The organism is Arcicella sp. BE140 (assembly GCF_031456255.1).
In the GTDB taxonomy this organism is placed as follows: domain Bacteria; phylum Bacteroidota; class Bacteroidia; order Cytophagales; family Spirosomataceae; genus Arcicella; species Arcicella aquatica.
In genome coordinates this window covers 1-57,671 of sequence record NZ_JAVDUE010000011.1, presented here as the reverse complement: position 1 = coordinate 57,671, position 57,671 = coordinate 1, and the positions used below count along the sequence as shown (strand labels likewise).

Here is a 57,671-nt window from a genome sequence, read left to right as displayed (position 1 = left end):
ATCGTAGGTCTTTTTGATTTTTGCACCTCCTTCAAATTTTAAATATTCAATATTCATATTATGTTGAATATCATTTTGGATATAAATATCATTCAGGGTTTTAGCTGTTTTATTTTTTAACCAAAAATAACCTTCGGCAGTAAAATCACGCTTTTCAGGATAAATCTCAACGTTTAAATTAACATCTACAATACGAGGCTGAGGAGCATTGTCAAATGGCTTTTTCAAGGTTTTTTCATAATCTGCCTGTATCTTATCTTGGTCTTCCTTGGTAAAATACTTATTCAATTTGTTGGTATTATAATAGATATATCCCCCCGCGGCAACGAAGGTTATCAGTACCGTGATACCAAAAGTAAGCACAGGTTTACTTAAACGAAGTTTACCAATTTTCAAACGTGTTTGCATCAAAACCTCTGTTCCTCTTACACTTAACAAAACGGATAAGATAAAAAGAATGCCTACAAAAGCCAGCCAGTAGAGTTTCATCCATGAAAATGACGATACAAAATGCCCGTATTTATTCATATCAGAATAGCTTCCTAAACTACCACTATTGAATGAAAACAGAGGGTGTTCGATACCAGCGCCACTCATAAACAAGTTGATTATAAAGAAAACAAACATCAAGGCAAAGCCAACCAGTTTGTTATTGGCAATGGTTTGAATAAAGAAAGAGAGTAAAGTAAAGGCTGTGAGAAAAATTAGTTCGTCGGTAAACAACGTTTTGAAATAAAGCGATAATTCAAAATTGAAATAACCATGTGCTACTTGCACACATACCCCGAAGAAAACTAAGCAGAACAGTAAACCTATATAGATGACAATTAAGCCTAAGAATTTAGAAAATAGTCCTACCCAATCTGGTACGGGCAATGCATCTATAATTAAATTAATATTCACTGTTCTTTCACGCCAAATTAATTCACCTGAGTAAAAAACAACGATGATTAAAAAGAACAAATCGAACTCTCCTAAAAAGCCTAATACATTGGCTGTAATAGGGTAGGAGCTTGTTCCATACATTTCACCGAAATAAAATGAGTTGATGGTTAAATCTGTAAACCCAACAAAAACGATAGCAATGAATGGGATTTCTTTAACAACCATTTTAGCATAAAAAATGGATTGCTCCCATAACTGAATAAGATTAGCAGAAAAATTAGTGAATTGATGAACCGCTGGAATCAATACGTTTTCTGGTTTAATAGTCAATGGTGTTTCTTTCACTACTTTCTTTTTCTTGAGCCATGAAGACGTAACCACATTAAAACTAAAAGCATAATAAGTAATAACCAAGATAAGTACTCCTATACCGCACCAAAGTACACGATTCCAGAGCATCATGCCTTCCAGAGGAATCAGTAGATTGTTTTTCTGAGCGGGCGTCCAATATTGTGTATAAATCTGGAAAGTCCTTACGGCAAATGGGTCAATTAATGAAGCTAAATCCTTATTCTCCAAATCTTGGGTAATCGTACCCGTTATTTCATACAAGACAAACAAAATAATACCTTGTGTATAAATTACCAAGGGCTTTCTGCTCAATGTTCCTGCGGCAAAATAGATGGTAGCTTGGATGAAAAGATTGGTAATACCATAAAAAATAAACGGCTGAAAATAATGCCAAATATCAAATGGATGCATTACTTTTTCCTTCCAAGATGGGTCCCAAGGTAAAAATTTACCAATTGAAAAACCTAGCATAAAGGCCATCCAAATGGATGAATATATCAGTACCATTACAAAGAATGAACCCCAAAATCTACCCATCAAATAATCAAATTTAGACATGGTAGTGGTAAACATCAATGATTCGGTTTTGTGTTCAAAATCACGCAAAACGGCTACACCCATCACCGCCGAACTGATAAAAGTTACGGCGAAAGTCATGATGATTGTCATGAACGATAACGAATACGGCGAATTGGCTTGTAATTGTCCACCAGCGGCACTCCCTATTGTTACATACTTTGACGTAGCAGCCGCGAAACACAACATGAATAATATAAAAAAATACAAATAAGTAGCTGCTCTATTCTTTCGATAGCTAAATTCAAAACGTAAAATCTCTAAAAACATCGTATTGTCGGTTTAGGCATTAGCAAAAATTTTCGTGAAATAAACATCTTCCAAATCTCCTTCAACGGCATCAAAAGTGCCATCTGGATTGCTATCAGCTAAAACGTGTATCACAGGGGACCCTCCAATCAGTTTGTCTGAAATCAAGGTGTAGTTTTTCTTGTATTCTTCTAATTCAGCCTTTTGAATACGCTTACGCCATATTTTACCTTCAATTTCTTTGATAGCATCAAACGGGTTTCCTTTATAAAGTACCTGCCCTTTGTTGAATACCGCCATGTCCTGACACAACTCTTTTACATCGTCAACAATATGGGTAGAAAGTATCACAATGGTATTTTCGCCTAATTCTGATAGAAGATTTAAAAAACGGTTACGTTCGGCAGGGTCAAGTCCTGCGGTGGGTTCATCCACAATAATCAATTTAGGATTCGCTAACAAGGCCTGAGCAATGCCGAAACGCTGCTTCATACCGCCTGAGTAACCACCCAAATTCTTTTTGCGTGCCTCCCAAAGATTGGTTTTTTGAAGTAATGATTCTACCAATTCTTTGCGTTCTTTGGCATTGGTAATGCCTTTTAATACGGCCAGATGATTTAATAGCGTAATGGCATCTACTTTAGGATATACGCCAAATTCTTGTGGTAAATACCCCAATGTTTTACGTACTTCCTCTTTTTGTTTTAATACGTCTATATCGCCTAATGTTATTGTGCCTGTATCGGCTTCTTGAAGTGTTGCTATAGTTCTCATCAAAGACGATTTACCCGCTCCATTTGGGCCTAATAAACCAAACATTCCTTGATTGATTGTTAAATTTACGTTTTGGAGCGCTTGAACGCCGTTAGAATAGGTCTTATTCAGGTTTGTAATCGTTAGTTGCATAAAGTTTGAAGTTTATTTTTATACAAATTAACATTTTACCTTCATTTATTTTTTAGAATGTGATGAAAACATTGAGGATTAGATAAATGGCAAAAAAAAGCAAAGCAAAAGAAGTTCGCTTCTTTTGCTTTGCTTGCAACGAATATCTATTGAAAAATCCTACTTTGTTTTAGGTTGAAAAAAGTTCATCCCTAAATACAACAGAAATGAAAAAGTACAAATCCAAAGTCCGCAGGCTTCTCTGGCTAATTCTTGATTAATCGTTTTCATGGATAAGCCTCCACCTTCAGAGAAAAAACCTTCCCAAGAGGTCATTTGTAACCACGTATTTAATCCTGCTACAAAAGACATAATGGTTACGACTACCAGCAATTCAGGATTGCTTTTGCCTTGATATGCTTTTAATGAACAATAGGCAGCCACTAAGTAAATCGGAATCCAAAGTACAGGGTCAGGGTCATTATATTGCCAGCCTGCAAACAATAAGAAAATCATGGTAAAGACTATGCCGAGGTATTTCATTTTTTGAGTGATTAGTTAAGAGTTGTGAGTGACGAGTTTTTTGAGTCTTGAGTCCTGAGTGATGAGTTGTGCTTTGTCCTTACCTAAGATAGATTACCCTGTAAGTACTTAAACCTAAATGCTCACTACTCAATGCTTACAGCTAAAAAATTATTTACAAAACGTCTCTATCGCCTGTTTAGCATCAGTATAACCTAAACGGCTTGCCATTTTAAAACTCAAACAACTGTCATCTGAGTTCCCTCGTTTTTGTTGAACTACGCCCAAACCATAATATGCTTTGGCGAATTTATTGTCGGCTTTTACCGCATTCGTAAAATCTTCTAAAGATTTATCTAATTCACCCAATTGGAAGTAGATATTCCCACGATTATACAATGCATTGGTTTCCTTAGGGTCTAGCTGAATAGCTTTATCGAAATCTACAATGGCTTCTTCTGTTTTATGTAAAGCTGCTAAAATAATACCTCTTTTTACATACAATTCGGCAGTATCTGGCTGTATGAAAATGGCTTTGCTACAATCTTCAAAAGCTCCATCCCAATCCGACTTTTCCATCTTTACTGAAGCCCTGTTAAAGTATGGTTGGTAATTATTGGGGTCTAGTTTAATGGCTTGTTCGTAATCTAGCAAGGCTGTAGTAAAATCTTTCAATTCAAAATTTGCGGCACCACGCATGTTAAAAGCTTTGGCATTGGCAGGGTCTTTGTCGATAGCCTGATTTAGGTATTCTATGGCTTCTCTAGGTTTACCTTGTTTCAATTGTTCCTTCGCTTTTTCTAAAAAAGCATCTGCCGACCCTGTACAATTCAATAAAAAAAAGCAAAAAGAAGGTAAAAAGAGAGAAAATGTAAATTTTTTTAAAATATTTTTTAGTGTCATAATGTTAAGTTAATTAACTGTAAATCAAAAGGTCATCCTATTAATCAGTCAAAGTTGACTAGATTTTATTAGAAAACTTTCCTCAAAGTTGCGGTGAAGGTTTTGAAAAAACAACAAAACCTGCCATCTTTGTGACGGCAAATTACCAGCTCCCTCCGAATCCCCCAGGTCTTGACCGAAGCAAGGGTAGGCAGGTTGTAGCGGTGAATTTGCCTTTTTTTGTTTTATGTCCATTCACTTCTCTTCAACAATCTTCATATTAAATATCTTTTAAAGTAGTAAAGTAAAAGCAACTGTTCTATACTGTTATAATTTTTATTAAATAATTCTCTGCATTCTCAAATGCTTTTCCTAATTTTGTAAAAAAATAATAGATAGGAGAAAAAGCAATTCCATTTAAAATTTCCTTTCGATTTTCATATAGCGTTAATTAACATAATTCTCAAAAAACATATCAACATGAAATTTTTTATTGACACAGCCAATCTCAAAGAAATCCAAGATGCTCAGGATTTAGGTGTATTAGACGGAGTAACTACCAATCCATCTTTAATGGCAAAAGAAGGAATCAGCGGTAAAAACAACGTTCTTAAGCATTATAAAGCAATTTGTGATATTGTTGAAGGTGATGTTTCTGCGGAAGTAATTGCAACTGATTTTGAAGGAATGGTTCGTGAGGGAGAAGAATTAGCAGAATTAGACGAGAAAATAGTAGTGAAAATTCCGATGATTAAAGACGGCGTAAAAGCACTTAAATATTTCTCAGAAAAAGGAATTAAAACAAACTGTACATTGATTTTCTCTGCTGGTCAAGCTTTATTGGCAGCCAAAGCAGGAGCTTCTTATGTTTCTCCATTTATTGGTCGTTTAGACGATATTTCATTTGATGGTATCCAATTAATTGAGCAAATCCGTACAATTTATGATAACTATGGTTTTGATACTGAAATCTTAGCAGCATCTGTACGTAACCCAATTCATATTATCAGATGTGCTGAAATCGGTGCTGATGTAATGACTGGACCGCTTTCTGCGATGTTAGCATTATTAAACCACCCATTAACTGATAGTGGTTTAGCAAAATTCTTAGCTGACCATGCTAAGACTAATGCTTAGTAGCTGTAGGTTATAAGCTTTGAGCCTTGAGCAATGAGTTTTTTAGCTTTCGGATGTCAGCCTTCGGCTATCGGTATTATAAATAACAATAAAAAAGCTCTTCAAACACTAAAGTTTGAAGAGCTTTTTTATTTGGGCTTTCGAACATTGGCTTTCGGTCTTCAGCCTTCTGATATCAGCAATCAGCTTTTAAAAATGAAAATCACAAAAGCTGACAGCTGACATCCGAAAGCTCATTGCTCAAAGCTTACATCTGAAAGCTAAAAATTAAGGTAACCGATAGCCGATGACCGAAATCTGAAAGAAAAAAAAAGCTCATTGCTCAAAGCTCACATCTCAAAGCTGACAATACCTAATTAATTGGAACAAGTACTTTTATACTCATATTTCTGCCCATATTATAAACCCCACGATTACCTGTAGTCTGATTAATGTCTAAATATTTCAATCTACTTTGATGACTTTGATAAGCATTATCCAGTAGGTTATTAATATTTAGATAGATAGCGAACAAGGCTTTCTTTTTTTGATTGGTAACGGTAGCGCCCGTGCCAATATTAATAAGAGAATAAGCAGGTGTTTTTGTTTCAGTATTATAAGCCAACAATGCATTGTTTTGCTGTTGATTATGTTCTAATTCTACAGAGAAGTAAGCACCTCTTAAATGTTTTCCCCAATTGTTCTTTGTTAGTTTAATGTTACTCAACCATCTTGGCGGAGGCATAAAAGGCAGGTATTTAGCAGAATCAGTTTTTGCTGAAAGGTTTACTCCGTTTACTGAAGAGTAGCTTTGTGTAATGCTAAACCATCGTGCAGAGGCAGGGTTATAAGTAACTACAGCCTCCATGCCCAATAAGCGTGCGTTCCCTTGCTGATAACGAAACACAGGCACGCCGTTGATAATAGAATCTTTTCCTGTGATATTCTGAACACGCTCTGAAAAGGTATAATGATTGATGCGATTACTGAATAGATTGACATCAATGTATAACGAACTATTTTCAAAAGTAAGTCCTAAATCATTTTGTAAGGATACTTCAGACTGTTGATTGATATTACCGATTTCATAGCGAAAAGTACCAGCGTGTTCGCCATTTGAGGATATTTCGGGTACAGAGGGTGCTCTGAAACCACGAGCAACATTTGTTTTTACCGATAGCAAACTATTGATTTTGTATACCGCTCCAAAGCTTCCTGTGGCGTTTTGAAATGTTTTGTTAAACCCTGCAAAACGTTCAGTAGTATTAGCAGAAGGTTTGGTTTGAAATTTTCCTTCTGTATCAATATACAGTTTATGAATATCCAACTGTCTCAGGTCGAACCTGAGTCCTCCACTGATGAATAATCTATTGATTTTCTTTTTTGCAAAAGCAAATACACCATTATCTAACAAATTAAAATCAGGATACAATGTTTCATTTCCACGATTGTTCATCGTTTGAGCCATTCCATTAGTACCAATCGTGATTTCAAGATTATTTTTCTCTGCCAGATTAAACCTAGCATCATAATAAAGTGTCTGTAAGAAAAAATATAAATCAGCCTCAAAAGGTTTCAGTACATTCCCATATTCTTGTCGGTGATTCTGAGAATAAGCCAAGTTTAAGCTGAAAGTATTTCGACCCAGCATTAAATAATTATTCCAAGATACTTTGTAGTTAGTTAATGACTGCGAATTGGAGGGATTGATAGCAGGATTTTTTAATTCTTCTTCCGATACTCTTTCGGTTGTTGCTTTCCCGTTGATTAATACCTGCTTAGTAAAGTATCCTTGGGCATCTCTCATCCCATCAATGATATTAATGTCTTGCCCAAACTTTGAAATATAGATTCTCGAAAAGCCCCATTTCTTATTCAATCCTATCATACCAGAATAATCAAGCTCTCTGAATTTAGAACCATATACCAATCCATCATAAGGATTCTGATAATTCCCTGCATTTTTATTGCTCAATCGTCCCGTCCAGACCAAACCATTTTTATTTCCACCCAGATTAACAGAAAATCCGTGTAAGCGGTTATTTGTTTGATAGTTGTACAAAACACTTCCATTGATTTTTTCTGATTCAGTTGGAGTAGGTGAAATCACAGAAATAACCCCTCCTAAGCCATCAGAACCATACATTAATGACCCTGCTCCACGGATGATTTCGTATCGTTCTATTGAAAACTCATCAATATGTAAGCTGTGTTCTTCGCCCCACTGGTTGTCTTCTTGACGAACGCCATCATGTACTGTGATTACTCTATTGAAACCCAATCCACGAATAATGGGCTTTGATAGGGTAGGCCCTGTCAAAATTTGTGATACTCCAGGCAATTTTACAATGGCATCTACCAAGTTCGTTGAAGTACTTTGTAGCCATTGTGCTCTTGAAAGTGCAGCAATGGGTACTGGACTTTCTTTGACCAATGTTTTTATGCCTGCTCCTGTCACTACTACTTCCTCTAATGAGGTAGCGGCACTTTCCATGACAAAATTTTGATGAATGGTATCTTGGATTTTTATTTTTTGCGTAATGGTCTTCAATGAAATATAGCTTACCTGAATCGTAAAATCACCCTTTGGTAGGTTTTTGATATGGTAAAAGCCGTTTACATCAGAACTTGTGCCTGTTCTTAATTCTGGAATGTAAATGTTCGCACCAATGACAGCTTCATTGCTTTCGCTAATAGTTACTTTCCCAGAAATGGCGTGTTGACTATATGCTTTGGTGAAAGCAAAACTAGCTATGATTAAATAAAATATCGGTTTGGAGAAGTTTTTCATTTTGTATTTCTAATTAATAATTTAGATTAGTCTAAAAATTATTCAAATATAAAGCATAAAAATTAATTAGCTAATATAAAATAATAAAAATGTTACTAATTTTAAAAAAATAGCAAAGTAATTGCCTTGTAAATCAGGTGATTAATGTTTAGCAAAATTTATGATTGATAAATAAAATACAGGTAGTAGTATTTGAAAACGGTATACACCAAGCCCTGAAATAGCTAAGGGATATGGATTATACGATGTCAGGAGATGTTTGAGCGTAGAAGATTATCGTAAATAAGGAGACTAACACACAAAAAAATAGTTAAGTGTTATTATTTTGTCAGTATATTTGAAAAAATAACATAGCAAGCAAAAAATGTTTACATCAGAACCCGTAGTTGTCATTGAGAGTGCATTTGTATATCAAAACGAACGCGTAGTTTTAAGCGACGTTAACTTTAGTATCAACAAAGGAGAGTTTGTTTTTTTGATAGGAAGAACAGGAAGTGGGAAAAGTTCTTTACTAAAAACATTATACGCTGATCTTTGGCTACAACAAGGTAAAGCCAAAGTGGCAGGGTTTATTATTGAAAAATTAAAGTTAGCCGAGCGTCCTTTTCTTAGACGAAAAATTGGGGTTGTATTTCAGGATTTCCAATTGTTTATGGATAGAAATGTTCAGGAAAACTTAATGTGGGTTTTGGAAGCAACTGGGTGGAGTGATAGTGCAAAAATGAAAGCAAGAGTTGCTGAAGTATTAATGCAAGTAGGTATGTCAACGTCTCGTGATAAAATGCCACACCAACTTTCGGGAGGTGAACAACAACGAGTAGTAATAGCAAGAGCTTTATTGAACGAACCGCAAATACTGTTTGCAGATGAGCCAACTGGAAACCTAGATCCAGAAGTTTCGGGACAAATTTTAGAGCTTTTCCATGAAATTAACAAAGCTGGTACGGCCATTTTAATGGCAACACACGACTTTGATATGATACGCAAGTTCCCTGCTAGAATCTTGAAATGTGAGAACGGACAAGTAAAAGAGCAATAGTTAGGAATGACTGAGAGAGAATAATAAAGTTTTACCTTGAATATCAATTTAGACACACTTAATAATATCTCAACCTATGAAAAAATTATTTTTATGTATCACATTTCTGTATTTCTCCTGTAATATTTATGCCCAATTTACTAAAAAACATGAGCCTTTCGCTCATACCTTTTCTATTGTAGCCCGTGACAGTAAAACGGGGGAGATGGCCGTTGGCGTACAAAGCCACTGGTTTAGCGTTGGTACGGCTGTTTCATGGGGACAAGCTGGCGTTGGAGTGATTGCTACACAGAGTTTTATCAATAAATCATTTGGAATAAGAGGTTTAGCATTGTTGAAAAGTGGTAAAACGGCACAAGAGGCGCTTGATATTCTTTTGTCAAACGATGGAGGGAAAGACGTTCGTCAGGTAGGAATCGTTGATGCTAAAGGTAATGTAGCCGTACATACTGGTAAAAGTTGTGTAGATTTTGCGGGGCATATTAAAGGAACTAATTACTCTGTTCAGAGTAATATGATGCTTAATAATAAAGTACCTTCGGCTATGTCGAAAGCTTTTCAAGATAATTGGAGGTTACCTTTGGCTGAAAGAGTATTAAAGGCATTGGAAGCTGGACAAGCAGTAGGAGGGGACATCAGAGGAAAACAATCGGCGGCTTTATTAGTTGTAAAGGGTACTTCTACTAACAAACCGTGGGATGAAGACCATCTGGTAGATTTAAGAGTAGACGACCACCAGTCTCCCTTAATAGAACTTGCCAGACTTTTGAAAGTTCGCAGAGCATACGACCACATGGATGCTGGCGATTTGGCAACAGAAACTAGCAATATGAAAAAAGCTATGGAGGAATATAGCGCTGCCATGAAGCTTTTGCCCAACAATACTGAAATGCAATATTGGACAGCCATTACAATGGCCAACAATAAGAGCATCATAAAGGCATCTGAAATGCTCCAGAAAATATATGCTAAAGAGCCTAATTGGCGAGAAATGACAAAGCGATTACCCAAAGTAGGTTTGTTAAAGGTGTCAGACTTGGATTTGAAAGAATTAACTAAATAAGTTTATTTAACTAAAATTAACACAAAATACAGCAATAAAAAGGCTGTATTTTACATTTTAAAAAAGTACAGTACGGATTGTAGTACTTGAAAACAATCAATTTTATTATGCAATATTCAATTCTGTGGGCAGACGACGAAATCGATTTGCTTAAACCATATATTATGTTTTTGACCCAAAAAGGGTATGATGTTACACCTGTAAATTCTGGCGCGGATGCTTTAGAGGAGGTTGAAAAAAAGAAATTTGATGTAGTATTTCTCGACGAAAATATGCCCGGTATGACTGGCCTAGAGGTACTTCCAAAAATAAAGCAATTGAAGCCTAATTTGCCAGTTGTGATGATTACGAAGTCTGAAGAGGAGGATATTATGGAAGAGGCAATTGGTTCTAAAATTGCTGATTATTTGATTAAGCCATTGAATCCTAATCAGATACTACTTTCAGTAAAGAAAATTTTAGATAAAAAACGCCTTGAAGAAGAGAAAACCAATTTGTCTTATCAGCAAGAGTTCCGTCAGTTAGCGATGCGCTATCAAGACAAAATGGACTATGCTGAATGGGCAGATGTTTATAAGAAGTTGCTTTTCTGGGAATTGGAAATTGACAGAACCGAAAACAAGTCGATGGCGGAGGTAATGAACATGCAGAAGTCGGAAGCCAATGCTAATTTTTCAAGATTTATTACCGATAACTATGAGCATTGGTTGAATGAACCCAAGGGAAATAATCCTATTCTTTCGCATCAATTGATGAGGAAAAAGGTTTTCCCATTGCTACGAGAAGACTCTCCTCTTTTCTTTGTGCTAATAGATAACTTGCGTTTTGATCAATGGAAGGTATTGGAAGGATTAATTCAAGATTATTTTTCGGTAGAGGAAGAATCAACATATTACTCTATTTTACCTACTACTACAGCTTATGCTAGAAACGCTATTTTCTCGGGTTTGATGCCATCTGAAATAGAAAAACAATATCCTAAACATTGGGTACAAGATATTGGGGATAATGAAGATGAAGAAGGATTTAATCAACACGAAGAATTTTTCTTCCAAGAACAAATTCGTAAGAGTAGAATGCCTTTTGCAGTAAAGTCATCTTATCACAAAATCATTCATAACAATCAAGGAAAAAGTTTGGTTGAAAACTTCTCAAAGCTACTTCAAAATCATTTGAATGTAGTAGTTTACAACTTTGTGGATATGTTGTCGCATGCGAGAACAGACATGGCCATGATTAAAGAACTTGCTCCTGACGAATCAGGGTATAGAAGTTTAACAGCCAGTTGGTTTACCCATTCGCCTTTGTTTGATTTATTAAAGAAAATCTCTGATAAAAAAGGAAGATTAATCATCACAACTGACCACGGGATGATTAGAGTACAAAATCCAGTGAAGATTGTTGGCGACCGTTCTGTTAATACAAACTTACGTTATAAACAAGGTAGAAACTTAAACTGGGACGATGAAAACCATCTGTTAGTTTGTAGAAAACCAGAGCGTTTTTTCTTGCCAAAAGTAAATGTATCTACCACGTATGTGTTTACTAAAGAAGATTATTTCTTCGCCTACCCGAACAATTACAATCATTACGTAAGTCATTATAGGAATACGTTTCAACACGGAGGAATATCGTTAGAAGAATGTATTATTCCATTTGTGTATCTGACGGCAAAGTAAATTTATAACTAAAAAGAGCTGTGGATGATTATTCCACAGCTCTTTTTTAGTTACGAAAATATTTTTCTTTGCGCTTCTTCCAAATCTTCAGGAATATCTATTCCAAAACTATCATAAGGCGTTATCGCAATAGTAATTCTAAAGCCGTTAGCAAGCCATCTTAGTTGTTCTAATGACTCCACTTTCTCCAACAGAGCAACAGGTAATTTCGTGATTTTCTTTAATACATCTACTCTGTAAGCATAAATACCGATATGCTTAAAATAATCGTGAGCATTTAGCCATTTATCTTTTTCGATGCCCCTTAAATAAGGAATAGTTTGTCGGGTAAAGTAAATCGCTTCGTTAAAATTATTGAAAATAACCTTAGGCGTATTAGGGTTAAATAAAGTAGCCTCATCTTCAATACGCTTTACCAGTGTTGCCAACTCGGTTTTACTGGTCAGGCATTTAACTAAAATGTCAATTTGCTTGGGTTGGATAAAAGGCTCGTCGCCTTGAATATTGATTACATAATTATATCTTTGGAATTCTTTGCCCTCTTTTCTTCGGTCGGTTTTAGAAACGATTTGTAATGCTTCGAAACAACGATCAGTGCCGCTTGGATGTTTAGAGGAAGTCATCACTACTTCGCCCCCAAAACTTTTTACGTGTTCTACAATTCTTTGATCGTCTGTAGCAACTACTACTTTTGAGAGCAGATTAGATTTTGAGGCTTGTTCATAAACACGTTGAATCATGGATTTTCCGTTAATATCCACCAAGGGCTTTCCCGGGAAACGTGTGGAAGCATAGCGAGCAGGAATAATACCTAATATTTTTAACACTGATAAATTGGATTAGAATGAAATTGCAAAAATATATGTTTAAACTTGTAATCGAAGATTCAAATTAAAACGTAAAATAACAATAAAATTTATGCTAAAAAAAATAGAGGAGGCTTTCGGGGGGAAAATTTGGAATACAGCCTTTTTTAATAATAAAATGGTGTTGGAAATAAGGGATGAAACTAGCCGACAAGTAAGCTTTTCTGGATTGGATTTAAAAACGGGCAAAATTTTATGGAAAGACTTTTCTCCTGAAAAATCGTGGTGGTTGGGTTTAGTAGGCATTTTTGGAAATCATTTAATCTTACACAAATATTCAGACCAACAAAAGCCTGAACCTCTGGGTGTAATCGTTATCAATATTGATACTTGTGCAATTAAAGAAAAAATTGAGGATTGGATTTTCTTTAGTTGTGATGGCAATATTTTAGTGCTTTATCAGTTAGATGAAAGTAATATGCCTGTTTATCATAAAATTGCGATTGAAACGGAGCCATTTTATGATTTTGTTCCAGACCAAAATGAGCATTTAGTTAGGCATTATCCAGATTCAAGTCCGTATTTTCCAACGATTTTTAGATTCCTCTACCAATTAATAAATATTGAAGCCCAAAATGGGGTAGATTATCTTGAAGTCAATGACAAAATTATAATTTCTTACTATATTTACAGAGGAAACCAATTCCAAAACTATTTATTAGTAACCAATAAAGAAAAACAAATTCTACTGCATGATTTTATTGCTGAAAGTGAGGGAATAGGAATAGATACCTTTTCAATGAAATCTAGCATTTTATTATATATTAAAAATCAAAATCAACTCATCGGATATGAAATATAACACTAAGTCCGTTGCTAAGATTGTCTCTATCTTTCTTTTGTCAGCAACATATACATCTGCTTTGGCAAAAGAAATTAGCCTAGATTCAGTTACAGTACGTAAAGAAGATGGAAAAACTTATGTAATTCATAAAGTAGAACCCAGACAAACGCTGTATTCTATTTTGAGGAAATACGGAAGTTCAATGTCTGAATTCAAAGCGGCAAACCCTGGAATATCAGAGAATATGAATATTGGGCAACAGATAAAAGTACCTTATAACAAAGCTACTACGTATACTGTTCCTGCAAGGACATCCGCTAATCATAATACTGCAATATTGACACCAGATCCACCAAAATCTGCCACACATACTGTAGAATATGGACAAGGGTTATATGGTATTGCGAACAAATACAAAATTTCGATTGCAGACATCAGAAGATGGAATAACTTAGCGAGCGACCAATTAACGGCTGGACAAGTCCTGATTGTAGATGCAAAAGAATATGAACGAAGTAAAAGGAACCCTGATAATCAAGTGAGAAGTGAGGTGCCTAAAACAGAAATTTATAAGTCGGTTGAAGCGCCAGAACATGCTAAAGTAACAGCAAAGGTAGAAGAGCCTTTGCCTAATGATATAAAAACATCATCAGAAGTAGTAAGAACAGCATCAGGATATAGAAGAACTATCGAGTCTGGATTAGCAGAATTAATTGACGTAGAAGATAACTCAGGTAAATATTTAGCATTGCATCGTTCGGCGGGAGTTGGAACTTTAATTAATGTAAAAAATGTTGCTAATGGGCAAAGTATCTGGGTAAAAGTAGTAGGAAAATTGCCAGATTTAGGAAGCGATAAAGTAATTATCAAACTTTCGCCAAGAGCTTTTGAAAAATTGAATCCTACTGAAAAAAGAATCAGAGCAGAGCTTAATTATATGACCCCATAAAAAATGCGCCGCAATAAAAGACAAATTACTTTTGGGCATATCGTGTTTAATGTTCTTTATGCATTAGCATTCCCTGCCATTTCAACTTTTGCTTTTTTATATACTGTTTTAGTATGGATTTTTTCTATCCCTTCTAAAATTATCGCATTTGTTGCTTCAAGAATTAAATAAACGAATGGGAATGAATTTATTCATTCCCATTCGTTTATTTCCCCCTTTCAAAAATGATTAACTAGTGGACGAGCGTTCGAATCTCTCCGTCTCTAAATAAGTTTATATTTCCCTTTCAAAAATGACTAACTACGTCGCAGATTTATTAGAAGAAAAATATTTAAAGTATAATCAGCCTAATTTTATTCCAAACGATCCAATTTCTATTCCACATCTTTTTACTAAAAAAGAAGACATCGAAATCATGGGCTTCTGGTCAGCCGTATTAGCTTGGGGGCAAAGAAAAACCATTATCAATAAATGCAAAGAATTGATAACGTTGATGGATGGTAGCCCTCATGATTTTATCATCAATCATCAAGATTCAGACCTCAAGCCGTTTTTGTCGTTTAAACACCGCACCTTCAATGATATTGATACTCTCTATTTTATCGCTTGGTTTCGTCATTATTACCAAAAATACGAATCTTTAGAAGAAGGCTTTCTGGTTGAATATCCAACATCACAGCAAACGAATGTCAAACAAAATCTAATGTCTTTTCATGACCTTTTCTTTAGCTTGGAAAATTATCCTGAAAGAACAAGAAAGCACATTGCCACACCCCTGAAAAACTCTTCTTGTAAACGACTGAATATGTTTTTGCGTTGGATGGTCCGTAAAGATAGTCATGGGGTTGATTTTGGGATTTGGCATCGCTTAGATACTTCAACACTTATTTGCCCTTGTGATGTCCATGTAGAGAGAGTCGCTCGTAAATTAGGCTTAGTAGAAAGACCAAAACCAGATTGGCAAATGGCAGTCGAATTAACTGAAAATTTAAAATTGCTAGATGCCAAAGACCCTGTAAAATATGATTTTGCGTTGTTCGGTTTGGGAGTAGAAGGCGAAATGTAAAATACATAGAAATAATTAATGAGCTTTGAGCATTCAGTTTTTCAATAGTTAAACAATAGCGTTAGCAATATTTTTCAAAATGAAAATTATAAAAGAACCATTTGGGCGTTTTACAGAATACATTTTATCTAATCCTACAACAGGAGAATCAGTGAATATTTTACCTGCATTCGGTGGAATAATCCGTAAAATGACCTTTCAGAAAGAAGGCAAATTTTTCAATGTAATAGCTGGAGCGGATACCGACGAGCAATTAGTAAATGAAATGACGGCTTACCCATCAGCACATTTGTTTCCTTGGGGGAATAGGGTACGAGATGGGAAGTATACATTTGAAAATGCAAATCATCAATTACCGATTAATGAAGTAGGGTTGCATAATGCAATTCATGGATTTGTGGCTTTTGCAAATTTTGAAGTTGTTCAAGAAGAGGCAGACGATACTAAAGCAAGCATTATAATACAGTTTGAATACAAAGGCAATCATGTTGGTTATCCTTTCCCTTTTGTGTTAGCGATAACCAATACATTGTCAACAACGGAAGGCTTTACGCTCACGTATACCATTAAGAATACAGGCTCTACAAAAATGCCAATGGTATTAGGCTGGCATCCATATTTTAAAATAGCAGGTGAAACGGCCAACGATTGGCACATTGATTTCCCTGCAACAGAACAATCTATTCCCGACGAACAGATGATTTCTGTCAGTAAAAAGTCGGTTGATTTTAGCGGAGGTATTGATTTGAATAATCAAATACTAGATGCTGTTTTTAGCGTTAAAAAAGCGGAGAAAATTACGGCTGTACTTCATTCTGCGAAGCAAAATGTTTCTATCAATGTTTGGCAAGCAGGACTGGATAATCAATTTACTTTTATGGTTGTCTATATTCCACCAACACGCGATTGTGTAGCTATAGAGCCAATGACGGGCAATACCAATGCTTATAATTCTGGAGATGGCTTGCTGACTTTGTCAGCTGAAGAAACCTATCAAGTAAGCTGTGGTGTTTTTTTATCGTAAAAGAAATAGGGAAGAACATTCAATTGTCCTTCCCTATTTTTATATCCTTATTTTTTACGATGTTGTATTCTTTCATAAACCATCTGAATGATACCATCTTTCAAACCTAAATCTGGTACAAATATTTTTTTAGCCCCTGCACACTCCATCGCTGATAAATAGATTTGTGCAGCAGGAACAATTACATCTGCACGGTCGGCATTGAGGCGTAATTTATTGATTCTCTCTTCATAAGTAAACGACGCTACATAGTTTTTCAAGCGTACCAATTCTTCATAACTGATAGAAGTAGCATCTTGATGATTAGGAGAAATATTGAATAACTTGCTAATGTTTCCACCCGTACCTACGGCGGTAATATTAGCCGTTGTTACATCAATATTGCTTTCAATCCATCTACGCATTTTATCCCAGTCGCCCTCTTTTTCCTTATGCTCTAACAAACGAACAGAACCAATTTTGAAAGATTTTGAAGCGATTTTCTTTCTTTCAGAATAAATGTTTAACTCTGTCGAACCTCCCCCTACGTCGATGTGCAAATAATTGGCATCATCCAAGGCTTGTACTACTACGTCGTTGATAAGTTCAGCTTCTTTAGCGCCTTCTATGATGTTGATTTTCATATCCAAAATTTTGTGGATACGGGTAATCACAGCTTCGGCATTTCCTGCTTCACGCATGGCAGAAGTAGCACAAATCATATAATCTTTTACTTCGTGTAAGTCTAATAAAAGTTTATAGGCATTTAATAATTTGAATATTCTTACCTCAGACTCAGGGCTGATTTCTCCGTCATTAAATACATCATGTCCCAAACGTAAAGCAAAACGAACGTATTCTACTTTTTTAAAACTTATTTTACCATCGTTTTCAAGCACTCTTGAGATTTGCATTCTGGCGGCATTCGAGCCGATGTCAATTGCGGCAATTTTCATGAATAATAATTTTGAATGATAATATTATAATTTGTTAAAGGTAAAGCCATTTCCTTCCTCCTCAAAATCAAGCTCTATATTTATTAAATACATCAAATGACGCTTGTCTATTAACACTTTCAAGTCGTTGATTTCGTAAAGCTCATCGTGTTCTGTCATTTTGTCAAAGCCAATCAGATAAGTAGCACTACACGCTCCACCACGTAAACCAACTCTTAAAAAATAATTCTCAGGAATGCCTTTTATACCCAAAGCCCTGATTACCTCTGTTTTGGCAGTTTCAGTAATATTGATGGGAATAATTTTAGTATCTGTCATTGATTTTTAGCATTAATGAATAAGTAATAGTGATTGACTTGGAATAATACAGCTAAAAAGTACTTTCCAATTCCCTCAATTTACAGTATTTAATATCGATTCCTTAATTAAAGGGTAATTTCATTGGGCAAAATTACTTATTTTTGAAGGATTATCGTGAATAATAAACCCCAACATCATGGAATTAGTTGCTGATTTAATAAAGGTTTTACTCCCCGCTGCTTTAGTTTTATGGGCTATGTATCTAACAGTCAGTTCTTTCTTGAAAAAAGAATTAGTACAAAAAGAATTAAATATTAAAGCTGAAACAGCCAAAACAATCCTCCCAATCCGTTTACAGGCCTACGAACGCATGGCTTTGTTCTTAGAAAGAATTTCGCCTAATAACTTGTTAATCCGTTTGTCGGGTAGAGTTGACACAGTTGGAGGGTTTCAACAATTGATGTTAGCTGAAATCAGAGAGGAGTTCTCGCATAACCTCGCTCAACAAGTATATATGAGTGATGAGGCTTGGTTGAACATCAAAAATGCCATGAACGAAATAGTAGCATTGATTAATTTATCAGCCAAAGATATAGACCCGAATGCTCCTTCACTTGAGTTATCAAAACGTATTCTGGAAGTTGTACTTTCTAAAAATATTGCTCCATCAGACGATGCCCTAAAATTCTTAAAACAAGAAATGCGTAATAATTTTATGTAGGATTTAGCATCTACATTTGACGTTGTCTATCACTACATTAATTTCTTTTTCAACCAACGATTTAAGTGCTTGTCAATCCTGAACGTGTATAGATTACTAAGAGCAATCAATGTTAGAATAGTAATTAAAGTGAATGCCCAACCAAATGGTGAAAAATAGGCACCAAATGAATAGATGATTAAAACACCTGTATTTTCATGTATTAAATACAAGAAGTAGGAAGATTCACCAATATCGCTCACTATTTTATTTTCAAAAAAGGCAAGCTTATCTGGGAGATAGATAAATAAGAAAAACAATAAAAACATACCCCCATAGATTGCCTTTGTAGAAAAATTAACGCCTGAGTAAATAATAAATAATGAAAAAAATAGGAGGTAGATTTTGATATAAAGTGGCGTTTCTGCGTTGTTCTGCTTGTTTTTGAATAATGAATAAAACAAAACACCAATAGCAAAGAAAGGCAAATAAGTGATTAAATTGAATCCTTCTTGCATCCATTTTGAATAACTCATCAAAAAAGATGGGGTCAAACCAATACGTATTAAACCTGAAGAAAATAAATTAATATTTAGTTTGGAATCATTGACAACGATGAAATTAACAACAACCAAAATAGTTGAAGTCAGCATGAAATTTTTAAGAAATCTCTCTTTATTGAAATAATAAATTGTACTAGACAGGAAATAAAATTGTAATTCAGGCCAAAGACTCCAATAAGAATCGTTTAAATAATGGAGTTCTACATTAAATCTACTGAATAGGTTATTCAATAAATTGGGTTGAATAAAAGTAAGGCTTGGTATGAAATTAACTATTTTATGACTGTTGTAAAATATATTATGAGTATCGAAAAGGTTGAAAATAATGTAGGTAATTACCGAAGCAATAATCATTGAAGGCAATAACCTCATTAATCTTTTCTTCCAAAAGGAACGAAAAAATGGCGTGTTATCAAGCGTGAAAAATATTACAAAACCACTGATGATAAAAAAGAACTCTACTCCTAAATAACCCCATCTGAAGTAATCGTAATCATTATTGTAAGGATACAGTGAAACAGGATATAAAGGTGGTATTCTTCGTGAAAAATAATGAAAAAGCATTACTGATAATATTGCCAATGCCCTAAAACTATCCAATAATGTAATTCGAGTTTTTATCATATTTTTTGATAGGTTTACTTTTTATAGTATATACAACTTGAAGTGTTTGCAAATTACACCAATCAAACTCAATTCTCCAAGTTTTCATAAATTGTAATTAGTTAAGAGCAGAGCTAATTGAAAATGATTTATCTCTAAAACCAATCACTTAATTCAATGAAAAATATCTATATTTTTAGTGGGCTAGGAGCAGATGAAAGGGTTTTTAAGAAGCTAGACTTTTCGGGTTATGAAATCACTTTTGTACGTTGGATAGCGCCCAACAAAAATGAAACCATAGCACATTATGCCCTTCGGCTGACTGAACAAATTAAAACCAATCGTCCGATATTAATAGGACTTTCCTTTGGGGGAATGATGGCTACTGAAGTGGCAAAGTTGATAGACACTGAAAAGATAATCATCATTGCTTCTGCTAAAACATACCAAGAAATTCCTGTTTATTATCGCCTTGCAGGACTGTTAAAACTTCATAAGCTTATTCCTACAGCAGTCCTCAAAACACCAAATATGTTTAGTAATTGGCTTTTTGGGGCAGAGAGTGTAGCTGATAAGGACATGTTAGCAAGTATTATGGTGGATACAGAACCAAACTTTTTAGTTTGGGCAATTGATAAAGTTGTTAATTGGAAAAATAAAACTATTCACAAAAATTTAGTACATATTCATGGAACAGCGGATAAAATTCTGCCTTTTTACTTTGTGAAAAGTGATATAATCGTAAACGGAGGAGGGCATTTAATGACTTTAAATAAATCGGAAGAACTGACGAAAATAATAAGGCATTTATTTGATTAAGCTCGATTATTAGTAAATTCTATATAAAAATGATAATGAAATGAATGAAGAAGAACTACAAAATATAATCAATAAGTTTGATGAAATTGAATTGAAGAAGAAAGCTATTTGGGGGATTTTTCAATATGGTTGAGGTTCCGATGAAAGTTATATAAAAGCCAACAAAGAGGGCTTAGAATTATTTGCTTTGGAATTGCTAAAGGCTTCTCTCGAGAGCAGTAAAATTATAGAAGAGAAAAAGGATAAAGTAGTACATCTTGATTATTACGGGAATTGGATTTATGAAAATGCTGATACATACCTCCAATATATTGAGTTATTGGATGAGAAACAGCCATTAAAACCTGAAAAAGAATATAAAGAAACTTTATCTGACAAATTGAAAAAATATTTATTTATAATCTTTTTGATTATCTTATTAGTTGCACTTTTTATAGGGTTAGGAACAATGTTTATTTGGATATTTTAATTAAAATCCAGAAGAAAAAGAGGAAGCCCTAACGGTTTATAAAATGTTCTTAGATGAGTGGATTTAGATTAGTCAACTTTTAAAAAGTTGACTAATCTGTAAAAAGGTGCCTACTCTGTAAAACATAATGACAAAATTACACCTTCAATTTAGTCTCTGCCTTAATTTCTGACATTACGAAAATACTATGAGTACTGCCAATGTTTTCCAAAGATGCTAATTTGTTCATCAGAAAACCTTGGTATTCACGCATATCGTGGACGATAATTTTTAACATAAAATCGTAATCTCCAGAGATATTATAACATTCCTGTACTTCATCAAGCTGAACAATTTCTTTGACAAATTTTGCCCCTGCTTCTTGCGCATGTTCCTTTAGGCGAATGCTACAAAAAACCATTAAATCTTTCTCAATTTTTTCACGATTTACCAACGCAACATAGCCCTTTATTACCCCTTCTTTTTCAAGTCTTCTTACACGTTCATAAACTGGGGTGGGGGATAAATTCAGCCTGCCCGACAATTCTTTGGTTGTCAGATGAGCATCTTCTTGCAAATGCTTTAAAATTTCTCTGTCTGTTGAGTCTAGTTTCATTTTGATGTGTTTGGGTGGTTTAAGTATTCAGTAAGATAATTTATCCTTAAATTTTTAAATTAGGCTTTAAATTTAATGAATTTTATCCTATTCACTATTTAAAAGTAGAAATAATATCCAATTTGATTCAACAAAGCAAATGAATTATCTTTTTGGGATAACTTTGTGCCTAATTTATGTTATTTGGTAGAACACAAGTATTTTTGTATTTTATTATAAACGAAATCATCAATTTATTCAGTGTTTTTGCCGAATATTCATCTATATGTAAGAGTATAATATTGTGCCACGGAAAGATAAATAAGTAAATAAAGTTATAAGTCTATGGCTTATAACTCATAAAAGATATGAACAATCCCAATATAAGAGAAATCTTGAAAAACAGAATCCTAGTGCTTGACGGTGCGATGGGTTCATTGATTCAAGAATATAAATTAAGTGATGCCGATTACCGTGGTGAAAAGTTTCGCAATTTCCCGCATGAAGTAAAGGGAAACAACGATATGCTTTCTATTACAAAGCCAGAAGTAATCAAAGAAATTCACGCCAAGTATTTTGAAGCAGGTGCTGACATTGCGGAAACGAATACCTTTTCAGGTACTTCTATCGCTATGGCTGATTACCACATGGAAGAATACGTCTATGAATTAAACTACGAATCAGCTAAAATTGCGCGTGAAGTAGCAGATTTATACACAGCTAAAAACCCTAACAAACCTCGTTTTGTAGCAGGGTCTATTGGACCAACAAACCGTACACTCTCGCTTTCGCCTGATGTAAACGACCCTGGTTACAGAGCAGTTACTTTTGATGAATTAGTAGAGGCATATTACGAACAAATACAAGGCTTAGTAGATGGTGGTGCGGATGTATTATTAGTAGAAACTATTTTCGATACTTTAAATGCTAAGGCGGCTTTATATGCGATAGATTTATTTCAGAATGATAAAAAGAACGGAACGATTCGTCCTTTAAAAAGCACATCTATTCCTAAACAAAATAATCCTAAAGCCGTATTGGCTCATCCAGATACCAAAATACCTGTCATGGTTTCTGGAACAATTACGGATGCTTCGGGAAGAACGTTATCTGGACAAACTACTGAGGCTTTCTTGGCTTCGGTATCACATATTGATTTACTTTCAGTAGGATTAAACTGTGCTTTAGGAGCCGATTTAATGCGTCCTTACGTACAGATTTTGGCTGATAAAGCACCGTTTATGGTTTCTGCCCATCCTAACGCTGGTTTACCTAATGAAATGGGTGAATACGACCAGTCGCCAGAGGAAATGGCTGTCATCGTTGAAGATTTCCTTCAACATGGCTTTATGAATATCATTGGTGGATGTTGCGGAACGACGCCTGCGCATATTAAAGCCATTGCAACAGTAGCTGCTAAATATCCTCCACGCCAATTACCTGAAGTACATAATCATCAGATAATCTCTGGTTTAGAGCCTTTGATTATCAAGGAAGATACCATGTTCGTCAATATTGGCGAGCGTTGTAACGTAACAGGTTCAAAGAAATTTGCTCGTTTAATTCGTGAAGGGAAATATGATGATGCCATTGCCGTAGCACGTGAACAAGTAGATGGTGGTGCACAGGTAATCGACGTAAACTTAGATGAGGGAATGATTGATGGGGTAGAAGCCATGAAAACATTCTTGAATTTATTAATGGCTGAACCAGACATTGCTAAATTGCCCATAATGATTGACTCTTCTAAATGGGAGGTAATCGAAGCAGGATTGAAATGTGTACAAGGGAAATCTATTGTAAACTCTATTTCATTAAAAGAAGGAGAAACGAAGTTCAGAGAATCGGCCGAGAAAGTTAAACGTTATGGCGCTTCGGCAGTAGTAATGGCTTTTGATGAACAAGGTCAGGCAGATTCTTATGAAAGACGTATAGAAATTTGTAAACGTGCTTATGATATTTTGGTAGATGAAGTAGGCTTCCCTCCGGAAGACATTATTTTTGACCCAAATATCCTGACAGTAGCCACTGGTCTGGAAGAACACAATAATTATGCTGTTGACTTTATTAATGCTACACGATGGATAAAAGAAAACCTTCCCTTCGCTAAAGTATCGGGTGGGGTATCTAATATCTCATTCTCATTCCGTGGGAATGAGCCTGTTCGTGAGGCTATGCATACCGTCTTTTTGTACTATGCTATCAAAGCTGGTATGGATATGGGTATTGTAAATGCTGGTCAGTTGGGTGTTTATGATGACATTCCAAAAGATATGCTGGAGCTTTGTGAAGATGTATTGTTGAATCGTAGAGATGATGCTACCGAACGCTTGGTAACCTTTGCAGAAACCGTAAAGTCAAAGGGGAAAGAACAAGTAATAGACAATGCTTGGAGAGATTTACCTGTATCAAAACGCTTAGAACACGCCTTAATCAAAGGTCTTACTGAATTTATAGACCAAGATGTTGAGGAAGCTCGACAGTCTGTAGAAAAGCCATTGCACGTGATTGAAGGGCCGTTGATGGATGGTATGAATGTGGTAGGTGATTTATTTGGAGAAGGTAAAATGTTCTTACCACAAGTTGTAAAGTCGGCTCGTGTAATGAAAAAAGCCGTAGCCTACTTATTGCCGTTTATTGAAGCAGAAAAGCAAGATGGCGAAAGTTCTTCAGCAGGGAAAATACTATTAGCTACTGTAAAAGGCGATGTACACGACATTGGTAAAAATATTGTAGGAGTAGTATTGGGCTGTAATAATTACGAAATCATCGATTTAGGTGTAATGGTGCCTACTGCCAAAATATTAGAGGAAGCCAAAAAACATAATGTTGATATCATCGGACTTTCGGGTTTGATTACGCCTTCATTAGATGAAATGGTAGGGGTTGCCAAGGAGATGGAGCGTCAAGGCTTTAAAATACCTTTGTTGATTGGTGGTGCTACTACTTCAAGAATCCATACCGCAGTGAAAATAGACCCGCATTATGCTGGACCTGTGATTCATGTGTTAGATGCTTCTAAAAGTGTACCCGTGGCAGGTAGATTAATGCAGAGTGAGCAGACCAATCAAGAGATTTTTGATGAAATCAAAGGACAGTATGCGCAGATGAGAATCGACCATGCTAGTCGCCAAAAAGATAAAAACTATGTGCCTATTGAAAAAGCTAGGTTAAATAAAGACAAAATCGATTGGACAAACTTCAAAGCTAAAAAACCAACATTTCTGGGTAATCGTTATTTTGATAATTATGATTTAGCTGAAATAGCTAAATATATAGACTGGACTCCATTCTTCTCAACATGGCAATTATCTGGAAAATACCCTAAGATTTTTGATAACGAAATAGTAGGAGCGGAGGCTCGTAAATTATTCAACGATGCGCAGGCTTTATTGAAAGATATTATCGATAATAAATTATTAACAGCCCGTGCCGTAGTTGGTTTTTATCCAGCCAATTCAAATGAAGATGATATTATTTTATCTGATTTTGAAGAAGTAATCCGTGAAATTCCTTGTGAAAAGCACGGAGTGCATACCCACAAAGAATATCGTGTAGTAAAGAAGGAAGCTAATCCTACGATTTTACACAACTTACGTCAACAAGGACAAAAGGCCTCGCATTTACCAAATCTTTGTTTAAGTGATTTTATTGCGCCCGTTGAAACAGGCGAACAAGATTATATAGGTGCTTTTGCGGTAACTGCAGGTATCGGTATCGAACCTTTGATTGAAAAATATGACCGTGATCATGATGATTACAACTCAATCATGGTAAAAGCCCTTGCCGACCGTTTGGCAGAAGCATTTGCTGAATTGATGCACGAACGTACACGAAAAGAATTCTGGGGTTATTCAAATGAAGGAAACTTAAGTACAGAAGACTTAATTGCCGAGAAATACGATGGTATCCGTCCAGCACCAGGGTATCCAGCTTGTCCTGACCATACTGAAAAAGCAGCCTTGTTTGCCTTATTACAAGCGGAGGAAAAATTAGGCATTATCCTGACAGAAAGTTTTGCGATGTATCCAGCTAGTTCAGTAAGTGGTTGGTATTTCTCGCATCCTGATAGTAAATATTTTGGGTTAGGTAAAATAGCTAAAGACCAAGTAATAGATTATGCAAACCGTAAAAACATGAGTTTGGAAGATACCGAAAGATGGCTAGCCCCAGTGTTGAATTATGACTAAAAGTAAATCGAGATTTCATCTCGATACGCTATAATAAAAAAATCCACTCTTAACATTTTGTTGAGAGTGGATTTTTTTATAAAGTTAAGTGCAACTTAAATAGTAGAACTATATCATAAACTAAGTTAGAGGGGTAAAACATGGGTGTAAAACAATTATAATGATTAGACTTTAACACTTAAAATATCCTTTACAGCATATGTTAATGTTGGAAAAATAAATTTATATTGATGTGCTAGAAGGCGTGTTGGAACTACCCAACGGCTTTTCAATATTAATTCCGTTTCAGTACCTATCATGAGAGCCCCTATTTCCAGTAGCCAAGTAGGTGAGGCTACCCCAAAAGAAATTCCATAATATTTTCGTAATGAAGCCATCAAATCAGTATTTTTAACAGGTTCAGGGGCAGTGCAGTTAATAATGCCATTAACTTCTTCATTGTTCATTAGCCATTCCGTACACTTTGCTGCATCCTTTTCATGAATCCAAGAAATGTATTGTTGTCCGTCTCCTTGCTTGCCACCGAGACCAAATTTTACAAGGTTTAGTAAACGAGGAAAAACGCCATTCTTACTTCCCAAAACAATTCCCATGCGTAATGCTACTTTGCGAGTCAGAGGTGTATTTGTTTGAAAAAAAGTATCCTCCCATTTCCTGCAAACATCAACTGAAAATCCATAACCAATTTCCCCCGTTGTTTCATCTTGTGGGTGGTCTTCAGCGTGTCGATAGATGGTTGCTGAGGTTACATTAATCCACAGCTTTGGTGGAGTCTTCAATTTTTCAATTGCTTTACCAAGAAGCTGTGTTGGAATAACTCTGGAATCAATAATTTCTTTTCTATTTTTGAGAGTATATCTACAGTTTACATTTTTGCCACAAAGATTAATCAGCATGTCGGCCTCCTCTAAATACCCTTCCCATTCACCAGATGTTTTTGCATCCCAATGAATTGTTTTTATGTTTCCCACTCGACTCGCCTTACTTCTGCTCAGAATGATTATCTCCTCTGTAAAAGGTCTATAATATTCAGTTAGCACGCCTCCGAGATAACCATTACCTCCAGCAAGTACTATTTTCTTATATTTCATAATTAGAGTAAAAAAATAATGAGCAGAACAATGATGCGGTATAATACCCAAGAAAATGTAACTAAATACCCTAAACGTAAGAGCTTGACCCTACGGAGATGTTCAAAAAACATGAGGCTTACCACTGCTAGAAACCATGTAAAATATAAGATAGTATCAAACGCTATCCAGTTTCCTACTATCAAAACGGGCAAAAGGAGTAATGCACCTGCTAGGGAAATAGTCATTAAATTTCCTAGATAATCCCATATTCTTTCTTTTTTGTAGAAAAATATAACAAAAGCTTGAAATACAATTTGTCCCCCACATATCATAAATTCTCGATAGGTATGCCCTTTCGGCAAAATTTGAATCATCTGTTTGCCATAAGCACTAAGAATAAGAGAAGTTATCAACCAGCTAAAAATAAGATAAGCAATCCGATAATGTTTTTTAAAGCTCGGCTGGAACTGAAAACTTCCACTTTCAAGAGGAGCAGGAATAATCACTCTTCGATTATAAGACACAAAAGCGTATAGTTTTGCCATTAACCAAATAAAAGGTTTAAACTGGAAGAGAGGCTTAAAAACAGGCATCGCAGTGCTAAAAATTCTAAACAGACTTTCGATACCATAAGATACTTCTCCAGTTTTCTGATTTATCAGCGCTATTTCATTAACTGCTCTTTGCCAGTCAAGTGTCGGGCATGCTTGTGCAGGATATTCTTGGTAAGCAATTCTTCCATTTTTTTCTAATAATCCAGTGCTGACAAATGCCTTTGTATATAACTGACACATCGGACATTCAGCGTCAAATAAGATGAGATTGTCTTGTAAAGTTTTCATTTTGTGTATATTGAATTTTCAGTAAATATTGAAAGTTTATATCGAAAAAAAATGCTCATTTGAACATTTTAAGAATAGATCCCCAAAACCAATTTTCTTCTGCATGGAGCATGGTTTCAATGGTTTTGTCTACATTTTTGGCAAATTTGTTTATATCGGTTACTGATTTATGAAAAGTTGCAAATTCAGGATTTTTTAAATCTCCATTAACTTTAGAAAGTTCATCCAAAATTTTTACAACAGGGTCTAATTCCCTTTTTCTTCGTTCTTTGGCTACTTGTCTTGCAATGTTCCAAACATCTTTATCAGCATAAAAATATTCTTTTCTCTCGCCAGCTTTATGTTGTTTTTCAATTAATCCCCAACTAATCAAATCCCTGAGCGTCATATTAGCATTGCCCCTAGAAATACTTAAACTTTCCATGATTTCCTCAGTTGTAATAGGTTCAGGTGAGATAAGGAGCAAGGCATGCACTTGAGCCATTGTACGGTTGATACCCCACTCAGAACCAAGCTTTCCCCATGATTCAATAAACTTTTGTTTTCCTTCTGCTAATTCCATAATCAAAGATATGCATATAAATTAAACTTTCAAAACTTTTTGAAAGTTTAATTTATGTCTAGTGGTAAATTTATTAAAAAGATAAGATATTTTAGAAATAAAATGTAGTAGAAACAATAAAGTCCTAATTGTTTTTAGCAATTAGGACTTTAATCAATATTTAAATAATTAACATATAATGACTTAAATGTAAATACTAGAATTCACCTTCTTTTTCTTTTGAAAGAATTGATTGTAATAAATCTTGAACAATTGACTTAAATTCTTCAAAAGCTTGTTCTTTTATAAGTGGCCATTGTTCTATTGTTTGTTTTTTTGCAAGAGTACCCCACTTTGAAGGAAAAGAGTCTCCAAAGTCTGAGCCTTTTCTCATCATGATATATTGACCACCTTCATGGGTTATATCACTAATGATAATCTTTGATTTTCCAGCCTTACACAATACTTTGCAATCATAATTAAAATGTCCTCCATTTCTATTTTCTTTGCCTATTAAAGTAGAATTAACATAAATTAATTTTTTGGTTTGAGCTTTAAAGTTTATAACTCCTTCTTCTTTACTTTCATAGTATATACTAGCATTTTTAGAATTTCCAAAACGTTTTACAATAGCCATTTTAACGCTTTCATAAATTTTATCTTTTGAGAGAGTGGGTTCTTTTGATTGAATTATTGATGAAAGAACCATTTTATTATTTGAATCTCTTGTACTATCAATAACAACTTGACCTTTTACATACATTGAAATTAAAAGAGATAAAACAAGTATGGTAATGTTTTTCATGAATTGATTAATTTTAAATTATAGAATTTCTTAAATAGAATAAAATTTATAAGAATATAAATCAAAAAAAGCCTGATTACATAAAGTAATCAGGCTTGTGACAAGTACCCAGAGCCGGAGTCGAACCGGCATGCCAGTGAAGACACTGGTGTTTGAGACCAGCGCGTCTACCAATTCCGCCATCTGGGCATTTGATTTCTCAAACTTGATGCAAAGATAAGTGATACTTTTTTACTACACAACCTTAACATTTAATTAATCTGAAACTTTTTTGTAAGTGTTCTTGTAAGTTTCTGATTACTAGCTTGATTGTTGATTGAATAAATTTGAAAAAAAATTATTCATATCTCAACGATTCTATCGGATCAAGTTTTGAGGCCTTATAAGCTGGATATATTCCAGAAAATAAGCCTACCACTACGCAAACTCCAATTCCGACTGACATCCATAGCCAAGGAATAATAAAGCTTGAAGTTCCGCTCATTAATAATTGAGCAAAGATGTTACCAATAATAATGGCTAAAAAGATACCGCCTAAACCTCCTAAAATGCAAATTACAATGGCTTCAATCAGGAATTGTAAACGAATTAGATAGGGGGTAGCTCCTAATGACTTTCGAATACCTATCTCTTGCGTCCGTTCAGTAACTGAAACCAACATAATATTCATTAAAGCAATGGCAGCACCCAATAAGGTAATAAAACCTACGCCAAAGCCTGCTATTCTTAGAATCCCTGTAATACTTTCAGACTGTTTAGCCAAAGAATCCGAACGTTCTATTGAAAATGAATCTGGTTGACCGATTTGGTCTTGTCTGATAATCCTCATCACCCCTCTAGCTTCTTCTATTACATTATCAATATCTGTAATGTTAGGGACAGACGTAACAATATCATAGGTGAGGGTCTTGCCTTGAGCCATCTTTCTTCCTGTTTCTAAAGGCATAAAGATTACTCTGTCGTCACCACCGCCCATCAAACTACCTTTTTTCTCTAGTAAGCCTATTACTTTAAATTTTTGTCCAAGAATATTGATTTCTTTATCAAGAGGATTAATATTTTTTCCAAAGAGTTGATCCACAATGTCTACACCAATGATACAAACATTTACAGCATACTGTAAATCGTTGGCTGAGAATGTTCTTCCTTTCGAAATTTTATAGCCTTTTATATCCATAAAATTATCGTCAGTACCCATTATCCTTGAATTAGGATTAGTCTTTTTCGATTCATATTTTACTTCTACCGAAAAACTAACATTAATTTTTAGACCAATAATGGCTGAATGACCAAACTTTTCTTTGTATAGTTTTGCTTCACGATAATCAATTTGGGGATAGTTTTTTTCTTTCTCGCCATCTTTTCTGATTTTGAAAATATCTCTGTTTCTAAGGTCGAAGGCATTAGCACCTAGCCCTGCAAAACTGTTGTTTACAGAACTTTGAATACCATCAATTACAGTAAGGCTACCAACCAAGGCAGTCACACCAATGGCAATGATTAGGGCAGTGAGGGTGGTTCTAAGCATATTTGCTTTGATAGAGCGTAAGCCCTCACGAATATTTTCTAATAAATTCATAGTTGTGGATATTGAAATGGATTCGATTTGAAACCAACATAAATTATGACGAATGTATGTTTAATCCTAATCTGGATTGTGATTAGCACTAATAATATACTAAATTCGTTTATCGTTTATGAATAACAAATTTAGTTCAGAGAACTTAAATAACTTCACCAATGAAAAGGCTATTATTTCCGTTTATCATATTCTTGACGCTTACAAGCCGTTTATGGGCTTCTCAGATCTTGATTCCGATGGATGACACTCAAAAAAACCATTTAAAATCTTACGGAATTGCCTATTGGATTCTCAAAACGCATGATACAGAAGTAGAGTGGCTTTTGAATTATAGAGGCGGAGCTTTTATGTTCCCACAAGCACAGCAATTCGAGAATGAGTTAATTATCCGTGGGGTAAGTTACGAAGTGATTTCGGAAGGACAGGCTTCTCAAATTAGGGCAGAGGTAACTAGTCCTGATGTAAATATGGATGTCGTCAAATTGCAAAAACCGCCCAGAGTAGCTGTTTATTCTCCTAAAACCGCCCAACCTTGGGATGATGCCGTTACCTTGGCGATGACTTATGCCGAAATACCTTACGATTTGATTTTTGATGATGAGGTAATGAATGGGAAGTTGCCTGAATATGACTGGCTACACCTGCATCACGAAGATTTTACAGGACAAATGGGTAAGTTTTTAAACCAAAGCGGGCAACCATGGTATCAGGCACAATTACGTGAGGATAAAAAGAACGCTCAAAAATTTGGCTTTGATAAAGTATCTCAATTGAAACTAGGCGTAGCTAAAAAGATTCAAGAATTTGTAGCAGGCGGAGGATATATGTTTGCCATGTGTACGGCTACAGATACCTACGATATTGCATTAGCGGCCGAAGGAATTGATATCGTCGATGCATTTTATGATGGCGATGGTTATGATAAAAATGCCAATGGAAAGCTTGACTTTACTAAAACTTTTGCTTTTCAGAACTTTAATTTAATTTTTCTGCCACAGGTAATAGAGTTTTCAAATATTGAAGCCTATTCCAACGAATCAAGACCAGTAGGAGAGGAGAATGATTTTTTTAACCTATTTCAGTTTTCTGCTAAATGGGATCCTATCCCAACGATGTTGACACAAAATCATGAAACAACGATTCATGGTTTCATGGGGCAAACTACTTCTTATAAAAAAGAATTGATAAAACCTGAAGTAGTAGTATTAGGTGAGAATCGTTCTTTAAATGAAGCTAGATACATTCACGGCACTTTTCTGAAAGGCTTCTGGACCTTTTATGGTGGACACGACCCTGAGGATTATAGACATTATGTGAATGAAGAACCAACCGATTTGAATTTACATCCCAACTCACCGGGTTATCGATTGATTCTCAATAATGTACTTTTCCCTGCTGCGAAGAAGAAAAAGCAAAAGACTTAATCGGCAAAAAATATTGTTGTCTGGTCCATAAAAAAGGCTCTCAAATTATTGAGAGCCTTTTTTGCCAAATAGCGTTTCTATTTTCCATTTTACATTAGCATAAACTTTCATCAGTCCATAAGGAATAATAAACGTCTGTAAAACATCTTTTAAGTGCTTGCTTGAATTGGGTCTTGATAAATACAATGAAATAAAAGCAAAATAGATACTTTGAAAATATTGATTCCTTATTTTAAAAACATTCGTCAGCAATAAATAATATTCACCAAGAATGGGTTTAATCAAATGGGTATATTTATAACCTAACTCTTTATCAACATTTGAATACATAAACATCCTATTCTTAATAAAAACCTCATCAAGGTTACTATCAGTATAGCTCATACCACCTAAATGTCTTCTGTAAACGCACATTACTTCTGGTAAATAACCAATATAGCCTTTGCTTGATAAGAGGAGGTAAAGGGGAATATCACCGCTTTTAGATAACAAAAACCAATCTGGGAATTTCTCACCAATCAAATGTCTTCTAAACATTACACTGGCTGTAGCCATAAACCACACTTCCTTTTTAGTAAGTAAATCTTCTGGATATATTTTGTCTTTTTGGTCGGGTGGATTAATATTTTCATTGGGTCTCCCTGAGCCATCCTCATACGCCATAATGGCATTATGAAAGCAAGCAGATGCTTCTGGATTTTGTTCAAGAAAATCATATTCCATTTGAAGTTTATTGTTGTTGATTAAATAATCATCACCTTCAATATGGACGATGTATCTACCTTTGCATTGGTAAAAAGTATTGACAAAATTACCTTTACCAGGGCATTTTTTAGAACCCTGATTTACTTCATACAAAAGGGGTACGATAATATCTGGGTATTTGTTGGCATATTCAATGACAATAGATCTAGAGCTATCTGGAGAACAATCTTCGCCAATGACAATTTCAAATTTGAAATTAGTAACTTGATTTACTAGGCTATCTAAGCACTCTCTAAGAAAATGTTCGTGATTATAAACAGTAACAAGAATGCTTACTTCAGGTTTGATTATTTCAGACATTATCAGACGCGTTATAATTATTAATTAAATTAAAATAAAGTAGTGTAGAAAATAATAACATTAAAGCTTAGCTTCAGCATAACCAAAACCACTAGCACCAAAACCGTTCCCGTTATAAAACATTATTTTTTTATCAAGGTGGTTTATCACCAAAGGATATTCTATCATTTGAGCATCCCAACCGCTTTCGGATACATCAATCCCTACTTGGTCGTCTAATCTTGTCCAATCGATACCATTATCTGATTCTGCATAGCCAATCCTGTAGCTTCTTGCTACATTGTTTCTATAATCATCGATGGCTCTGTAAGAATACCACATTTTATAGATACCGTCTTCTATTAAAACGGATGGTCTAGAAATTCCTCCTTCTACGGCATCTTTATAATCTATGGCAATTTTCCCTTGGCGAACCCAGTTGATACCGTCTTCAGACTCCGCATATTTAATATTATAACAGGGTTCTAATTTTCCATCAGGAGCATCATACCAATGCGTACAATTGAGATACCATACTTTAAAAATCCCTTTGTCGAATAAAACACAGCAACTTCCATTAAAAAGAGGTTCAGTCGCAATAGTATGAATAACAGGACCTTCAAATAACTTGGTGAAATTTAATCCATCCATACTTTTGGCAATCCCGATTGAATTATGGTATGGAATCGTATTTCTAACTGTCCAACCGATGTAATACAACCACTTTTCGCCATTAGGATGATGCAATAACCAAGTTGGCATGATGCCACAGTCATCAAAAGTACCTGCTGTTCCTAATTCAAGAATGGGTTTTTCATGCACATAAATTACTTCTGCTAAATTGCTAGGATTCAAATCCAGAAAAGATGCGACACATCTTCCCTTTTGGTCGCGTGCAGAATAATAAATTCTTACTTTATCTTCAAAATTAGTGTCAGCACAAACCACATGGGCATGTGTTTGATTCCAGCCAAATTTTCCATCAGGCTTATATATCAATCCCTTTTTCTCCCAAATCATAGATTAATGTCTTTACTTGAAACTTTTGCTTTTTCTGCTGGATTACCTTTATAAATACTCCATTCATCAGTCTTTTTACCAGTGAAATTCGTTCCCATAGCTATCAGTGTACCTTCGGCTAAATGCACGCCATCTCTGATTGTGGCATTTACACCCAAAAAACAATAAGGCTCAACAATACAGCGACCAGAGAGTACGATATGTGAGGTAAAATAAACATGGTCTTTAATCACACTATGGTGACCAATATGGTTGCCCGACCAAAGTACTACGTCGTTCCCAATCGTCACAAAAGGTTGAATGGTGTTATCTTCTAAAATAAAGCAGTTTTCACCGATTTTATCAGTCAAAACAGTAGCTTTAGAGCTGATGTATGAAATAAATTCATAGCCTTTATCCTTTGCTTCTTGATACACTTTTGCCCTCACCTGATTCATTTTGCGTTCAGAAAGCGGAGCAAAAAACTTATATTCAGTCGTAGGATAAAGCGTAGTTACCTCCTCAAATGGAACCACTGGAAGTCCACAAAAAGTAGGTTCTTTGATATATGCCTGATTGACTGTAAAAGCAACAATTTCGTGCTCAGAGTCGTGTGTTAAATAATAGTGTGCTAATTCTGCCACTAATTCCGTTCCGAAAACTACTACTTTTGCCATCTTGTAAGGTATTTATTAAGTATGAAAACCATTTCTTTTAATGTCATCTACACTAACTCAAAGTTATCCAAGTATTCTTTAATCGTTGCCTTTGAGTTGAACATCAACACATCAATGATTGAAAGCCAAGGTACAAACTCATTTTTAAATTGAGGGTAAACACAAGGTTTACTTTTGATAAAAAACAGTTCCATCTCTCTATCGCTAAAAGCAGATTTATCATATAATTCAAGACCACCAATCGGATTGATATATGTATCAGCTTTTTCTTGCAAACAAATGTCAATGATTCTTTCTTGTGCCTTTAAATGAGTGTTGACGTATATACTTGAACTTGATACTATTTCAGTAGTAATGTCTAGGTATGCTGCAATAATTGTTAGGTTATTCGTAATTACTGCTGATATATTGGTCAGTTCTGTGTTAATTGTTTTTTCAATTAATGGCAGAACATCTGCATAGAACGGTGCTTTTTTATAGCTTAATGCTATTGTTTTTAGAAATTTACTTTTCCAAGCAGCGTCCCAGTTAACCTCAATTGTATTAATTAATTTATTCTGACTTGCTTCTTTCAATGGAATGGTAAATAAGCTATCGTTTCCATTGACTAATATCCTATTACGATTAATCCAGCCCTTATTGATATAATTAACATCATCATAAATTATAAATTTATCAACAGCATTAATTAATTGAAAATACCCAATGTATGGGAATATATAGGGTTGCATAATGGCAATTTTCATAATCAGTCTTTAAGGATAACTAGCGTAATTTTCGGAGGTAATAATCTTCACCTTTTACAATTACATTAACCATCGTTGTATCAGTTCCTAAGCGAATATCGCCTATTTGTGGTTTAATTACACTTTTAGCAAAGAATAAATAATCAGCTTCTTTTGGAATAGGTCTCAGTCCTTGTTCAAATGGGTTAATAACAATTAACTTTCTAGTCAATTTATCTCCCCAAAGCGGATATTCATAATCATCATTTATCGTTGCTAATGCCACTGTTGCATTTTGTGGAACAAGCTTATTGAAATTTTCATAAGCCTTTGTAATGTCGGGTCTGGCTTCTGTTAATATTTCCATTCTCGTCATATCAAAAGCAGACTTTCTTCCGTAGGCACTTATTGGTAAACATCTATAGTTTAAAAATGTTGCTAACAGCCCCGAAACGATACCAATAGCTACTACAAAACCCACATAGGTTTTTAAGACCACATGATTTGGCTTTTCGATAGAATATTTTCCTGTGAAAAGTAATGTCAGAAAAGGAACAGCAAAAATCGCCGTACTTATCATGTACCTCCCTTTCCAAGGGTCGTAGGCAGCAGTATATGACAACGCTATGAAATGTAAAACAAATGCGAGACCTAAATAATAATAAACGGCCTTGTTTCTGATAACCCCAATTAAGACTAATATAATTAATGGAATAATTAAAGCGAAGCCAAAAATGCCCCAATAAGGACTCATATTATAAAACTCGAATCGTTTATTATACGTAAATGGAACAATTGTAAAATCAGTTTCAGCTTCTAAACGAGTTTTAAGGACATTTCTTTCAAACCACATGATTGGTTTTTTCATGGCTCTGTTCAGCTTTTCTCCTTCATCCCAATTTCGGAAGCCATCTAAATTGATTAAGTCGATGCTATACCTAAGAACATTACGAGACCCCTGTTTGATGAGGTTTGCCTTCGTGCCTGCTCTGTCAATCGACTGGTGTTTTAAAGCAGTAGGAGGGCCAATCGGGTGGTGATATTCTTGAATATTAGGAATATAACCTGCAGGAAGCGTAAATAATATAAAGCCAAGTACAAAGGCTACGAACAGGTGTTTAAAATGAACAAATGTGATAGAGAATAAACTGCTTTTTTCATTTTCTTTGAAAACAGTATAAAGCAATATCAAAAACACAGGTGGAAGCGAAAACACAAAGGTTATTTTATGACCTAAAGCTATGCCAAAAGTTAATCCTGCTAAGTAAATGTATCTTCTTTTCTTCTTTTCATTAAAGCTAAATAGAAAATATACCAGACACCCCAAATAGGAAGCAAGCACAACATCAGATTCAGTTGTAATGGCTTGTTTTAATACATCAGGTAACATCAAAACAACTAAGCCACAAAAAAAACTTGCAGTAAGATTTTTACTAATACTTCTTGCAATACCAAAAACGCTGAATCCTATCATCCAATAAGCAGTATGATGAATGGCTTTGAACCAGTTTTCAACCTTGCCAGACATTAGGTAATTATAGATTTGGATAGTACAAGCACTTCTAGGATAAGTGTCTATATTCCAGTTTGTTCCGCCAAAATGAGCCATCGTTCCATGTTGAAGATAGTACAACAAGCGGTTTAAATGACCAGTCATGCTGTCCCATTCATTAGGAGGAGTATAGCAGATTAGTATAAAGTTGGTAATTTCAATAATCGCTAAGGTAATGAAAAGACCACCGAAGATAAATTTTAAGAATAGTGATAAATTACCAAACCAATTCCAGACGGCTTGGATTCTGCTACCAATTATTTGAAAAATAGTAAAGTTTTCGTTCCTATCTTTCCCGAAGAAATTGTTGAATTGAATATAGAAAATATAAGCAGGAATAAATACACCGATAGCCCAAAACCTTCTATCATTCATTTTGTTGATTTCAGAGATCGTAAAACCTGTTAAGATAACACTTCCACAAAAAACAACATAAGCGATAATAATAATGTCAATTAATGATTTTTGACAAACTCGTGCCGATACTCTAAATACAAAGCCAATAAAAATGGCAAATATGATAGGATACAAGAAAGTCATATTGTTTATGAAATAGTGTTATTGATTATCGTACTAATTCTTTCAACATCGGTATGTGCTAAATCATAGTAAAGAGGTAATGCCAAAGCTCTAGGAGCAAAATCATCTGAAATTGGACAATTACTTTGTTCGGTAACAAACTTTAAGGTACTTAAAGAAGGGTAGAAGTATCTTCTAGGAACAATGTTCTCAGCTTCAAGTGCCGCTTTTACTTGTAATAATATTTCTTCTGATTCCAGAAAAATAGGATAATAAGCATGGTTACTTTGTATGGGCACTTTCACGAAAGGCTTGACTAATTTATCCCAATTCAATAGTTGATCGTATAATTCAAAAATCTTTTTACGGGCTTCTACAATTTCAGTAACCTTGGGCAAAACACATAGCCCCATTGCAGCATGGAATTCAGAGTTTTTACCATTAATGCCAATCGTATAATAAGTATCACTCTTATGTCCGAAACTTCTATAACTATCAATCAGATAAGCTAAATTATCATCGTTTGTGAAAATAGCACCGCCTTCTGTGGTATGAAACACTTTGGTCGAGTGAAAACTACAAGTGCTTATATCGCCAAAATTAAATAAAGACGTTCCATCTACTTTTACCCCAAAAGCATGTGCTGCATCATAAATTAATTTGATGTTATGCTTTTTGGCAATGTCAGCCAATTTTTCTACTTCACAAGGATTACCATATACGTGAGTAGCCAAAATAGCTTCTGTATTTTCAGTAATTAGGGCTTCAACTTTTGATGGGTCTATACAAAAATCATCAGGAGAAATGTCTGCAAAAATAGGCGTACAGTTTTCCCAAACGATTGAATGGGAAGTAGCACAATATGAAAATGGAGTAGTAATTACTTCTTTAGTAACATTCAGTACTTTTAGGGCTATTTGTAAAGCAATAGTTCCGTTACTCACATAAAAACAATGTTTTACGCCTAGGTATTCTTTGAGCTTTCTTTCTAATTCCTGAACTAAAGGCCCATTATTAGTTAATTGGTTTCTCTGCCAGATACCTTCTACATATCGCTGGAATTCTTCAATCGGAGGTAGGTATGTTTTTGTAACGTTTATCATTTGTTGATGTTATGATAGAATAAGTAAAAAAATAGAATATACTTGTTCCTAAATAACATTTTCTAGTTCAAGTTGAGTAATAGGGAAGTTGATTTTTGGTCGGATATAGCCCGGCCATTTTCCATACCATTCACTACCCTCGCGATAATCTTCAATCTCAAAAATTAATACTTCTCCGAAATTATAAATTACACTAGACTTATCTTTGACAACCATCAATGAAATTGAGTAAGACCCATCATTCATAAAATCAGCGGGAATCTCACATTCTGCATAAATTACTCCTTTTCTTAGGTTCAAAGATGGCGTACCAATGTTAAAAATACATTCTCCCGTCAAAGAATTAAGATGAAGACTAATATTAGTATCAATGCCTTCAACCATACTCCAAAATTCAATTTGAATTTTGAAAGAAGTCCTTACATCAATATGTTTTAGGTTATCGTGATAATCAGGCGTAAGTTTTACTTTCTTTAATCTAATACTATCATTACCAGGGGCTTCACTAGGAATCGACCAGCTTGATTCTAAGGCTGTTTTTTGTACATGACTCAAATAAGTCGCCAATACCTGATTGGTTTCGCCCATTTCAAGTAATTTACCTTTCTGCATATACATTGACTTATTACAAAGCCCTTGCACAGCCGTAAGGTTATGGCTTACAAAAAGAATAGTTCTGCCCGAAGTAGAAGCATCCTTCATTTTGCCTAAACATTTTCTTTGAAATTCAGCATCACCTACAGCTAATACTTCATCAACGATTAAGATTTCAGGTTCTAGATGGGCAGAGATTGCAAAACCGAGACGTACGTACATCCCAGATGAATATCGTTTTACGGGAGTATCTAAAAATTTTTCAACGCCAGCAAAATCAACAATCGCATCAAAATGCTTTTTGATTTCCTGTCGCTTCATTCCTAAGATAGAACCATTTAAGAAAATATTTTCTCGTCCTGATAATTCTGGATGAAACCCAGTTCCAACTTCTAATAAACTGGCTACTCTTCCTTTTATCTTTATTTTACCTTGTGAAGGTTCTGTAATTCTACTCAAGATTTTAAGCATTGTTGATTTACCAGCACCATTTGAGCCAATGATACCAACCCTATCACCTTGATTAATTTGAAAACTAACGTCCTTCAAAGCCCAGAATTCTTCGTGACTTATTTGTTCTTCAGTTTTCTTTGAGAATATGTTTTTTAGTTTATCTGTGACTACCTCTCTCAGCGTATCAGCTTTCGCATTGCTTTTGATGTGGTCGATAATGTATTTTTTACTTATATTTTCAGCTTCAATTACTGTCATTTTCAAGGGTTTTTTTTACATTATTTTTCAATTACGAATAATGTTAAATGTAATCCACAAAAGAGTTTTCTTTTTTCCGGAAAAAAATAATTGCTAGTGTAGTTGTTATTGTTACAAAAATAATTGTTGGGATAAATGAATTCCATTCAAAATCTTGATAATTTGGAATTAAACACCACCTAAACCCTTCTATAATGCCTGCTAATGGGTTAATCCATTGATAAATTGGGTACCAAGGAAAGCTTTTGAGAGAAGCCAGCGGATATGCTACAGGACAAACAAAAAAGCCATATTGTACTACTAAAGGAACTATTTGTTGAAAATCTCTGAATTGCACATTTAAAGATGCGAAAATTACACCCAAACTAAACGAAGCAAAAAAGGCTAAAAATAAAAAAACTGGTACAAATATAATATTCACCGTAGGTGGATATCCTTTATAAATAAGAAAAGGAATCATTACAACAAAGCCAACGATGAAGTCAAGTAAAGGAACAGCTACAGCACTTAACGGCATTAATAATCTAGGGAAATATACTTTTGAAACTAAGTTGGCATTACCAGTGATACTGTTGCTTACTTGTTGGAATGACATCGCAAAGAAGTTCCAAAAAATAACTCCTGTAAATATAATAATTTGCAAAGGTATTGCAGAATGACTTTCAATTTTAGCTACTTTATCAAAGGCAAAAACAAAAACTAACACAGTAAGTACGGGTCTGAAAATAGCCCAAGCTACCCCAACAAATGTTTGTTTATACTTTACGGTAATATCTCTAATTGCTAAAATATAAAGTAATTCTCTGAATCTCCATAAGTCTTGCCAATAGTACTTTTCTGACCGTCCTGACTCTATTACTGTTTCGTGCATAATATTTTTTGAAATTATTCTTCTGTCTTTTGTGCTATTTTTCCAAATGTTTTTGAAAATACAATATATAAGATTGAGAGAAATAGCCCCAGAACAGTTCCAATAATTGTTCCTTTTGTAATTCTATCTATTTCTTTTGGATAAGGCAATTCCGCATCATCAATAATTGTAAATAGCGGAGATTCCTTTACCATTGAAAACTTCATATTGTCTAGGCTTCTTACAGCCTCAAAATACATACTTTGTAATTGAGAGCTATTGGTAGATAAACGTTGTTGTTGTATTAAACCCTGCTGAACGATTACTTGTTGGTTTTGGTCAGCAAATCTAGCCGCTGCACCTTGTGTATAATATAATTCTTTTCTTAATGAGTCTACACGTCTTTCTACTAAATTAAGTAGTTCTTTAGATTTTTTTGTCTTAGTCTCAATATAAAAATTAGTAATCGTTTTCAAGTAAAGATGGGCCCAAAGATCTGAAAGTGTATCATTTCTTGTAATAACATGCAATGTTACAAAAGAAGCTTTTTTACTTTCGTTTACCATGCTAGTCAATGGCATCAAAAAATTCTGAATAATTCTAAGATGAGCTTTCTCTTTAACCGTACACTTATCATAAGCATCATGTTTAAATGTAAAAGTTTGAATCACATCATCATCATCCATCTCAATTTCACGAATCCCACTCTTTTTCAAGAAATAATTAGCAAAAATTTCTTCTTTACCTTTTATTTTTACTTTAGTGAGAAGTGCCCTATTATAAAGATTTTTAGTTCTAATCAGCTCGTTAAAGTTCTCTCCCGTAAATAAATTAGAAGAAGGAGCTGCGCCAGTATTTACCCCAAAAGCACTTGCTAAATCAGATAAACCACCTCCACTAGAACTATTACTGTTTTCCATATTAAATAATATAGTCGCAGTATAAACGGGTGGTTTCCTTGTGATTAACTCCCATGCTAGTCCACAAGAAGTACCAACGATAGTAGAGATAAGTATTACCTTCCAGTTTTGTGCTATCAGTTTTTTTAGCTTTACTACTTTTAAAGCAATGTCTTCCAGAGAAAACTGATCTTCAGGTAATGTTGTATGTTGTTTTGCTGACATTTTAAATCCTAAATTATAATATTACTTGAAAGCTCTGATAAGTGCGAAAACAGTCCCTAGACTTGTTAAGCCTATTGATATTGTTTGAATTGTTTGTAATACCTGTTGCGTAGCGCCTTGTCTAATATTCAAACTTGGAACGATGATTTCAGAACCTGGGTAAACTTTAGGATATATATTAATCAACCCTAAGAATTTTCTTGTTCTGTCAACAGAACCATTGGCATAAATGATATAAGAACGTTTACGTGACGATAATTCTGTGAAACCACCTGCTTCAGAGATATAGTGTTTAAATGGCAAGCCATCAATATATCTAGTTGAAGTAGGGTACAATACTTCGCCTTGCATTCTTACAGTTTGTGGCTCTTTTGGGATTTTAATGATGTCGCCATCTTGCAACAACATATTGGCTGGAGCATCGGGGTTATCTAAGGCTTCTACTAAATCAATGCCAACAGATTCAGAAGTTTCTTCTTTAACGGCTTTTACTTTTACAGATGCTTCTTGCGTATTATCTGAAAGCTCGCTAAACTGTTCACTTTTTCTGTCAACTTCTTGTTTGCTTATTTTAAATTTACGTACCAATGTAGCTCCTTTTGGATAAGCTTGTGCATTTAAGCCACCTGCTCTTGCGATTACGTCTGAAATACGTTCATTCTTTCTTTCTAGTCCATATACCCCTGGGAACGTAATTTGCCCTTCAACAGAAACAAATTGTTGTTTTTCGTAGTTTGGAGACGAACGCACAAACACTTCATCAAATGGCTCTAAGATAAATTTAGATGCATTTGGGTCAAGTGACAAATTGTTATTGATAGAAAAATTAAAACGTTCTCCAATCGTTGAATTGATTTGGGCTGGATCATCTTTACCAATGTTTTTCTTTCTTCTGATTACTTCAATTCTACCTGTAGCTGCCGATTCTTTCAATCCACCAGCCTTTTCAATCAAATCCTCTACAGTCATATTATGGATAAACGGAAAAGTGCCAATAGGAGAGTCGTTGTTAGGACTTTCGCTTGGGGTTTCTGAAACACCAGTTGAGCCTTTATCAGTAGCACTCGTTAGAGGTGCTGTTTCTTTCAAATTGATTTCTCCCTGAATTCTGACAGTATATTTTTCCATTAATTCAACTACTGAATAAATAGTCACAATATCTTCACGACGAAGGGCTATATCGGGTATTTTGCCTGAAGTAAGGTCGTTATAATTGATTGAAATATTTTCTTTAGTTAAATCATCACGAAGTCTGGTAATGGTTATTCTTCCAAGAAAAGCATCTTCTCTGAACCCTTCTCCTCGCTTGATTAATTTTGTTAGCGTAGGACTATCGTTAACCGAAAACTTTCCTGGTCTGAATACCGCACCTTCTAACGTTACAGCATTTTCTATTCTGTTTGTTAAAACTTTTTCGACTGTAATAATATCGCCTGGTTTTGGATAAAACGAAGAAATTAAATCATTGCTCAAATCGATTAATTTACTTTCCTTTTCAGTGATGCGTTGAACTTTCAAGAGACTTTTATAAGCCATCGCTGTAAAGCCACTTCCATATTCATTGATGATTCTTTCTAAGTTTTCGTTTGGTAGAACCTCAAAGACAGCTGGTTTTTTTACTTCTCCTACAATCTCAACTCTTGATTTATAAGCACCTACCTGAATAAGGTCTTGGTCTTGTAGCCCAATGTTTTGACGTAAGTTTCCTGTCGTCAATAAATCATATAAATCTACTTGAGCAATCAACTTTTTATCTCTTATTACTTTAATCTCACGGAATGTACCGTTTTCGTTAGGTCCGCCAGCTAGATAAAGTGCATTCATTACTCTTGATAAAGAAGAAATAGAATAGGTTCCTGGGGCAACTACATTTCCTAATATCGAAACTCTGATAGTTTTGATGCTACCAAGTGATACTGTGGCCGTGGTGTTGGCAGGAGCACCACCATATGGCTTAAGACCAATATAGATTTTTGATAATCTATCAACAATTCTTCTTTTAGCTTCTTCAATGGTAATACCACTTACAAAAACATTCCCAACTTTAGCAATTTTAATATATCCATCTGGAGTAACTGGAAGCGTGTAATGCTCTTCAGAATATCCATTAATATCAATTACTAATTCATCACCAGCCCCTAATATGTAATTTTTAGGCGTTGGGATATTGAGTGAACTTTCAAAAGTAATGTTTGGATTATTGAAAATATCTATACCAAATATTTTTTTACGATAGGCCGCACTAGCAGAATCCGCACTTGATATAGCTTTGTCTGCTGATTTTGCCTTCAAACTATCACTTGATACTTTATTACTACCTGATGTGTTTACCTTTCTTGGATCCGCATTTGGCAATTTAGTTGCTGATGTTTGAATTTTAGCCCCTTGCATAGGTAAAGCTAAATTTTGAAGATCTCCGAGGTTAAAGGTTTGACCATTACTACGATTTGATAGAAAGGAGAGACATAGAAAAAGAATAGAAACGATAAATTTACAGATGTGTGAAGAAATGAATCGTACGCCTACCTGATTTGGGCAATCGTTTGCTTGCATGATTTTAAACATATAAATTGTTGCCTGTGGGTTTAAAAGGATTCTTAATGCTATCAATTTAATCTTATTGACAATGTTTGATAATTCTAAACAAAATGCAAAGTAAAACAACTTTTAGTAATTTCTAACGCCCATTGTCAATATTAATTATGTGTCGTAAGATTAAATTACGCTAATTTTATAAATTCTTAATGTTTTTGTAGCTTTGTTTCGCTGATATACGGAATAGTGAAAACGTACAATTTTGTATAGAATCATTTTTGTTATAATTTTTAGTTTTTAATTGTTGTTGGATAGTGTTTATGTTGAAATAAATGCTATAGTAGTACTAAATCCTTGCTTGAATATGTCAACAAACCCTACTTCAGTACAATATACAGAAGATAATATACGCTCTCTTGACTGGAAAGAGCATATTCGCCTTCGTCCAGGTATGTATATCGGGAAATTAGGAGACGGTTCTTCTATTGATGATGGTATTTATGTCTTAGTGAAAGAAATCATGGATAACTCTATCGATGAGCACATGATGGGAAATGGGAAAACCATTGAGATTAAAATCAGTGACCATCGGGTAGAAGTTCGAGATTATGGTCGTGGTATTCCTTTGGGGAAAGTGATAGATTGTGTCTCTAAGATTAACACAGGGGGTAAATACGATTCTGGTGCTTTTCAAAAATCGGTAGGACTAAATGGTGTTGGTACCAAAGCTACCAATGCACTTTCGTCGTATTTCAAAGTACAATCTTTCCGTGATGGTAAAACCAAATGGGCTGAGTTTAAACAAGGTGAATTGATTGCTGAATCGCCAGATGGAACAGAATCTAATGCCAGAAATGGTACGTTAGTGATGTTTGAGCCTGATAATACTATTTTCAAAAATTATCATTACATCCCTCAATATTTAGAAAACCTTATTTGGAATTATGCCTATTTGAACGCTGGATTGACAATTAATTTCAACGGTCAGAAGTATTATTCACAAAATGGATTATTTGATTTGTTGAGTAAATATTCATCTGAAGAAGAGCGTCGTTATCCAATTATCCACATGAAAGGTGCTGATATTGAAGTAGCGCTTACGCATGGCAATCAGTATGGCGAAGAATATTATTCTTTTGTAAACGGACAAAATACTACTCAAGGAGGTACGCACTTACAAGCTTTTCGTGAAGCCATCGTTCGGGCGGTTCGTGAGTTTTATAAAAAGGATTATGCACCTGAGGATATTCGTGCTAGTATCGTTGGGGCTATTGCCATTCGTGTACAAGAACCTGTTTTTGAATCTCAAACTAAAACGAAGTTAGGTTCAAACAATATGTCGCCTGATGCTAGTTCACAGTCTGTAAGAAGCTTTATTGGAGATTTTATCAAAACTAACCTTGATAATTACCTGCATAAAAATCCTACAACTGCTGATGCTATCAAGAAAAGAATTGAGCAGTCGGAACGTGAGCGTAAAGACATGGCGGGTATTAAAAAGCTAGCCAACGAGCGTGCTAAAAAGGCTAATTTACACAATAAAAAGTTAAGAGATTGTAGAGTACACCTGACAGATGAAAAAGCAGATAACAGATATGAATCGATGCTTTTTATTACCGAAGGGGATTCTGCCAGTGGTTCAATCACTAAATCTAGGAATGTGCAAAGTCAAGCGGTGTTTAGTTTAAGAGGTAAACCGTTGAATTGCTTTGGCTTAACCAAGAAAATAGTGTATGAAAATGAGGAGTTTAACTTGCTTCAACATGCATTAAATATTGAAGAAGGATTAGAAGGACTGCGTTATCATAAAATTATTATCGCAACCGATGCCGATGTGGATGGTATGCATATTCGTCTGTTAATGATGACTTTCTTCTTACAATTCTTCCCAGATTTAGTAAGAAACGGGCATTTGTATATTTTGGAAACGCCTTTGTTTAGAGTAAGAAATAAAAAAGAAACGATTTACTGTTATTCAGATGAAGAACGTTTGAATGCTATCGAAAAGCTAAGCCCAAAACCAGAAATTACTCGTTTTAAAGGGTTAGGGGAGATTTCACCAGAGGAATTTGGGAAATTTATCAACGATGATATTCGATTAGAACCAGTGATTTTGACAAAAGATACAACGATACCTAAGATTCTGACTTATTTCATGGGCAAAAACACGCCTGACCGTCAGAAGTTTATCATTGAAAATCTAATCATAGAAAAAGACCCTGCCGAATTAGCGGCATAAATTCAGCGAAGTTCGCTCTAATAAAAGTTAAAATGTCTCTCGAAGAATTAAGAAATCAAATTGACTCGCTTGACAACCAAATGCTTGAAATTCTAAACAAGCGAATGGATGTTGTAAAACAAGTCGGCGAGTTAAAAAAACAAACTCAAACAGTTATTTATCGTCCAGAACGAGAAAAACAAATCGTTGATCGTCTGGTGGCTGCTAATAATGGATTATTGAATAGAGCGGCTATTGAAGCCATTTATTTAGAGATTTTTGCTGTTTCTCGTAATTTAGAATTGCCCGAAAGAATTGCCTATTTAGGCCCAGAAGGAAGTTTTACCCATCAAGCAGCCGAAAGTAGATTCGGAGCCATGAGCGATTATTTGGCTTTGCCCAATATACGTTCAGTATTTGAAAGTATTGATACTGGTCGTGCACGCTTTGGCGTAGTACCTATCGAAAATAATTTAGAAGGAATAGTTAAAGAGACCATCGATTTACTCAATGAAACAGACTTGAAAATTGTTTCAGAAGTAATCATTTCTGTACATTTTACCTTTGCGACAAAAGCGGAAAAACTATCAGATATTAAAAGAATTTATTCAAAAGACATCGCTTTTGGTCAGTGCGAAAAATTCTTGAATGATTATTTTGGCGGAAAAGAAGATGATTTTTTTGTACAAGTAGATTCAACATCAAAAGCAGCAAAATTAGCTGCCTCAGAAACTGACTCTGCGGCAATATGTTCGCACATCGCTGCTAAGTTGTTCGATGTACCTATTCTATTTGATAACATTCAAGATTCTGCCCAGAACCGTACGCGTTTCTTTATTATTGGTAAAGATTTTATCAATCAAAAAAGCGGAAATGACAAAACAACGATTATCGCAAAATTACCAGAAGATGGTAAACCAGGTACGTTGGTTAGATTTCTACAGGAATTTGAAAGTCAAGGAATTAACCTGTTGAAAATAGAGAGCCGTCCTGTAAAAGAAGGAGAACAATTCAATTTCTGGTTCTTGATGGAGTTTGATGGTTATTTCTTAGACGAAAGCGTTCAAACGATTATGTCTAAGCATGCTTCCGAAATAAAATGGTTGGGTAGTTATGTTAAAACCCAGTAAAGTAATATCAATATTCAAGAGCGGTAATTCTTTTTTAGAATTACCGCTCTTTATTTATCATCCTTTTGATGATTATATTTAATCAAAAAATGATGGATATTTAAACGCAATAATAACATACATTATCAGCGCTAATACTAAAGATACTGGATATAATTTTGTGGTCTTAGGGCGTTATGTTATTTTTGAACTTTGGAAATAACAATTAATTCAAAATAAATGGCTTTATTACAAGACAAGGTGGTGTTAGTAACGGGTGCTTCAAGAGGCATCGGCCGTGCAATTGCCTTTAAAATGGCTCATGAAGGAGCAAATGTTGCTTTTACTTATCTTTCATCTGTAGAAAAAGGACAGGCTTTAGAAGCAGAATTGTCTGCTTTAGGAATAAAAGCAATTGGCTATCGTTCAGATGCTTCTGACTATAAGCAAGCAGAAGAATTGATGAATTCAGTTGTTGCTGATTTTGGTAAAATAGATGTATTGATTAACAATGCAGGTATTACTAAAGACGGCTTATTAATGAGAATGACAGAAGAACAATGGGATTCTGTTATCCAAGTAAACTTGAAGTCTGTTTTTAATTTAACAAAAGCAGCCACCAAACCAATGATGAAAGCTAAAGCTGGCTCTATCATCAACCTTACCTCGGTAGTAGGTATTCGTGGAAATGCTGGTCAAGCAAATTATGCTGCTTCTAAAGCAGGTATTATTGGCTTTACTAAGTCGGTTGCTTTAGAATTAGGCTCTAGAAATATCCGTTCAAACGCAATTGCTCCAGGTTTTATCGAAACTGAAATGACTGGAGAATTGAATGCTGCGGCTACTGAAGAATGGAAAAAATCAATTCCATTGAAACGTGGAGGACAGCCAGAAGAAGTAGCAGATGCTTGTGTATTCCTTGCATCAGATATGTCTCGTTACATAACAGGACAAGTATTGCAAGTAGACGGCGGAATGCTTACTTAGTTATTTAGTGATTGAGTGAATTGTGATTGAGTGATTTTAAATAGTTGTGAGTTAGTGAATTGTGAGTTAATGTTTGAGTTTATTTTCCTTTATAACACTAACTCACAATTCACTAACTCATCACTCACAACTAATCCTTCTACTCCTTTTTTGATAAGAGACAACAAACAAAGCCCATGATGAAATTCGATTTTCTCTTTCAATCTTCTCCTTGGTTTATTCCACTCTGTTTTTTACTTGCTGGTGTATACGCCTTTGTGTTGTATCAAAAAAATACAAATTGGACAAAAGCCCAAAATTACATAATGGCCGCTTTTAGGTTTGTGGCTGTTAGTATTTTAAGTATGCTTTTGTTGAGTTTTTTAATCAGGCAAGTAAGCCAGAACATTCAAAAGAAAACAGTAGTTTTTGCTTTAGATAATTCACAGTCGATGAATGTATCAGGGCAAAAAGTATTAGAAGAACTGAAAAAGAACCTCAATGAAATAAAAGAAAGCCTTCTGGAAAAAGACTATGAAGTAGCCTTCGTAGGCTTTAATGAAGAGAATACTCAAAACCTTGAAAAACTTCAATTCAATTATAAAACATCCAACCTTTCAAATCTACTTTCGGGCATTAAAAATACTTTTGAGGACCAAAACTTAACGGATGTTGTCCTAGTTTCAGATGGAATCGTTAACGAAGGGATTTCTCCCGCTTCAGAATCCTTTAAATTCCCTGTACACACGATTGGTTTGGGCGATACCATTCCTAAAAAAGATATTGCCGTTAAAACGGTTTATGCCAACAAGATAGCATATTTGGGCAACAAGTTTCCTGTACAAACAGATATTACCGCTTTTGGGTTTGAAGGAAAAGCTGCCAACGTCTATTTAAAACAAGGAGGGAAGATATTAGAAAAGCAGAGCGTAGTTTTTAATCAAAAAGACGATTTGAAAACACTGACTTTTAATACTACTGCTACTCAAGTAGGCGTACAGCACTTAACGGTTGAAATAGATTTATTATCAGGAGAGTTTTCAAATAGGAATAATCGTCAAGAAGTTTACATAGAAGTAATCAATGGGAAAGAGAAAATATTACTCTTGGCACTCGCTCCGCATCCTGATGTAAAAGCACTGAAAAGTATCATTGAGAAAAATGAAAACTATGAATTAGATGTAAAGATTCTGACAGAAAATGCTAATCCAGAGATTAACAAAACCTATGACTTACTGATTTTACACCAATTGCCTGATGGTTACAATACATACTCTAATGTCTTCAAACCATTATTAGACAAAAATATTCCAGCTTTTTTTGTGTTAGGAAACCAATCAGGAGTGAATTATTTAAACCAACTGAATCAGGTAATGCAAATAAATGCTGATTTAGGAGAAAGTGATAAAGTGACGGGTATTTATAATAAAAATTTCAAGGTATTGAATTTTGATGCTGAACAAATGGATATAATAGCAAAGTTTCCACAGCTTTCGGTTCCTTTTGGCGATTTTACTTTGCTCCCTAATACAGAAGTGTTATTGTATCAAAAAGTAGGTACTGTTCAAACACAGAAACCACTTTTGGCTATGAATATGGGGACTAAAAAGTCTGCTATTTTTACAGGGGAAGGACTTTGGACATGGCGATTAGAAGAATTTCAATTGACAGAAAAACATATAGTAGTGGATGATGTTATTACAAAGGTTTTACAATACCTGTCGGCCAAAGATGATAAAAGAAAATTAAGAGTTTATCCATTAAAAACACCTTTGTCTTTAGGAGAAAAAGTAGTGTTTGAGACTGAAATTTATAACGGTATTTACGAGAAACTATACAATCAGCCAATTAAGCTTACGATAAAAGACGAAAAAGGGTTTACTAGAAACTATACGTATTCGACCACGGCAGACAATACAAAATTTGAAATTAGTGGATTACCCGCTGGTGTGTATCGTTTCAATGCAACTTCCACCATACTTGGTAAAGTAGAACAAGCCACAGGCGAATTTGTCATTCAAGATTTACAAATTGAAAATATTAACCTTACCGCTGATTTTGATGTACTAAGGCAATTAGCTAATAAAACAGGAGGGAAGTTTTTTAATGAAAATGAATTTGAAAAACTGAAACAGACGATATTAAGTCACCAAGTGCCAGACAAAATAGAAGCTACCGAAGATTTAAAAGAAATGATAAATCTTCGCTGGATTTTCTTTTTAATTCTTACGCTCCTCACAGCAGAATGGGTGATGAGGAAATACTTGGGAGGATATTAAATTTATCATAAATTCAGTCTATAGCAGGCTGAATTTATTTTTTTTATGCCATATTTAAAAAACAAATCATCTCAAAGCAACTATGAAAAACAATCCTCATCCATTGCTAAAAATAGCAATATTAATGTTATTGGTTTTATTTACTTTTAAAACCAATTTACTAGCACAAAATAATGAACAGTATATTTTTGGAGATGCCCTGCCAGATGCTCCCGAATTGTCAGTAAGGGGAGAATATAAAGTGGGTGTCCGTACATTGGAATTTGTTCATAGAGGACAGATAGATGTACTAAAATCTAAAGATGGGGTAGATGCTATTTATGACCGTCCTTTGAAAGTGGAAGTTTGGTATCCTGCTAATTTGTCTGATAATGAAAAAGAAATCGTAGCTTATGACCAAGTATTTGGTGTTTCAAACGACCCTAAACGCCCTTTAATTCCCTTTCAGTTTTTAGGTAGAGCTGCCCGAGATGCCAAACCTAAAACGGGTGTTGGTGCTTTTCCGCTGATTGTAGTTTCGCATGGTTATTTAGGTTCACGACTGTTAATGACCTATTTAACCGAAAATCTGGCGTCAAAAGGGTATGTAGTAGTAGCCATTGACCATACCGAGTCCACTTATCGTGATGCTTCTCCATTTCAAAGCACCTTGTTGAATCGTGCTAAAGATATTTTATTTACATTGAATCAAATAGCTGACTTGGCTAAACCCAAAAGTAAAAGCTTTCTGGAGGGATTAGCAGATGCTAATAATACCGCATTAATTGGTTATTCAATGGGCGGTTATGGTGTTCTGAATGCAGCAGGTGCTGGTTATAGTCAGCAAGCAGGTACATTATTTACCACCATGACAGGCGGCAGTAAAGCTATAGAAGTGAGAACGTCAGGAAATGCTGAATTTATAGCTTCGCAAGATAGCCGTATCAAAGCGGTAGTAGCTTTTGCACCTTGGGGAATGCAACGAGGTGTGTGGGATGCCGAAGGATTAAAAGGACTAAAAGTGCCTACTTTTTTTGTAGCAGGTAGTCAGGATGATATATCTGGTTATGAAGACGGCATCAAAGCCATTTATAAAGGAACAATTAATAGCGAACGGTACTTGCTTACTTATATGAATGCTCGTCATAACGTAGCACCTAATCCGCCACCAGCCGAATCTTATAAACCCGAACGAGCCAGAGATTATGCTCATTATTCAGAACCCGCTTGGAACGAACGACATATTAATAATATCAATCAACATTTTGTGACAGCCTTTTTAGGAATCCAACTAAAGCATCAAGATTTTGGGAAATACCTTTCTGTTCAGCCTAATTCAAATGAAAAGAATTGGACAGGTTTTCCTCCACGTTCTTCGGTAGGTCTAGAGTTATTGCATGAAGTGCCAGTAAAATAGATTATTTTTGTGGAAATATTGAAAATGACTTGATGATTACTTTAAAAGCAATCATCAAGTCATTTTTACAAATAGTTATTCAAATGGAGTTTTTCACGATTATTAATATTGGCGGAACAATTGCTTTTGCCATTTCTGGTACTTTAGCAGGCATACGTAAACAATTAGATATTTTTGGTTTATTGGTTATCGCTTTTGTTACATCCATTGGCGGAGGAACTATTCGTGATATTTTAATTGGTCATTTGCCTGTAAGATGGCTTTTAGATTCTTCCGTGATTTTATTAATAACCTGTACTTTTATCCTGACAATCATCTTAAAAAATCATATCGACAAACTAGATAAAACACTCACTTTTTTTGATTCGCTTGGTTTGGGTTTCTTCACGCTAAGAGGCATTCAAGAAGGATTAGCCATCAATTTAGACATTTCGGCTTGTGTTATTTTAGGAACAATCACCGCTTGTTTTGGAGGACTAATTCGTGATATTTTGTTAAACGAAATTCCGTATCTTCTTAGAAAAGAAGTTATTTATGCAACACCCTGTATTATAGGTGGTTTGTGTTATTTCTTAATGAAGCAACTTGCTTTGCCAAATGAGTTGGTAGATTTATTAACCATTCTTATCATCTTCGGAATCCGACTGTTAGCTGTAAAAATGAATTTAACCTTGCCTAAGGTTAGTTAAAGAGACTTCTGTTTGTGATTGGATTTTTACAGGTTAATTAGCTTTTCGTGATTTTATTTCAGTTTCTATTTGCTTTAGGACAATAATACTTGGTAAAAGAGTGAGACCACTACCACCAGCAACAGCAAGTAACGCATAATTTTTACTTTTTGTAGCAAGATAAATAAGGGTAATTAAAGCAATTGCCATTACAATGCCGAGTCCTATCACAGCACCCTTTGCCTTTTTTTGTTTTGCCTGTAGTTCTTCTAATGTTAATTCTGCGAGGTTTTTATTCTCTTTCATGTGATTCTTTTGGTTTATTGGTTTGTTGAAATTTTATTTGAGTATAAATTTTACGCTTACTGTTGCGCTTATTTTAATCTTTTCAAATTCTATTTTTGGAGCTTCATATTTTGCTTTGTCAACTGTATTATATCCACGAATTTGGACACCTGGAATTGGTCCTTGAAGTAGATTATCAAAATTTGTATCATTGTCTGTGATATGAATTGCGTTTCCAATGGTTTGTCCAATAGGTTTTGTCAGTAGAATGGCTTTTTTTTGTGCGTTCTCAATTGCTCTGGTTCGGCAAATATTTTTCAAATTTTCAATATCAGAATGGTCAACTTTTTGAATGGAAGTATTTGATATGCCTAAGTCTTCAAGTTGTATAAATACTTTACTTGCAGTTTCGGCATTGGTAACTTTTAAAATATACTCTTTGGTCTTTAGGATGTCTTTTTGCTTTAAGAAATAAGACTTGTAATTACTCACCATATCGCTACTGGTCAGGTCTATTTCAGTATTAATCCCCATTGCTTTAAATGCTGTAATCATCTTCATTTCTTGTTCTTCAACAGAAACTTTATCTCTACTGTCTTTTTCTGTAATGATGATTTTAAGATAGATAAGATTAGGCGTTACTAAGGTGTCTTGGTAACCACTAACCTCAATATAAGGTTGGTCGATAAAGTTTTTTGTCTGCCCATATCCAAAAGTAAATATTGTGATGCATAAACAAAAGGTCAAAAGTATTTTATTCATTTTAGTGAGTTTTGTATTTAGAGGGTGAAGTTTAAGTGATGGGGAAACTCTTTTTCAAATAAAGGATAAGGAACACCTTCCAAGTTAATTTCAAATTCATCACTATCCATACCACTTATTTGATTTCCTAATGCTTTAATTTCTATTCCATTTTGATTTCTAACGACCAAATTTTCTATGGTTCGAGTTGATATTAATTTTTCATCTGGATAGTCAGCTACTAATTCAACGTTGTTGATTATACAATAATTTCTAAAGAAGTCATATCCTGAAATAATATTGATAAAGTATATCTTTCCAAAAACAACTCCCATTGATGCGTCTGCATTTTCAAGCTCTGTTGTCCCTATTTTTTTGTTTTCAAGTAGTATGTCATAAAATTTCTTTGTCAACATTCCTGTATTTTCTTTTATAAATCTTTAATCAAACAAACTATACGTTCAACTTCGGTAAACCCAATCTTCTTATGAAAATCTATGCTTTCAGTATTCGTAATCTCTGTATCAGAGGCAAGTTGTTTATACCCTTTTTGCTTAGCCCAACCCTCAACAACATTCATTAACTTTTTCGCGATGCCTTGCTTTTGATAAGTTGGCTTTACATAAATCCCCTCTACATAAGCAACTGGCAAATCTACCGCTCCTGCTACATAATCATTTCGAGTGCTTACATGTATAAACGCAATATAATTTTCTTGGTCTTTGTATAGGTAACAAATTTCATTTTCTGAGCCAATGATATTTTTGTAATTGTCAAATTCTTCCTCAAATTCACAATCTTCCCAAAGTGCTAAAACAAGTTCTATTAGTTGTTTGAGGTTGTTTATTGAAAGCTGTTCTATTTGCATTTTTAAGTCATTATTAAGCACATAACCATCTTCCATGGGGTAAGTTGAAGGTTATCTTAGTGTTATATGTGCTGTACTACTTTTTGTAAGTTCAGATTTTTACCTAAAGTAATGATTTATTCTTAATACCTAATAACAAGCTTATTTTAAATTTAATTAGTTAACAGATTTACCTTTTCAAGCTTAAAACCAAACTCACTAAGTTTTAATAGTTATTTTTGAGGGATGAAATAAAGTCGATTTAATTCTTTTACATAGCTTTGAATTATTTACTAGCAACAGACTTTCCATTAAAACATACCTTATGAAAATAACAGCAGAACACAATGAGCGAATGGCAAAATTGACTTTTGCATCAGTATATCCACATTATGTTGCAAAAGTTGAGAGTAAAGGCAGGACAAAAGCGGAATTACACCAAGTAATAACGTGGTTAACCGGCTTTGATGATGAGAAAATACAACAACTAATTGATGAAAAAGTGACTTTTGAAACTTTTTTTCAGAGAGCTACCCTAAATCCGAATGCTTCACTCATAACTGGAGTAATTTGTGGCTATCGGATAGAAGAAATAGATAATACTTTAACTAAAGAAGTAAGATATTTAGACAAACTAGTAGACGAGTTGGCGAAAGGCAAAAAGATGGAGAAAATTTTGCGTGGTGCCAACATATAAATAAGTAATGTATATAATTAAAATGATGGTTTTAGTAAATAATTGATAATTAGAAATTTATAGTTCTAATTGTCAATTATTTACTAATTACTACTTAACTCGCAATTCACAATTTCAAACTTTATGATGTCTGTTCAATGTTATTGTGGTTCAAACCTAGCGTTTAGTGAATGTTGTGAACCAATTATTTTAGGAAAAAAAGAAGCACCTACGGCGGAGGCATTGATGCGTTCAAGATATTCTGCTTATGCCTCAGTTGCGCCTGATTATTTATTAGCAAGTACACATTCTACCGAACGTACTAAGTTTACCAAGCAAGATTTGGCGGCATGGGCAAGCGAAAATCAATGGCAAAAATTAACAATACTTCATACTAAAAACGGGCAAGTAAATGATATAAATGGGGAAGTGACTTTTAAAGCCTATTTCAAAAACGCTGATGGACAAACGTCAATTCATCATGAGCATTCAACTTTTGTGAAAGAAAATGGTAAATGGGTTTATGTAAAAGGAATTATCAATCCTAAAAATATTACCTCAGAAGTCCTAATTAACAGAAATGACCCTTGTATTTGTGGAAGTGGAAAGAAATATAAAAAATGTTGTGGCGTTTAAGTAGCTGTAAGCTTTGAGATGTGAGCTTTTTAAGGTTAAATTTTATACATAACAGATTACAAATAACCGATAACCGCTTGCAAAGTCCTAAATTGCAGACAAATTAACAATTAAGAAAATGAATATAGGAGATAGAGTAAGACTATTACGTGGAAAAGAAGAAGGAATCGTTACCAAGATATTGTCGAATAATATTATTGAAATAGAGATTGAAGATGGTTTTACGATACCCGTAAAGCGTTCGGATGCCGTAATTATAGATGAATTAGAACAAAAAACATTTAAGCCTGTAGCCCCTTCTCGTTCTTTTGAACCACAGGCTAGTATCGAGCGTCGCCAACCAACAACGCCTGAGATTTTGGCAAACAAAGGTGTTTACATGGCCTTTGTGCCTGTGAATGACCGTGAACTTTCGCAACATCTTATCAATAATACCGATTGGGAATTACCATTTATGCTTTCGGTTGGTTCAGACCCACACCATAAAGGTTTGGCATCTGGAACGTTGAAACCAAAATCATCTATCAAAGTTCAAAATGTATTGGTGAAAGACTTTGAAGAATGGGGAACGTTTGTATTCCAAGCATTTTTCTATCGTTTGGCATTTATGAAATTGCCAGAGCCATTGATAAGACGACTAAAATTCAGGGTAAATACTTTTTTTAAGAGCAAACAAAAAGCCCCAATTTTAAATCAGGATGCACATTTGTTTCAGTTGGATGCTGAGGATTCTGTTAATCCTGTTCCTACAAAAATCAACACAGAAAAATTGATTGAACAAATGTTTGAAAAGCAAGCACCAGAACCTGTGGTAGTTTTGCCTTCCAAACCAGCTATTGAAGTTGATTTACATATCGAAAAGTTATCTGCTGATGCTTGGGCGATGTCAAACCGAGAAATGTTGGCATTGCAATTAGCAACTTTCGACAAACAGTTTGAAGCGGCCATTGCCAATGGAATGGATGAAATTACGTTTATTCATGGTGTTGGCAATGGCGTATTAAGAGATGCCATTCACAAAAAACTTTCGGGCCATAAAAATGTAAAATACTTTGAAGATGCTCAGAAAGAGAAATTCGGTTACGGGGCGACTAATGTGAAGATCAAGTAGTTGTCGGCTATGAGCTATGAGCTATGAGTAGGAGGTAAGTGGAAATTCTTACAACATCCCTAGCGAGGGACTTATTAGCTTTCATAAAATAAACGTTCTTTGATTTTTTGAGTAAATTTCATTACAAATATTTCCAAGAAAGTTATCGTCTTTCATTAA

Annotated in this window: 53 protein-coding genes and 1 tRNA gene (1 of these 54 running past the window's edge); 24 read left to right on the top strand and 30 right to left on the bottom strand. The window is 34.7% G+C overall.

Going from position 1 to position 57,671, the window contains the following annotated elements; translation table 11 throughout:
• The 4 genes from J2Y60_RS15845 to J2Y60_RS15830 form a co-directional block, all read right to left on the bottom strand.
• A protein-coding gene (locus J2Y60_RS15845; RefSeq protein WP_309919869.1) for a M1 family aminopeptidase crosses the window boundary here: on the bottom strand, positions 1-2,082 show its 5' portion. Its footprint begins 1,551 nt before the window's first position; only the first 2,082 of its 3,633 coding nucleotides appear in the window; the start codon lies at positions 2,080-2,082; the stop codon falls past the left edge of the window.
• 12 nt (positions 2,083-2,094) lie between these two features.
• Positions 2,095-2,967, bottom strand: coding sequence for an ABC transporter ATP-binding protein (locus J2Y60_RS15840; RefSeq protein WP_309919865.1), 873 nt, complete (start codon positions 2,965-2,967; stop codon positions 2,095-2,097).
• 159 nt (positions 2,968-3,126) lie between these two features.
• The gene (locus tag J2Y60_RS15835; RefSeq protein ID WP_309919862.1) at positions 3,127-3,489 is read right to left on the bottom strand and encodes a transmembrane 220 family protein; all 363 of its coding nucleotides are present in this window, start codon (positions 3,487-3,489) and stop codon (positions 3,127-3,129) included.
• 150 nt (positions 3,490-3,639) lie between these two features.
• Positions 3,640-4,371 (bottom strand): tetratricopeptide repeat protein, encoded by a 732-nt coding sequence (locus J2Y60_RS15830; RefSeq protein ID WP_309919859.1) that lies wholly within the window; start codon positions 4,369-4,371, stop codon positions 3,640-3,642.
• A gap of 459 nt (positions 4,372-4,830) precedes the next feature.
• Between J2Y60_RS15830 and fsa the strand changes: the two genes are divergently transcribed.
• Both fsa and J2Y60_RS15820 read left to right on the top strand, forming a co-directional pair.
• The gene (fsa, locus tag J2Y60_RS15825) at positions 4,831-5,487 is read left to right on the top strand and encodes a fructose-6-phosphate aldolase (protein WP_309919856.1); all 657 of its coding nucleotides are present in this window, start codon (positions 4,831-4,833) and stop codon (positions 5,485-5,487) included.
• Positions 5,488-5,520: 33 nt separating this feature from the next.
• Positions 5,521-5,709 (top strand): hypothetical protein, encoded by a 189-nt coding sequence (locus J2Y60_RS15820; RefSeq protein WP_309919853.1) that lies wholly within the window; start codon positions 5,521-5,523, stop codon positions 5,707-5,709.
• 130 nt (positions 5,710-5,839) lie between these two features.
• On the opposite strand, the gene J2Y60_RS15815 is transcribed toward J2Y60_RS15820, so the two are convergent.
• The gene (locus J2Y60_RS15815; protein WP_309919850.1) at positions 5,840-8,257 is read right to left on the bottom strand and encodes a TonB-dependent receptor; all 2,418 of its coding nucleotides are present in this window, start codon (positions 8,255-8,257) and stop codon (positions 5,840-5,842) included.
• A gap of 364 nt (positions 8,258-8,621) precedes the next feature.
• Here J2Y60_RS15815 and J2Y60_RS15810 point away from each other — a divergent pair, with 364 nt between their 5' ends.
• The 3 genes from J2Y60_RS15810 to J2Y60_RS15800 all read left to right on the top strand — a co-directional run bounded on the left by J2Y60_RS15810 (position 8,622) and on the right by J2Y60_RS15800 (position 12,038).
• Positions 8,622-9,296: an ATP-binding cassette domain-containing protein gene (locus tag J2Y60_RS15810; RefSeq protein ID WP_309919846.1), complete on the top strand. Its 675-nt coding sequence runs from the start codon at positions 8,622-8,624 to the stop codon at positions 9,294-9,296.
• Positions 9,297-9,372: 76 nt separating this feature from the next.
• A complete protein-coding gene (locus J2Y60_RS15805; protein WP_309919843.1) occupies positions 9,373-10,359 on the top strand; it encodes a DUF1028 domain-containing protein in 987 nt (328 codons plus the stop codon).
• 107 nt (positions 10,360-10,466) lie between these two features.
• Positions 10,467-12,038 (top strand): bifunctional response regulator/alkaline phosphatase family protein, encoded by a 1,572-nt coding sequence (locus J2Y60_RS15800; protein WP_309919839.1) that lies wholly within the window; start codon positions 10,467-10,469, stop codon positions 12,036-12,038.
• A gap of 50 nt (positions 12,039-12,088) precedes the next feature.
• On the opposite strand, the gene kdsB is transcribed toward J2Y60_RS15800, so the two are convergent.
• Positions 12,089-12,865: a 3-deoxy-manno-octulosonate cytidylyltransferase gene (kdsB, locus tag J2Y60_RS15795; protein WP_309919836.1), complete on the bottom strand. Its 777-nt coding sequence runs from the start codon at positions 12,863-12,865 to the stop codon at positions 12,089-12,091.
• 91 nt (positions 12,866-12,956) lie between these two features.
• On the opposite strand from kdsB, the gene J2Y60_RS15790 reads away from it, so the two are divergent.
• The 5 genes from J2Y60_RS15790 (at position 12,957) to J2Y60_RS15770 (ending at position 16,727) form a co-directional block, all read left to right on the top strand.
• The gene (locus tag J2Y60_RS15790) at positions 12,957-13,706 is read left to right on the top strand and encodes a DUF4905 domain-containing protein (RefSeq protein ID WP_309919832.1); all 750 of its coding nucleotides are present in this window, start codon (positions 12,957-12,959) and stop codon (positions 13,704-13,706) included.
• A complete protein-coding gene (locus tag J2Y60_RS15785; protein WP_309919829.1) occupies positions 13,696-14,637 on the top strand; it encodes a LysM peptidoglycan-binding domain-containing protein in 942 nt (313 codons plus the stop codon). The genes J2Y60_RS15790 and J2Y60_RS15785 overlap by 11 nt, the downstream gene beginning before the upstream one ends.
• Before the next feature lie 3 nt (positions 14,638-14,640).
• Positions 14,641-14,808, top strand: coding sequence for a hypothetical protein (locus J2Y60_RS15780; protein ID WP_309919826.1), 168 nt, complete (start codon positions 14,641-14,643; stop codon positions 14,806-14,808).
• A gap of 121 nt (positions 14,809-14,929) precedes the next feature.
• Complete coding sequence (locus tag J2Y60_RS15775; RefSeq protein ID WP_309919823.1) at positions 14,930-15,703, top strand: TIGR02757 family protein; 774 nt, start codon at positions 14,930-14,932, stop codon at positions 15,701-15,703.
• A 79-nt stretch (positions 15,704-15,782) separates the two neighbouring features.
• Positions 15,783-16,727, top strand: a complete 945-nt coding sequence (locus J2Y60_RS15770; RefSeq protein ID WP_309919820.1) for an aldose 1-epimerase — start codon at positions 15,783-15,785, stop codon at positions 16,725-16,727.
• 47 nt (positions 16,728-16,774) lie between these two features.
• Here J2Y60_RS15770 and J2Y60_RS15765 read toward each other — a convergent pair whose 3' ends face one another.
• Positions 16,775-17,662, bottom strand: coding sequence for a phosphatase (locus tag J2Y60_RS15765; protein WP_309919818.1), 888 nt, complete (start codon positions 17,660-17,662; stop codon positions 16,775-16,777).
• A 24-nt stretch (positions 17,663-17,686) separates the two neighbouring features.
• Positions 17,687-17,980 carry an iron-sulfur cluster assembly accessory protein gene (locus J2Y60_RS15760; protein ID WP_309919815.1) on the bottom strand — a complete coding sequence of 98 codons (294 nt, stop codon included), beginning with the start codon at positions 17,978-17,980 and terminating at the stop codon, positions 17,687-17,689.
• A 178-nt stretch (positions 17,981-18,158) separates the two neighbouring features.
• Here J2Y60_RS15760 and J2Y60_RS15755 point away from each other — a divergent pair, with 178 nt between their 5' ends.
• Positions 18,159-18,683 carry a hypothetical protein gene (locus tag J2Y60_RS15755; RefSeq protein WP_309919813.1) on the top strand — a complete coding sequence of 175 codons (525 nt, stop codon included), beginning with the start codon at positions 18,159-18,161 and terminating at the stop codon, positions 18,681-18,683.
• Positions 18,684-18,715: 32 nt separating this feature from the next.
• Here J2Y60_RS15755 and J2Y60_RS15750 read toward each other — a convergent pair whose 3' ends face one another.
• A complete protein-coding gene (locus tag J2Y60_RS15750; protein ID WP_309919810.1) occupies positions 18,716-19,849 on the bottom strand; it encodes an acyltransferase in 1,134 nt (377 codons plus the stop codon).
• A 156-nt stretch (positions 19,850-20,005) separates the two neighbouring features.
• Between J2Y60_RS15750 and J2Y60_RS15745 the strand changes: the two genes are divergently transcribed.
• Both J2Y60_RS15745 and J2Y60_RS15740 read left to right on the top strand, forming a co-directional pair.
• Entirely contained in the window at positions 20,006-20,647 is a 642-nt protein-coding gene (locus tag J2Y60_RS15745) for an alpha/beta hydrolase (RefSeq protein ID WP_309919807.1), read from the top strand.
• A 187-nt stretch (positions 20,648-20,834) separates the two neighbouring features.
• On the top strand, positions 20,835-21,116 hold the full coding sequence (locus J2Y60_RS15740; protein ID WP_309919804.1) for a hypothetical protein: 282 nt from the start codon (positions 20,835-20,837) through the stop codon (positions 21,114-21,116).
• Positions 21,117-21,252: 136 nt separating this feature from the next.
• Here the strand turns inward: J2Y60_RS15740 and J2Y60_RS15735 are convergent, their stop codons facing one another.
• A complete protein-coding gene (locus J2Y60_RS15735; RefSeq protein ID WP_309919803.1) occupies positions 21,253-21,711 on the bottom strand; it encodes an Lrp/AsnC family transcriptional regulator in 459 nt (152 codons plus the stop codon).
• A 347-nt stretch (positions 21,712-22,058) separates the two neighbouring features.
• Between J2Y60_RS15735 and metH the strand changes: the two genes are divergently transcribed.
• On the top strand, positions 22,059-25,880 hold the full coding sequence (metH, locus tag J2Y60_RS15730; RefSeq protein WP_309919800.1) for a methionine synthase: 3,822 nt from the start codon (positions 22,059-22,061) through the stop codon (positions 25,878-25,880).
• Positions 25,881-26,044: 164 nt separating this feature from the next.
• Here metH and J2Y60_RS15725 read toward each other — a convergent pair whose 3' ends face one another.
• From J2Y60_RS15725 to J2Y60_RS15700, 6 genes are all read right to left on the bottom strand, one after another.
• Positions 26,045-26,971: a TIGR01777 family oxidoreductase gene (locus tag J2Y60_RS15725; protein WP_309919797.1), complete on the bottom strand. Its 927-nt coding sequence runs from the start codon at positions 26,969-26,971 to the stop codon at positions 26,045-26,047.
• Between the two features lie 2 nt (positions 26,972-26,973).
• Positions 26,974-27,795 carry a hypothetical protein gene (locus J2Y60_RS15720; protein ID WP_309919794.1) on the bottom strand — a complete coding sequence of 274 codons (822 nt, stop codon included), beginning with the start codon at positions 27,793-27,795 and terminating at the stop codon, positions 26,974-26,976.
• A 55-nt stretch (positions 27,796-27,850) separates the two neighbouring features.
• A complete protein-coding gene (locus tag J2Y60_RS15715; protein ID WP_309919791.1) occupies positions 27,851-28,357 on the bottom strand; it encodes a MarR family transcriptional regulator in 507 nt (168 codons plus the stop codon).
• 196 nt (positions 28,358-28,553) lie between these two features.
• A complete protein-coding gene (locus J2Y60_RS15710) occupies positions 28,554-29,141 on the bottom strand; it encodes a DUF4468 domain-containing protein (RefSeq protein WP_309919788.1) in 588 nt (195 codons plus the stop codon).
• 105 nt (positions 29,142-29,246) lie between these two features.
• Positions 29,247-29,330: transfer RNA gene (locus J2Y60_RS15705), tRNA-Leu, on the bottom strand.
• Between the two features lie 148 nt (positions 29,331-29,478).
• Entirely contained in the window at positions 29,479-30,720 is a 1,242-nt protein-coding gene (locus tag J2Y60_RS15700; protein WP_309919785.1) for an ABC transporter permease, read from the bottom strand.
• A gap of 161 nt (positions 30,721-30,881) precedes the next feature.
• Between J2Y60_RS15700 and J2Y60_RS15695 the strand changes: the two genes are divergently transcribed.
• A complete protein-coding gene (locus J2Y60_RS15695; RefSeq protein WP_309919782.1) occupies positions 30,882-32,147 on the top strand; it encodes an asparagine synthetase B in 1,266 nt (421 codons plus the stop codon).
• A 45-nt stretch (positions 32,148-32,192) separates the two neighbouring features.
• On the opposite strand, the gene J2Y60_RS15690 is transcribed toward J2Y60_RS15695, so the two are convergent.
• Genes J2Y60_RS15690 through J2Y60_RS15645 form a run of 10 tightly spaced genes read right to left on the bottom strand, consistent with a single transcriptional unit; the run spans position 32,193 to position 44,598 of the window.
• On the bottom strand, positions 32,193-33,212 hold the full coding sequence (locus tag J2Y60_RS15690) for a glycosyltransferase (RefSeq protein ID WP_309919779.1): 1,020 nt from the start codon (positions 33,210-33,212) through the stop codon (positions 32,193-32,195).
• 60 nt (positions 33,213-33,272) lie between these two features.
• Entirely contained in the window at positions 33,273-34,211 is a 939-nt protein-coding gene (locus tag J2Y60_RS15685) for a hypothetical protein (RefSeq protein ID WP_309919776.1), read from the bottom strand.
• Complete coding sequence (locus tag J2Y60_RS15680) at positions 34,208-34,867, bottom strand: acetyltransferase (protein WP_309919773.1); 660 nt, start codon at positions 34,865-34,867, stop codon at positions 34,208-34,210. The genes J2Y60_RS15685 and J2Y60_RS15680 overlap by 4 nt, the downstream gene beginning before the upstream one ends.
• 47 nt (positions 34,868-34,914) lie before the next feature.
• Entirely contained in the window at positions 34,915-35,613 is a 699-nt protein-coding gene (locus J2Y60_RS15675; RefSeq protein WP_309919770.1) for a WbqC family protein, read from the bottom strand.
• Positions 35,614-35,632: 19 nt separating this feature from the next.
• Positions 35,633-37,684, bottom strand: coding sequence for a glycosyltransferase family 39 protein (locus tag J2Y60_RS15670; RefSeq protein WP_309919766.1), 2,052 nt, complete (start codon positions 37,682-37,684; stop codon positions 35,633-35,635).
• 5 nt (positions 37,685-37,689) lie between these two features.
• Positions 37,690-38,766, bottom strand: a complete 1,077-nt coding sequence (locus tag J2Y60_RS15665; protein WP_309919763.1) for a DegT/DnrJ/EryC1/StrS family aminotransferase — start codon at positions 38,764-38,766, stop codon at positions 37,690-37,692.
• A gap of 48 nt (positions 38,767-38,814) precedes the next feature.
• Positions 38,815-40,071, bottom strand: a complete 1,257-nt coding sequence (locus tag J2Y60_RS15660; RefSeq protein WP_309919759.1) for an ABC transporter ATP-binding protein — start codon at positions 40,069-40,071, stop codon at positions 38,815-38,817.
• Between the two features lie 43 nt (positions 40,072-40,114).
• Entirely contained in the window at positions 40,115-40,942 is an 828-nt protein-coding gene (locus tag J2Y60_RS15655; protein ID WP_309919756.1) for an ABC transporter permease, read from the bottom strand.
• A 14-nt stretch (positions 40,943-40,956) separates the two neighbouring features.
• The gene (locus tag J2Y60_RS15650; RefSeq protein ID WP_309919753.1) at positions 40,957-42,045 is read right to left on the bottom strand and encodes a hypothetical protein; all 1,089 of its coding nucleotides are present in this window, start codon (positions 42,043-42,045) and stop codon (positions 40,957-40,959) included.
• A 21-nt stretch (positions 42,046-42,066) separates the two neighbouring features.
• A complete protein-coding gene (locus J2Y60_RS15645) occupies positions 42,067-44,598 on the bottom strand; it encodes an SLBB domain-containing protein (protein WP_309919750.1) in 2,532 nt (843 codons plus the stop codon).
• A gap of 346 nt (positions 44,599-44,944) precedes the next feature.
• Here J2Y60_RS15645 and J2Y60_RS15640 point away from each other — a divergent pair, with 346 nt between their 5' ends.
• The 6 genes from J2Y60_RS15640 to J2Y60_RS15615 all read left to right on the top strand — a co-directional run bounded on the left by J2Y60_RS15640 (position 44,945) and on the right by J2Y60_RS15615 (position 53,237).
• Positions 44,945-46,819 carry a DNA topoisomerase IV subunit B gene (locus tag J2Y60_RS15640; RefSeq protein WP_309919747.1) on the top strand — a complete coding sequence of 625 codons (1,875 nt, stop codon included), beginning with the start codon at positions 44,945-44,947 and terminating at the stop codon, positions 46,817-46,819.
• 32 nt (positions 46,820-46,851) lie between these two features.
• Positions 46,852-47,928: a prephenate dehydratase gene (pheA, locus tag J2Y60_RS15635; protein ID WP_309919743.1), complete on the top strand. Its 1,077-nt coding sequence runs from the start codon at positions 46,852-46,854 to the stop codon at positions 47,926-47,928.
• A 219-nt stretch (positions 47,929-48,147) separates the two neighbouring features.
• Positions 48,148-48,894, top strand: a complete 747-nt coding sequence (fabG, locus tag J2Y60_RS15630) for a 3-oxoacyl-[acyl-carrier-protein] reductase (RefSeq protein WP_309919740.1) — start codon at positions 48,148-48,150, stop codon at positions 48,892-48,894.
• Between the two features lie 176 nt (positions 48,895-49,070).
• Positions 49,071-51,152 carry a VWA domain-containing protein gene (locus tag J2Y60_RS15625; protein WP_309919737.1) on the top strand — a complete coding sequence of 694 codons (2,082 nt, stop codon included), beginning with the start codon at positions 49,071-49,073 and terminating at the stop codon, positions 51,150-51,152.
• An 82-nt stretch (positions 51,153-51,234) separates the two neighbouring features.
• On the top strand, positions 51,235-52,548 hold the full coding sequence (locus tag J2Y60_RS15620; RefSeq protein WP_409014234.1) for an alpha/beta hydrolase family protein: 1,314 nt from the start codon (positions 51,235-51,237) through the stop codon (positions 52,546-52,548).
• 83 nt (positions 52,549-52,631) lie between these two features.
• Positions 52,632-53,237, top strand: a complete 606-nt coding sequence (locus J2Y60_RS15615) for a trimeric intracellular cation channel family protein (protein WP_309994685.1) — start codon at positions 52,632-52,634, stop codon at positions 53,235-53,237.
• A gap of 33 nt (positions 53,238-53,270) precedes the next feature.
• On the opposite strand, the gene J2Y60_RS15610 is transcribed toward J2Y60_RS15615, so the two are convergent.
• The 4 genes from J2Y60_RS15610 to aac(6') are packed head-to-tail and all read right to left on the bottom strand — an operon-like array spanning position 53,271 to position 55,146.
• The gene (locus tag J2Y60_RS15610) at positions 53,271-53,522 is read right to left on the bottom strand and encodes a hypothetical protein (RefSeq protein WP_309919731.1); all 252 of its coding nucleotides are present in this window, start codon (positions 53,520-53,522) and stop codon (positions 53,271-53,273) included.
• A 33-nt stretch (positions 53,523-53,555) separates the two neighbouring features.
• Entirely contained in the window at positions 53,556-54,263 is a 708-nt protein-coding gene (locus J2Y60_RS15605) for an SIMPL domain-containing protein (RefSeq protein ID WP_309919728.1), read from the bottom strand.
• Positions 54,264-54,280: 17 nt separating this feature from the next.
• On the bottom strand, positions 54,281-54,658 hold the full coding sequence (locus J2Y60_RS15600; RefSeq protein ID WP_309919725.1) for a hypothetical protein: 378 nt from the start codon (positions 54,656-54,658) through the stop codon (positions 54,281-54,283).
• 14 nt (positions 54,659-54,672) lie between these two features.
• The gene (aac(6'), locus tag J2Y60_RS15595) at positions 54,673-55,146 is read right to left on the bottom strand and encodes an aminoglycoside 6'-N-acetyltransferase (RefSeq protein WP_309919723.1); all 474 of its coding nucleotides are present in this window, start codon (positions 55,144-55,146) and stop codon (positions 54,673-54,675) included.
• 268 nt (positions 55,147-55,414) lie between these two features.
• Here aac(6') and J2Y60_RS15590 point away from each other — a divergent pair, with 268 nt between their 5' ends.
• The 3 genes from J2Y60_RS15590 (at position 55,415) to J2Y60_RS15580 (ending at position 57,512) form a co-directional block, all read left to right on the top strand.
• A complete protein-coding gene (locus tag J2Y60_RS15590; protein ID WP_309919717.1) occupies positions 55,415-55,786 on the top strand; it encodes a DUF2200 domain-containing protein in 372 nt (123 codons plus the stop codon).
• A 123-nt stretch (positions 55,787-55,909) separates the two neighbouring features.
• Positions 55,910-56,401, top strand: coding sequence for a YchJ family protein (locus J2Y60_RS15585; protein WP_309919714.1), 492 nt, complete (start codon positions 55,910-55,912; stop codon positions 56,399-56,401).
• 118 nt (positions 56,402-56,519) lie between these two features.
• Positions 56,520-57,512 (top strand): DUF2027 domain-containing protein, encoded by a 993-nt coding sequence (locus tag J2Y60_RS15580; protein WP_309919713.1) that lies wholly within the window; start codon positions 56,520-56,522, stop codon positions 57,510-57,512.
• The last annotated feature ends 159 nt before the right edge of the window (positions 57,513-57,671 follow it).

Coding starts and splice junctions, on each gene's coding strand:
- J2Y60_RS15840 (WP_309919865.1), bottom strand. CDS start 2,967: ATGCAACTAACGATTACAAACCTGAATAAGACCTATTCTAACGGCGTT.
- J2Y60_RS15835 (WP_309919862.1), bottom strand. CDS start 3,489: ATGAAATACCTCGGCATAGTCTTTACCATGATTTTCTTATTGTTTGCA.
- J2Y60_RS15830 (WP_309919859.1), bottom strand. CDS start 4,371: ATGACACTAAAAAATATTTTAAAAAAATTTACATTTTCTCTCTTTTTA.
- fsa (WP_309919856.1), top strand. CDS start 4,831: ATGAAATTTTTTATTGACACAGCCAATCTCAAAGAAATCCAAGATGCT.
- J2Y60_RS15820 (WP_309919853.1), top strand. CDS start 5,521: ATGAGTTTTTTAGCTTTCGGATGTCAGCCTTCGGCTATCGGTATTATA.
- J2Y60_RS15815 (WP_309919850.1), bottom strand. CDS start 8,257: ATGAAAAACTTCTCCAAACCGATATTTTATTTAATCATAGCTAGTTTT.
- J2Y60_RS15810 (WP_309919846.1), top strand. CDS start 8,622: ATGTTTACATCAGAACCCGTAGTTGTCATTGAGAGTGCATTTGTATAT.
- J2Y60_RS15805 (WP_309919843.1), top strand. CDS start 9,373: ATGAAAAAATTATTTTTATGTATCACATTTCTGTATTTCTCCTGTAAT.
- J2Y60_RS15800 (WP_309919839.1), top strand. CDS start 10,467: ATGCAATATTCAATTCTGTGGGCAGACGACGAAATCGATTTGCTTAAA.
- J2Y60_RS15790 (WP_309919832.1), top strand. CDS start 12,957: ATGCTAAAAAAAATAGAGGAGGCTTTCGGGGGGAAAATTTGGAATACA.
- J2Y60_RS15785 (WP_309919829.1), top strand. CDS start 13,696: ATGAAATATAACACTAAGTCCGTTGCTAAGATTGTCTCTATCTTTCTT.
- J2Y60_RS15780 (WP_309919826.1), top strand. CDS start 14,641: ATGCGCCGCAATAAAAGACAAATTACTTTTGGGCATATCGTGTTTAAT.
- J2Y60_RS15775 (WP_309919823.1), top strand. CDS start 14,930: ATGACTAACTACGTCGCAGATTTATTAGAAGAAAAATATTTAAAGTAT.
- J2Y60_RS15770 (WP_309919820.1), top strand. CDS start 15,783: ATGAAAATTATAAAAGAACCATTTGGGCGTTTTACAGAATACATTTTA.
- J2Y60_RS15765 (WP_309919818.1), bottom strand. CDS start 17,662: ATGAAAATTGCCGCAATTGACATCGGCTCGAATGCCGCCAGAATGCAA.
- J2Y60_RS15760 (WP_309919815.1), bottom strand. CDS start 17,980: ATGACAGATACTAAAATTATTCCCATCAATATTACTGAAACTGCCAAA.
- J2Y60_RS15755 (WP_309919813.1), top strand. CDS start 18,159: ATGGAATTAGTTGCTGATTTAATAAAGGTTTTACTCCCCGCTGCTTTA.
- J2Y60_RS15750 (WP_309919810.1), bottom strand. CDS start 19,849: ATGATAAAAACTCGAATTACATTATTGGATAGTTTTAGGGCATTGGCA.
- J2Y60_RS15745 (WP_309919807.1), top strand. CDS start 20,006: ATGAAAAATATCTATATTTTTAGTGGGCTAGGAGCAGATGAAAGGGTT.
- J2Y60_RS15735 (WP_309919803.1), bottom strand. CDS start 21,711: ATGAAACTAGACTCAACAGACAGAGAAATTTTAAAGCATTTGCAAGAA.
- metH (WP_309919800.1), top strand. CDS start 22,059: ATGAACAATCCCAATATAAGAGAAATCTTGAAAAACAGAATCCTAGTG.
- J2Y60_RS15725 (WP_309919797.1), bottom strand. CDS start 26,971: ATGAAATATAAGAAAATAGTACTTGCTGGAGGTAATGGTTATCTCGGA.
- J2Y60_RS15720 (WP_309919794.1), bottom strand. CDS start 27,795: ATGAAAACTTTACAAGACAATCTCATCTTATTTGACGCTGAATGTCCG.
- J2Y60_RS15715 (WP_309919791.1), bottom strand. CDS start 28,357: ATGGAATTAGCAGAAGGAAAACAAAAGTTTATTGAATCATGGGGAAAG.
- J2Y60_RS15710 (WP_309919788.1), bottom strand. CDS start 29,141: ATGAAAAACATTACCATACTTGTTTTATCTCTTTTAATTTCAATGTAT.
- J2Y60_RS15700 (WP_309919785.1), bottom strand. CDS start 30,720: ATGAATTTATTAGAAAATATTCGTGAGGGCTTACGCTCTATCAAAGCA.
- J2Y60_RS15695 (WP_309919782.1), top strand. CDS start 30,882: ATGAAAAGGCTATTATTTCCGTTTATCATATTCTTGACGCTTACAAGC.
- J2Y60_RS15690 (WP_309919779.1), bottom strand. CDS start 33,212: ATGTCTGAAATAATCAAACCTGAAGTAAGCATTCTTGTTACTGTTTAT.
- J2Y60_RS15685 (WP_309919776.1), bottom strand. CDS start 34,211: ATGATTTGGGAGAAAAAGGGATTGATATATAAGCCTGATGGAAAATTT.
- J2Y60_RS15680 (WP_309919773.1), bottom strand. CDS start 34,867: ATGGCAAAAGTAGTAGTTTTCGGAACGGAATTAGTGGCAGAATTAGCA.
- J2Y60_RS15675 (WP_309919770.1), bottom strand. CDS start 35,613: ATGAAAATTGCCATTATGCAACCCTATATATTCCCATACATTGGGTAT.
- J2Y60_RS15670 (WP_309919766.1), bottom strand. CDS start 37,684: ATGACTTTCTTGTATCCTATCATATTTGCCATTTTTATTGGCTTTGTA.
- J2Y60_RS15665 (WP_309919763.1), bottom strand. CDS start 38,766: ATGATAAACGTTACAAAAACATACCTACCTCCGATTGAAGAATTCCAG.
- J2Y60_RS15660 (WP_309919759.1), bottom strand. CDS start 40,071: ATGACAGTAATTGAAGCTGAAAATATAAGTAAAAAATACATTATCGAC.
- J2Y60_RS15655 (WP_309919756.1), bottom strand. CDS start 40,942: ATGCACGAAACAGTAATAGAGTCAGGACGGTCAGAAAAGTACTATTGG.
- J2Y60_RS15650 (WP_309919753.1), bottom strand. CDS start 42,045: ATGTCAGCAAAACAACATACAACATTACCTGAAGATCAGTTTTCTCTG.
- J2Y60_RS15645 (WP_309919750.1), bottom strand. CDS start 44,598: ATGCAAGCAAACGATTGCCCAAATCAGGTAGGCGTACGATTCATTTCT.
- J2Y60_RS15640 (WP_309919747.1), top strand. CDS start 44,945: ATGTCAACAAACCCTACTTCAGTACAATATACAGAAGATAATATACGC.
- pheA (WP_309919743.1), top strand. CDS start 46,852: ATGTCTCTCGAAGAATTAAGAAATCAAATTGACTCGCTTGACAACCAA.
- fabG (WP_309919740.1), top strand. CDS start 48,148: ATGGCTTTATTACAAGACAAGGTGGTGTTAGTAACGGGTGCTTCAAGA.
- J2Y60_RS15625 (WP_309919737.1), top strand. CDS start 49,071: ATGATGAAATTCGATTTTCTCTTTCAATCTTCTCCTTGGTTTATTCCA.
- J2Y60_RS15620 (WP_409014234.1), top strand. CDS start 51,235: ATGAAAAACAATCCTCATCCATTGCTAAAAATAGCAATATTAATGTTA.
- J2Y60_RS15615 (WP_309994685.1), top strand. CDS start 52,632: ATGGAGTTTTTCACGATTATTAATATTGGCGGAACAATTGCTTTTGCC.
- J2Y60_RS15610 (WP_309919731.1), bottom strand. CDS start 53,522: ATGAAAGAGAATAAAAACCTCGCAGAATTAACATTAGAAGAACTACAG.
- J2Y60_RS15605 (WP_309919728.1), bottom strand. CDS start 54,263: ATGAATAAAATACTTTTGACCTTTTGTTTATGCATCACAATATTTACT.
- J2Y60_RS15600 (WP_309919725.1), bottom strand. CDS start 54,658: ATGTTGACAAAGAAATTTTATGACATACTACTTGAAAACAAAAAAATA.
- J2Y60_RS15590 (WP_309919717.1), top strand. CDS start 55,415: ATGAAAATAACAGCAGAACACAATGAGCGAATGGCAAAATTGACTTTT.
- J2Y60_RS15585 (WP_309919714.1), top strand. CDS start 55,910: ATGATGTCTGTTCAATGTTATTGTGGTTCAAACCTAGCGTTTAGTGAA.
- J2Y60_RS15580 (WP_309919713.1), top strand. CDS start 56,520: ATGAATATAGGAGATAGAGTAAGACTATTACGTGGAAAAGAAGAAGGA.